A 56,552-nucleotide genomic window follows, 5' to 3' on the forward strand; every position below is an offset into this window, starting at 1 on the left:
GCCTCGCCTCAGTGGCGGAAGTGGCGGTGCCCGGTGAAGACCATCGCCAGCCCGGCCTCGTCGGCGGCCGCGATCACCTCGGCATCGCGCATCGAGCCGCCCGGCTGGATCACCGCCGTCGCGCCGGCCTCGGCGGCGGCCAGCAGGCCGTCCGCGAAGGGGAAGAAGGCGTCCGAGGCGACCACGGACCCCACCGCCAGGCTCTCGGCCACGCCCAGGCGCTTGGCGCCCTCGGCGGCCTTCCAGGCGGCGATGCGCGAGGAATCGACCCGGGACATCTGCCCGGCCCCGATCCCCACCGTGGCGCCTGCCTTGGCATACACAATGGCGTTGGATTTCACGTGCTTGGCGACCCGGTAGGCGAACCGGAGATCGGACGATTCGGCCTCGCTCGGGGCACGTTTGGTGACGACCTTGAGCGGCATGTCGTCGACCACGACCGCGTCCCGGCCCTGGACCAGCAGGCCGCCGGACAGGGTGCGGACGGTCTCGCCCGGCGCCCGCGGGTCGGGCAGGCTGCCGGCGAGCAGGAGGCGCAGGTTCTTCTTGGCCGCCACCAGGGCGATGGCCTCAGGTGTCGCGTCCGGGGCGATGATCACCTCGGTGAAGATCTCGACGATCTTGCGGGCGGCCTCCGCGTCCAGCGTCCGGTTCAGCGCGACGATGCCACCGAAGGCCGAGGTCGGGTCGCAGGCGAGCGCCCGCTCGTAGGCCTCGAGCAGGCTGGCGCCCTCGGCGACGCCGCAGGGATTGGCGTGCTTGATGATCGCCACGGCGGCGGCGCGCGCCGGGTCGAACTCCGCAACGCATTCATAGGCGGCGTCTGTGTCGTTGAAGTTGTTGTAGGACAGCTCCTTGCCCTGGAGCTGACGGGCGGTCGCGACCCCGGCCCGGACCAAGCCCGGCGCCCGGTAGAAGGCGGCCGACTGGTGCGGGTTCTCGCCGTAGCGCAGGCTCTGGGCGAGCGTGCCCCCGAAGGCGCGGAACCGGCCCGGCGCCTCCGTTTTGAACTGCACCGCCATCCAGTTGGCGATCGCGGTATCGTAGGCGGCGGTGCGGGCGAAGGCCTTCTGGGCCAGCTGGCAGCGCAGGTCGCTGCCCACGGCGCCGTCGTTTTGCTCCAGGGCCGCGAGGATTGCGGGGTAATCGGAGACGTCGGTGACAACGGCCACGTCGGCGTGGTTCTTGGCCGCCGCGCGAATCATCGCCGGGCCGCCGACATCGATATTCTCGATGCAATCGGCTTCCGGTTTGTCGGCCGCGATGGTCGCCTCGAACGGGTACAGGTTCACCACCAGGAGGTCGATCGCCCCGATTCCGTGGGCGGCGAGCGCAGCCTGGTGCTCGGGGTTGTCGCGGATGGCGAGCAGGCCGCCATGCACCGCCGGGTGCAGCGTCTTCACCCGCCCGTCCATCATCTCGGGAAAGCCGGTCAGGTCGGCCACCTCGGTGACCGGCAGGCCGGCTTCCTGAAGGGCGCGATGGGTGCCGCCGGTGGAGACCAGCGCGATGCCGCGGGCGTCGAGCGCCCGGGCGAATTCGACGAGGCCGGTCTTGTCCGAGACCGAGAGAAGCGCGCGGGAGACCCGCACCTGATCGTGCGCCATAGCAGCTTGCCGAACCTTGAGATTTCGGCGCGCGGTAGCATGGAACCGGGGCGCGGGGCCAGCCGGGATCAGGGAGCGGTCGCACCCCGCATCGGTGCCGAGGCCAGCCGCTCGAAACTCCAGCGCACCTCGACGTCGTCGGAGACGCGCAGGTGCAGCACGATCTGGTCGGTGCGGCGCGGCCCGGTGAGGCCGGAGAAGTACACGCTCTCCTCAATGGCGATCTCGGCGCCCGAGGCCCGGAACACCCAGATCTCGCCGAGGGCCGAGGCCAGTTCGAGCCCCTCAGGCACCCCGCGCACCGCGATGCCGGGATGCAGGTGGAAACGAATCGCCACGTCGTGGCCGCGCACCCGGCCCTTGCCCTGGCGCAAGAAGGCGTCCCGGCCCTCGAGCCGCGCCTCGGCGGGGAAGAGCTGCCAACGCCGCTCGTGCACGATGCCGAATTCCGGCGCGTAGCCGTCGTGCCTTGCGGCGAGGACGGTGCTGTCGGCCTCCTCGACCCGCTCGGCCGCCACCGCGCCGGGGCCGCGCAGGACCACGGCGCCGCGCCGGCGGATCAGCCACTCGGCGACCACCCGCTCGCCCCACCAGCCCGTGGCGGTGAGGAACCGGCAGGACGAGGAATCGGCGACGCTGGCGGTGGAATGGGCCGGCGTGGACCGGGCGAGCAGGCGCAGGTCCGGCCCGGAGGCTGGCAGGCCGCAATTGACCACGATGCGCTGCGGCCCGCTCGACATCTCGAAGGCGAGGCAGCCCGCCCCGGCATTGAGCGAGTAGGGCAGCGGCGGGCTCTTGCCGACATCGGCGACCATGATGACCCGGCCGCCCTCCAGGCGCTCGTAGCCGGAATTGGGCGCGTGCATCATCGGGCGGGCGAGCGCGCCGTCATAGACCAGGAGCGTGGCGAGATGATCCGCGTCGGTGGCGCCCATGCCGTTGAAATGGCTGAGCGACGCGTCCGGGTGGCGCAGCAGCCGCAGCAGCGGCAGCATCCGATCCACCGCCCGCAGCAGAGCGGCCGGCGGCTCGACGCTGCGGCTGAGATAGCTCTGGCGCAGGGGCAGCAGGTCGAGCAACAGCTCCATGGCGAAGCGCGGGTCGCGGGAGCGGTGGCCGCCATCCGTGAGGATCTGCCGGTCGAGCTCGCGGGACAGGATCCGGGTCGCCCGGCGCAGGATTGGCTGGATGCCATCGCAGCACAGGCCGGCATAGCAGAGCGCCACGGCGGCGTTCAGGCGCCATTGCGGCGGCACGCCCCGCCGCAGGTCGCGCTCCAGTTGCTGGGCGTTGCGGGCGATGGCCTTCAGGAAGTTCTGGTAGAAGGTGTGGTCGGCCCCCTCGAGCACGAGGGGCGACTGGCACAGGAACGAGATCAGCCGCCGGGCCGCCACCGGGGTGTGGCGGGCCAGTGCCGGGTCGCCCCGGCCAGCGATGAAATCCGCCACGAAGGCCCGGGCATTGGCGCGGGCGAGCGCGGTGTCGGCCGCGCGCAGGTGGCGGAGCCAGCCGAAGCCGTAGAGCTCATCGGCCCATTCCGGCGAGGGCGCCGCGTAGTCAAAGGGCGAGCCGCCGCTTGCCGCGAGCGACCGGCCCGCGAAGACGAACATACCGGCATAGATGTCGTCGGCGAAGGTCGCGTCGGAGGTGCGCAGGTCCTGCGGGGCGATCACCAGCCCGGTGACGCGCATCCGCGCCAGGATGTCGGGCGAGGCGGTGAGGCTGGCGCCGACAGCACGAAGGGTCCGCGCGGTCTCGCGCGCCACGAGCCGATAGAAGCGCCAGCGGTCAGGCCCCCAAGCCACGCGATCTCCGAGCCAAGCGATCTCACCAGGCCCCAAGGGCCCGAGCCCTCGGATACGAGGATCGGCTGGCACCCGTTTCGTTTCAGGGTAGAGGCGGCCTCTTAACCGGCGGTTTACGCTATGTCATTCCCGCGGCGGGAAAGAATGCGGGCCCATGCACGCTCCGGTTGTGTCACTCCGGCAGCGCGTCCGTAGGTTCGGCTCTGAAAACCGGGGTTTCGTGCGCTCAGCCCGGTGTCAAGGCCGCGTCGAACGCCCGCAGGTTCGAGCGCATCATGTCCAGATAGGTCGCGGCCCGCCCGTCCGGTCCGGACAGAGCGTCGGAATAGACCTTGCCGCCGATCCGGGCGCCGCCCTCGCGGGCGATCTGCTCCATCTGGCGCGGGTCGCTGATGTTCTCGAGGAACACCGCCGGCACCTTCTCCCGCCGGATCTGCCGGATGATCGCCGCGATATCCCGCGGGCTCGCCTCGCTCTCCGTGGACACGCCCTGGGGCGCGATGAAGCGCAGGCCGTAGGCGTCGGCGAAATAGCCGAACGCGTCGTGGGTGGTGATGATCCGGCGGTTCTCCGGGGGAATCTTCTCCACCGCCCGGCGAACCGCCTGGTCGAGCGCGTCGAGTTGCACCGTGTAGGCCTCGGCCGCGGCCCGGTAGGCCTCCGCATGGGCCGGATCGACCTTCGCCAGGCCGTCGCGGATGTTGGCGACGTAGATCCGCACGTTGGCGACGCTCTGCCAGGCATGCGGATCGACCGCGTGGTGGTCGTGGTCGTGACCGGCGTCGGCATGGGCGTGCTCGTGCACGGCGGCGATGGTCTTCACCCCCGTGGAGGCTACGACGACCGGCGCGCGCGTGCCCGAGGCCCGGATCAGCCGGTCGAGCCAGCCTTCGAGCCCCAGCCCGTTGACGAACACGATGTCGGCCGTCGCGAGCTTCTTGGCGTCGGCCGGGGACGGGCTGAAGCCGTGCGCGTCGGAATCGGGGCCGACCAGGTTCGTCACCGCCACGTGCGGGCCGCCGACGACACGCACGAGATCGCCGAGGATCGAGAAGCTCGCCACCGCGCGGATTTTCTCGGCGTCCGGGGCCGCCCAGCTCGGAAAAGAGAAGCCGAGCCCCAGGATGAGCCCCACCAGCCACGCCAACCGAACCGTCCCGCGCACGTCCTGTCCTCCCAATCCACCGGGGCCACTGAGCCTGTAATGTAACAATGTTACACACACAAGCGGGATACACGGCCGGCGCCTGATGCGCGCTGTGAGCCGCTGCCGGATCATCGCCGCGGCGACCGAGCGTGAGATGGAGCATGCCATGTCCGGACGTTTGAGAGCCGCCCTTCTCGTCACCGGTGCCCTCGGCCTGAGCCTTGTCGGAGCGGCCGCGGCGCATGACCGTGGCTCCGACGGTTTCCGGGGCCACGGGCGTTGGAGTGCGCTGACTCCGGAGGATCGGGCCGCCTTCGCGGATGCCCGCATCGCCGGGCTCCATGCCGGCCTGAAGCTCACTGCCGACCAGGAGAAGTTGTGGCCGCCGGTCGAGGCCGCGCTGCGCGACATGGTCAAGCTGCGCCAGCAGCGCCGCGAGGCGATGCGCGATCGCCCGAAGATGTTCGACGACGCGCCGGCCGCCCTGCGGGCGATGGCCGATGCCGCCACCGCCCGGGGCGAGGCTCTGCGCAAGCTCGCCGACGCCGCGCAGCCGCTCTACGCGAGCCTCGACGAGGGCCAGAAGCGGCGCGCGATGATCCTGGCCCGCCCGATGGGCGGCCATCGCCACGGCGGCTGGCATCGCCATCGCGACGACGAGCGCGGTCCCGGCGGCGACGACCGCTGAATGCGGCCGACGGCAAAAAACTTGATCCGCGGCGGCGGCGGCTGCAAACCGCTGCCGCCGCGGATCTTGCCTCAGGGAGCCCGGTGACAGGACCCAACCGGTAAGCTCCATGGCGCGCCTCCCCGGCGACACTTTCCCCCTCCTCGTCCGCCTGTGGCGCACCTGGCTCTATCCCCATCGCGCGACGCTCGCCGTGGTGCTGGTGCTGATCGCGCTGGTGGGCGGCTCAACCGGGCTGTACCCGGCCCTGATCAAGGCCGCCTTCGACGCCTTCGACCGCAAGGATGCGGCGGCCATCGCCTACGGGCCGCTCGTGGTAATCGTTGTGACAACTTTGCGCGGCTTCTCGCTGTTCGGCCAGACGGTGCTGACCAACCGGGTCGTCACCCGGGTCGAGGCCGACATGCAGGCGGCACTCTACGGCCACCTGATCGAATCCGACCTGGCGCAGCTCGGCCGCGAGAGCCCTGCGGCGCTGACCCAGCGCTTCACCACCGATTTCGCCTTCATCAAGGAGGCGCTGACCCGCATCTCCACCGTGCTGCTGCGCGACATCGCGATGCTGATCGGGCTGGTCGCGGCGCTGATCTGGATGGATCCGGTCCTGACCCTGGTCGCCGGCCTGACGGTGCCGTTCGTGGCCGGGCCGATCGGACGGATCGGCAAGAAGCTCCGGCGGGTCTCGACCACCACCCAGGAGCAGATGGGTGCCACCGCCAGCCTGATCTCCGAGAGCCTGCAGGGCGCCCGGGTCGCCAAGACCTATGCCATGGAGGGCTACCTCAAGGGCCGGGCGGTGCAGGCGCTCCATGAGGTGCGTCGCCTCAAGATGAAGGCCGCCAATGCCCGCGGGCGGCTCGACCCGCTGCTGGAGGTGGGCGGCGGCATCGCGGTGGCCGGCGTGCTGGTCCTGGTCGGGCAGCGGGTGCTGGCCGGCGAGCGGACGGTGGGCGATTTCACCGGCTACGTGGCGGCCCTGCTGCTCGCAGCCCAGCCGGCCCGGGCCTTGGGCAATCTCAACGCCATCCTGCAGGAGGCGGCGGCGGCGTTGCGGCGCTATTTCGACGTGATGGACGAGGCGCCCCAGATCCGCGAGGCGCCCGATGCGGCGCCGCTCGTCGTCACCGCCGGGGAGATCCGGTTCGAGGGCGTGCAGTTCCGGTACCGGCCGGACGCGCCGGCCCTGGAGGGAATCGACCTCACGGTTCCGGCCGGCGCCGCCACCGCGCTTGTCGGACGCTCGGGCTCCGGCAAATCCTCACTGCTCAACCTCGTGCCGCGGCTCTACGACGTCACCGCCGGCCGGGTGACCATCGACGGGCAGGACGTGCGCGCCGTGACCCTGGCCTCGCTGCGCGCCGCCGTCGCGGTGGTCTCGCAGGAGGTGGTGCTGTTCGACGACACCGTCGCGGCCAATATCGGCTTCGGGCGACCCGGGGCGAGCCGGGCCGAGATCGAGGCGGCGGCCCGCGCCGCCGCCGCCCACGACTTCGTGACCGCCCTGCCGGAGGGCTACGCGTTCCGCGTCGGCCCCGCCGGCAACCGCCTCTCCGGCGGCGAGCGCCAGCGTGTCGCCCTGGCCCGGGCCTTCCTCAAGGACGCGCCGATCCTGCTCCTCGACGAGGCGACCTCGGCGCTCGATTCGGAATCCGAGCACCTGGTCCAGGAGGCGCTGACCCGTCTGATGCGCGGCCGCACCACCCTGGTGATCGCCCACCGCCTGTCGACGGTGCGGGAGGCCGACCGGATCGCCGTGATGGAGGCCGGCCGCGTGATCGAGACCGGGCGCCACGACGACCTGATCGCGGCCGGCGGCGCCTATGCCCGCCTGCACCGGATGCAATTGTCGGAGCCGGCACCCGCTGCCTGAGCCGACCTCCGAGCGAGCCGCCGGCACGGCAAATCCGGCGCATGAGTCATGCGCGCGCTCCGTAGATTCATCCGCCGGAGCGCGGCATAAGGGCTTGAGTCTATGAGGACCCCACCCGTGAGCGACCTGACGTTCGAGACCCACGCCCATCCCGCCCGCCGGACCAGCGCCGAGCGGGCTGCCCTGATGGAGAATCCGGGCTTCGGCAAGGTGTTCACCGACCACATGGTCGTAGCTCGGTACTCGGCCGGTCGCGGCTGGCACGATGCGCGGATCCAGGCGCGCGAGGCGATCCCGCTCGATCCGGCCGCCGCGGTGCTGCACTACGCGCAGGAGATCTTCGAGGGGCTGAAGGCCTACCGCACCGCCGATGGCGGGGCCGCCCTGTTCCGCGCCGACGCCAATGCCCGCCGCTTCCGCCAATCGGCCGAGCGCATGGCGATGGCGCCGTTCCCGGAGGATGCGTTCGTCGAGGCGATGCACAAGCTGGTTCAGATCGACCGCGACTGGATCCCCGACACGCCCGACGGCAGCCTGTACCTGCGGCCGTTCATGATCGCCAATGAGGCGTTCCTGGGGGTCAAGCCGGCTTCGGAATACCTGTTCGTCACCATCGCCTCGGCGGTGGGTTCCTACTTCAAGGACCCGACCGGCACGGTCACGGTCTGGATCTCGGAGCATTTCACCCGCGCCGCTCCGGGCGGCACCGGGGCGGCCAAGTGCGGCGGCAACTACGCCGCGAGCCTCGCCGCGCAGGCCGAGGCCGCACGCCAGGGCTGCGAGCAGGTGGTGTTCCTCGACGCGGCCGAGCGCCGCTACATCGAGGAGCTCGGCGGCATGAACGTGTTCTTCGTGTTCGCCGACGGCACGCTCCAGACGCCACCGCTCTCCGACAGCATCCTGCCCGGCATCACCCGCGACTCGGTGATCACCCTGGCCCGCGAGGCGGGGCTCACCGTCAAGGAGGAGCCCTACACGATCGACGCCTGGCGGGCCGACGTCCGCGCCGGCCGGCTCACCGAGGCCTTCGCCTGCGGCACCGCCGCGGTGATCACGCCGATCGGCACCGTGAAGGGCCGCGAGGACAACTTCACCATCGGCGACGCGGTGGCGGGCCCGGTGGCGCGTCGGCTGCGCGGCATGCTGGTCGATATCCAGCGCGGCGCGACCCAGGACTCGCACGGCTGGTTCCAGAAGGTCTTTTAGGGCATCGTCCGGAAAGACACTGTCCGGCACCCGAAAACAGACGATGCCCCATCAAAACCTAAGGGTATCGTCCTGGATCCGATCTTCAGGACGATGCCCTAGGCTCTTGCGCCCCGCCCGGGCGCATCCGTGACCGGACTGGCCTCCGCTCTCCCGGTCGAGCCGCCCGCCGGGCCGTGGAATCCCGGCGTCCAATCCGACCTGCCGGCCGCCTTCACGCCGCTGATCACCGTCTATCGCCCCGAGCACGTCGAGACGCCGCTGCGCGACGCCCTCGAGATGAGCGACCTGTGCGGCCTGCCGGCCCGCCAGCTCACCCGGATCCGGCCCTGGCGCCTCGTCGTCCACGAGGTGCTGATCCGGGTCATGTCCGACCTGTCGGTGCCGGTGGGTGCGGTCTACGCGGATCTCGGCGTCAATTTCCGGTCGATCGTCGCCGCCATCCTGCGCGAGGGCATCGAGCCCCGGCTCGGTGAGGTCGAAGCGGCCCTGGCGGCGCTACGCGCCGAGGCCGACGCCGTGCTCCAGCGCGAGATCGCCGCGATCCTCGACGACCCGCCGCCCCCGGCAGCCCCGGAGCCCGGCTGGCTCGACCGGCTGCTTGGGCGTCGCCCGCCACCGCCGAGCCCGCCGCCCCGGCAGGATCCCGCGACCCGGGCGCTGAACCACCTCGAGGCCTGGCAAAGCCGGGCGCTGCAGGCCGGCGACGGCCTGGAGATCGCCGCCTGCGAGGCGCTGCGCGGCGTCGTCTCCGGGATTCTCGCCCGGCAGAACACGCTGATCCGCGATCCCGCCCTGTTGCGCGGTATCGCCGGAACCCTGGTCTCGAACGGCTACGGGAGCCGCCGCATCGGCGAGCTGATCGAGCCCTGGATCGCTGCCGTGGTCGAGGCCCGCGGCTACCGGCGGCTCGCGCCGCAAGCCCATCCGGTGGTGATGAACGTCAAGGGCGCCTCGGCGTCCGGCAAGAGCACGATCCGGCCCTACCAGCTCGGGCTGGCCCGGCGGCTCGGCATGGCCTGGTCCGACTTCGCGGTGATCACCCCGGACGTCTGGCGCAAGTTCCTGCTCGACTACGACAGCCTCGGCCCGGCGACCCGGTATGCCGGCACGCTCACGGGCTACGAGGTCGAGATGATCGACATGAAGCTCGACCGCTACGTCACCCGCAAGGCCGCCGAGCGGCGAATCTCGAACCTGCTGATCGACCGGTTCCGGTTCGACAGCTTTCAGGCCGAGGCCGGCTCGGATGGCGGAGGCCAGTTGCTCACCCGGTTCGGCGAGCGGGTCTACATGCAGTTCATGGTGACGCCGCCGGCCGATACGGTGGAGCGCGCCTATAAGCGCGGCGAGCAGTTCGGCAGGTTCAAGGCGGTCGAGGACCTGCTGGCTCACAATGTCGAGGCCTATACCGGCATGCCGCGCCTGTTCTTCAACTGGGCGCTCGCCCGGGACAAACAGGTCGTCTGCGAGTTCCTCGACAACAGCGTCCCGCAGGGGGAGCGCCCGCGCACCATCGCGTTCGGGGCCGGCGGGGTCCTCAACATCCTCGACGTGAAGGGGTTGATCGACATCGACCGGTTTCGCAAGGTCGACATCTTCGCCCATGGGCCTGACGAAGTCTTTCGCGGGGTCGACCTAGCGGCGGTCGCCAACACAAGCTTTCTGCGCGAATGCCTTCGTCGGATGGACGCGGTCCGGTTCGCCCGGGCCGAAACCGGCCGCGTTTTCGTCCGCCTCGATCGCGGGCGCGTCACGGGCCTCGATCGCGGGGTCCTGTCGGAAGTGGCTGATGATCCCGATTGGGAGGCGGCCCGCGCGGTGATCGGCATCTCCGAGGATGCCGCCGGGATACCGGAGATCGATGAGACGCTTGTCCCGGCGGACGAGCAGACGCTGGGCACCTGGGGACACAGCGCGACCTGATCGGCAGACGGAACAATATTTCCGGGACTGACAGCGAACCGACGCCGTATCAGCCTGGTATATTGCATGCCTGAGCTGAATATGCATGATTGAGCCTGCACGAGACAGACGCGCCAGCTCAAGGACGCGCCGCCCACCAGTGAGGCTCAGGGATGGAACGCCAGGATTCGCCGTCGGCGAAATGGTGGCAGCTCGCCTTCGGCGTGATCTGCATGGCCATGATCGCCAACCTCCAATACGGCTGGACGCTGTTCGTCGACCCCATCGATCAGCGCTACCACTGGGGGCGGGCGGCAATCCAGCTCGCCTTCACGTTGTTCGTCGCCACCGAGACCTGGCTCGTACCGGTGGAGGCCTGGTTCGTGGACCGCTACGGCCCTAGCCTGGTGGTCGCGTTCGGCGGGGTGATGATCGCCCTGGCCTGGACGATCGACGCCTACGCGGACAGCCTCGCGCTGCTCTATCTCGGCGCGGTGGTCGGCGGCATCGGCGCCGGCTCGGTCTACGGCACCTGCGTCGGCAACGCGCTGAAATGGTTCCCGCATCGCCGCGGCTTGGCCGCAGGCGCTACCGCCGCCGGCTTCGGTGCGGGCGCGGCGATCACCGTCGTGCCGATCGCCCGAATGATCGCCTCCAGTGGCTATCAGGACGCCTTCCTGTATTTTGGGATCGGCCAGGGCGCCATCGTGCTTGCCCTCGCCTTCCTGCTGCGCAAGCCCGCCACCATCGTGCCGATGCAGCGCAAGAGCCTGCGCCTGCCCCAGACGAAGATCGATCGCAGCCCCCGCGAGGCGGTGCGCACGCCGGTCTTCTGGGTGATGTACGCGATGTTCGTCATGGTCGCCTCGGGGGGCCTGATGGCGGCGGCGCAGATCGCCCCGATCGCCCAGGATTTCCACGTCGCTGGCGTACCGGTCAGCCTGTTCGGCCTCCAGATGGCGGCGCTGACCCTGGCAATTTCCCTCGACCGGATCTTCGACGGGTTCGGCCGGCCGTTCTTCGGCTACGTCTCCGACAATATCGGCCGTGAGAACACGATGTTCATCGCCTTCTCGACGGCGGCCCTGGCGGTGATCGTGCTCCTGACCTACGGCCACCACCCGATGGTGTTCGTCTTCGCCACCGCGGTGTATTTCGGGGTGTTCGGCGAGATCTACTCCCTGTTCCCGGCGACCTGCGGGGACACGTTCGGGTCGAAATACGCCGCCAGCAATGCCGGCCTGCTCTACACCGCCAAGGGCACCGCCGCGTTCCTGGTGCCGTTCGCCAGCCTCCTGTCGGCGGCCTATGGTTGGTCGGCGGTGTTCTCGCTGATCATCGGGCTCAACGTCGCCGCCGCCGCGCTCGCGATCTTCCTGCTGCGGCCGCTGCGCGCCCGCTACCTCGCCGAGGCCCAGCATCCCGCGGCGCTCACCACCCAACCGATCCGGGCGGTCTGAACGGCCTTTGACACTACGCCTTCCCTCGAACGACGCTCGGCCTACACGGATCTCCTACTCTTCCCCTCATCCTGAGGCGACGAAGCGAAGCGGAGGCCTCGAAGGAGGGCTCCTTCAAGGCCCGCTGGCGCGGGCACCTCAGGATGAGGACAGCGGGTCGGAGATCCTGACAGAAACCTCGAAAGCCCCCGTACCGACACTGAATTTCCGGGAGAAACAGCGATGACCGCTCTGGCAAAGATCGTCCACACCGCCCCCGAGATCGAGGCCGATCCCGATCTCACCGACGGCTTCCACCTCGTCATCGACGCGCTCAAGCTCAACGGCATCGAGACGATCTACGGCGTCCCGGGCATCCCGATCACCGATCTCGGCCGCATGGCCCAGGCCGCGGGCATGCGGGTCGTGTCGTTCCGCCACGAGCAGCATGCCGGCAACGCCGCGGCGATCGCGGGCTTCCTCACCCAGAAGCCGGGCATCTGCCTCACGGTCTCGGCGCCCGGCTTCCTGAACGGCCTGACCGCGCTCGCCAACGCCACGACGAACTGCTTCCCGATGATCCTGATCTCGGGCTCGTCCGAGCGCGAGATCGTCGATCTCCAGCAGGGCGACTACGAGGAGATGGACCAGCTCGCCATCGCCAAGCCCCTGTGCAAGGCGGCCTTCCGCGTCCTGCACGCCGCCGATATCGGCATCGGCGTCGCCCGGGCGATCCGCGCGGCCTGCTCAGGCCGTCCCGGCGGCGTCTATCTCGATCTGCCGGCCAAGCTGTTCTCCCAGGTGATGGAGGCCGAGGCCGGCCAGAAGTCACTGGTGAAGGTGATCGATCCGGCCCCGGCCCAGCGCCCCGCCCCCGAGGCGATCACCCGGGCGCTGGAGGTGCTGAAATCCGCCCGCCGGCCGCTGATCGTGCTCGGCAAGGGCGCGGCCTACGCCCAGGCCGACGACGCCATCCGTGCCCTCGTAGAGACCAGCGGCATCCCGTACGTGCCGATGAGCATGGCCAAGGGCCTGCTGCCCGACACGCACCCGCTCTCGGCCGGCGCCGCACGCTCCACCGCGCTGAAGGATTCGGACGTGGTGCTGCTGATCGGCGCCCGGCTGAACTGGCTGTTGTCGCACGGCAAGGGCAAGAGCTGGGGCGAGCCCGGCTCGACCAAGTTCATCCAGATCGACATCGAGCCGCGCGAGATGGATTCGAACGTCGAGATCGTGGCCCCGGTGGTCGGCGACATCGCCTCCTGCGTCCAGGCGCTGCTGGACGGGATGAGCCAGGGCTGGCAGCAGCCCCCGGCCGACTGGATCGACACGCTTAAGACCAAGCGCGAGGCGAACATCGCCAAGATGGCGCCGAAGCTCATGAGCAACGCCTCGCCCATGACCTTCCACGCCGCGCTCGGGGCGCTCCGCACCATCGTCAAGGAGCGGCCGGACGCGATCCTGGTCAACGAGGGCGCCAACACCCTCGACCTCGCGCGGGGCATCATCGACATGTACCAGCCGCGCAAGCGCCTGGATGTCGGCACCTGGGGCATCATGGGCATCGGCATGGGCTTTGCCGTCGCCGCCGCGATCGAGACCGGCAAGCCGGTCCTGTGCGTGGAGGGCGACAGCGCCTTCGGCTTCTCGGGCATGGAGGTCGAGACGATCTGCCGGTACGGCCTGCCGGTCTGCATCGTCGTGTTCAACAACAACGGCATCTACCGCGGCACCGATTCCGACCCGACCGGGCGCGACCCGGCCACAACGGTGTTCGTGAAGGATTCCCGTTACGACAAGATGATGGAGGCCTTCGGCGGCGACGGCTACCACGTCACCTCGCCGGACGAGCTGACCCGGGCGGTCAACGCCGCAATGGATTCCGGCCGACCGTCGCTGGTCAACGCGGTGATCGACCCAGCCGCCGGCAGCGAGAGCGGCAATATCGGCAGCCTCAACCCGCAGAGCGGGATCAAGAAGAAGGCGTGAGGCACGCCTCTCAGGGGGCGATGTGTTCCGGCAGACGTTCGAGAGTGTCTTGAGCGTTGGCACATCCACCCTGTCATCTCGGGGCCGCGTAGCGGATCCCGGCATGACAGGGTAGCGAGCAGCCGCCGCTCCTGAACAGCGTTTTTTGGGGGCACGTCGCTTGATGCATCGACAATGGCCCGAGCCTCGTCCCCTGAGATAGCCAACAACCATCGGTAATCTTCCCGCGGATCCGGGACGGCCGCCCTTCCCGTGGCCCGCCTCGTGCTAAGCTTCGGCGACACGCACTCCAGGGGCGAGCCGACATGCTGACCAGACGATCCTTCGTGGCCCTGTCGGGGGCGGCGCTCGCCGCCCCGGCACTCGCCCAGGGCACGGCCTCCCGGGTGCTCAAGTTCATCCCGCAGGCCGACCTGACGGTGCTCGACCCGATCTGGACGACCGCCTACGTGACCCGCAACCACGGGCTCGCGGTGTTCGACACCCTGTACGGGACCGATGCCAGCTACGCCGCGCAGCCGCAGATGGTGGCCGGCCACGTCGTCGAGGATGACGGCAAGCTGTGGCGCATGACCCTCCGGCCCGGGCTGACCTTTCACGATGGCACGCCCGTGCTCGCCCGCGACTGCGTCGCCAGCATCAATCGCTGGGCCAAGCGCGACCCGATGGGCCAGACGCTCATGGCCTACACGGACGAACTCTCGGCCCCCGACGACCGGACGATCCAGTTCCGGCTGAAAAAGCCCTTCCCGCTCCTGCCCGACGCGCTGGGCAAGGTCGGCTCGCCGATCTGCGCGATCATGCCGGAACGGCTCGCCAAGACCGACGCGTTCACGCAGGTGACCGAGATGGTCGGCAGCGGCCCGTTCCGTTTCAAGGCGGACGAGCGGATGGTCGGCGCCCGGGTCGTCTACGAGCGCTTCGACAAATACGTCCCGCGCGAGGGCGGCGAGCCGCAATGGACCTCGGGCCCCAAGCGCGCCTTCCTCGACCGGGTCGAGTGGCACGTCATCCCCGATCAGGCCACCGCCGCCTCGGCCATGCAGACCGGCGAGATGGATTGGTGGGAGCAGCCGCCCTCCGACCTCGTGCCGACGCTGGGCAGCCTCAAGACCTCGATCAAGGACCCGACCGGGCTGATCGGCTGCCTGCGCATGAACCAGCTGCTGCCACCCTTCGACAACCCGGCGATCCGGCAGGTGCTGCTGAAGGTGGTCGACCAGACCGACTTCATGCAGGCGGTGACCGGCGACGACCCGAAGCTGCGGCACGTGCCAGCCGGCTTCTTCTGTCCCGGCCTGCCGATGGCGAGCGAGGCCGGCCTCGACGTGCTGACGAGCAAGCGCGACTTCGACGCCGCCAAGAAGGCGCTGACGGCGGCCGGGTACAAGGGCGAGAAGGTGGTGCTGATGGGCGCCTCCGACTTCCCGAGCCTGAAGGCGCTGAGCGATGTCGCGGCGGACATGCTCACGCGGGCCGGCTTCAACGTCGATTATCAGGTCATGGACTGGGGTTCGGTGGTCCAGCGGCGGGCCAAGCGGGACCCAATCGCCCAGGGCGGCTGGAGCATCTTCTGCACCTTCTGGGCCGGGCTCGACCAGGCCAACCCGGCCGTCAGCGCCTTCCTGCGCGGGACCGGCGCGAGCGCCCCGGTCGGCTGGCCGACCAGCGAGAAGCTCGAAACGCTCCGCCAGGAATGGCTCGATGCTCCCGACACCGCCGCGCGCAAGACGCTCGCGGACGCCCTGCAGAAGCAGGCCTTCGCGGACGTGCCCTACCTACCGCTCGGGCAGTATTTCAACCAGACCTCGTACAAGCCCTCGGTCACCGGGGTGCTCGACGGCGTGCCGGTGTTCTGGAACGTCAAGAAGGGCTGAGCGGGCGGGTCAGGCCGGCACGGCGTCCGCGGCCCTGCGGGCCCGCGCCGGACCGGCGGGCCCGGCATCGGCCATCAGCGCCGGGATCAGATCGGTCTGGGAGACGATCCCGACGAGCCGGCCATCCGGATCGACCACTGGCAGGTGGTGGAGGGCCGCCTCCGCCATCCGAAGCACCAGCTCGGCGAGCGGCGTGTCCGGGGTGACGGGCTCGACTGCGGTCATGATGTCGGCGGCGCAGCCATGGGGCGCCCGTCCGCGCTCCACGGTCAGCTGCAAGCGGCGGCCGAGGCCCAGCCGCGGGCCGCTCCGGTCCCATTCGGCCTTGTCCAACAGGTCGGTCTGCGTGACGATCCCGAGAACCCGGGCGCGCTCGTCGGTGACCGGCAGGGCCTTGATCCGGTGGCGGCGCAGCAGGTGCAGCGCCTGCGCCAGGGAATCGTGCGGCGCGACCCCGATCACGTCGCGGGACATGATCGCCGCGCAGGTGGTCTGGCCCGGGCGGCGCCCATAGACGCGCATCTGCACCCGCCGCAGGATCTGCTCCAGGTCGCTGCGATCGACGTCGAGCAGCTGGTCGAAATCCGCCAGCGCCGCATCGAGGTCCGAGGCCAGGAAGCCCAGACGGGACGCCGGCGCCCGGTCGTCGGTCCGCGGGCCGACCGGGCGCAAGTGCGGATAGGCGCGGCCGGTGAGGTTGTTGAACAGCAGGGCCGCACTCAGGAGCAGCAGCGAATTGGCTGCCACGGGCCAGAGCACGAAGCCGTAGCCGAGCTCCCGGATCGCCGGGCCGCCCAGCACCGCCGTGAGGGCCACCGCCCCGCTTGGCGGGTGCAGGCAGCGCAGGGCCATCATCAGGGCGATCGCCAAGCCGATGGCCACAGAGGCCGCCACGAACGGGTCCGGCACCCAGGTTGCGGCCGTGACGCCGACCAGGGCGGCCACGAGGTTGCCGCCGAGGATCGACCAGGGCTGGGCCAGGGGACTGGCCGGCACCGCGAAGAGCAGCACCGCCGAGGCGCCCATCGGGGCGATCAGGACCGGGGCGGCCTCCGGCCCGATCGCGGCGCGGCAGACCAGGCCGGTGGCCAGGATCCCCAGCAGGGCGCCGGCGGCCGAGCGGAGACGCTCGCGCTTGCTGACCGGCGTCAGCTCGGGAAGGAGGCGGCTGAGCAGTGATCGCATCGGGTCCGGATCCCGCAGACGAGACGGGACGGCGCAGCACGCGCCGTCCCGCTTCGGAATAGCAGAGGTCTGGGACCGCTTATCAGACCGCGCGGGCCTCGTGCATCGCCTGGATCTGCGCGGGGCTGTAGCCGAGGCCGGTCAGCACCTCGTCGGTGTGCTCGCCGAGAAGCGGCGAGGCCTTCACCTCGACGGTCATGTCGGAGAACTTGATCGGGCTGCCGACCGTCAGGTAGCTGCCGAGCTTCGGATGCGGCACCTCGACGACGGTGCCGCTGGCGCGCAGCGACTTGTCCTCGGCGATCTCCTTCATCGACAGAACCGGCGCGCAGGGGATGTCGTAGGTGCGCAGGATGTCTACCGCCTCGAACTTGGTCTTGTCGGCGAGCCATTCCTCGATGGTCTTGAAGATGTCAAAGATCTTGTCCTGCCGGGCCCGCGGGGTGTTGTAGGCGGCATCGGTAATCCAATCCTCGCGGCCGAGCACCTTGCAGATCGGTGCCCAGGCATGGCCCTGGATCGTGAAGTAGATGTAGGCGTTCGGGTCGGTCTCCCAGCCCTTGCACTTGAGCACCCAGCCGGGCTGGCCGCCGCCGCCGGCATTGCCGCCGCGCGGCACCACGTCCGAGAATTCCCCATGCGGATATTGCGGGTATTCCTCGAGATAGCCCAGCGCATCGAGGCGCTGCTGGTCGCGCAGCTTCACCCGGCAGAGATTGATTACCGAATCCTGCATCGAGACGGCGACCTTCTGGCCAGTGCCGGTCTTGTTCTTCTGGTGGAGCGCTGTGAGGATGCCGATGGCGAGGTGCATGCCGGTGTTCGAATCACCGAGCGCGGCGGCGCTGACGGTCGGCGGTCCGTCCCAGAAGCCGGTGGTCGAGGCGGCGCCGCCGGCGCATTGGGCGACGTTCTCGTAAACCTTCAGGTCCTCGTAATGGTGCCCGTCGGAGAAGCCCTTCACGGAGGCCAGGATCATCCCGGGATTGAGTTCCTGGATGCGGGCCCAGGAGAAGCCCATCCGGTCCAGCGCCCCGGGTCCGAAATTCTCGACCATCACGTCGGAATCCTGGATCAGCTTCTCCAGCACTTCCTTGCCGGCCTGGGTCTTGGTGTCCAGCGTCAGCGAGCGCTTGTTGGAGTTGAGCATCGTAAAGTAGAGCGCGTCCGCATCCTCGACGTGGCGCAGCTGCGTGCGGGTCACGTCGCCCGCGCCCGGCCGCTCGACCTTGATCACGTCCGCGCCGAACCACGCCAGCAGCTGCGTGCAGGCGGGGCCGGCCTGAACATGGGTGAAATCGATGATCTTGATCCCGTCCAACGGCTTGCTCATCTGGCGTTCTCCCTTGCGCGTTGAGGATTGCAGTCTTCGGACGGTCCCGGTTTCCGGTCAGGATCCGTTCGGAAGGGCTTCGAGTTCGGCCACCCGCTGGCGCAGGCGTTTCTCCTCGCTCCAGCGTTCGGTCTCGTCGCGGATCACCGCGACGATGCCGGTCACCCGGTCCGACGCGTCCCGGATCATCCCGACCGTGAAGGCGATGGAGAGCTGGCGGCCGTCCTTGTGGATCGCCGGCACCCGCAGGGTCTCGGCCCCGTAGCGGGTGGTGCCGGTCCGCATGGTCTTGGCGTAGCCGTCCCAGTGGCGGCGGCGGTGGCGCTCCGGCGTGATCAGATCGAGGGTCTGCCCGAGGGCGTCCGCCGCGGTGAAGCCGAAGATCCGCTCGGCCGCCGGGTTCCAGACCGTGATCGCGCCCTCCGGATCGGCGACCACCACGGCGTCGCCGATGGCGGCGACGAGTCCGGTGAGGTCGTCCCGGGCGGGGCGGTCCAGCATGGTGTCAGCGTGCGACACGAACGGCCCAACGGCGATGTTCGGCGGCCAGGATGCAGGCTGTGTCGGGAGCAACGAAGCTCGGGTCCGTCATTGCGGTCTCCCTGCGATACGGCGCTAAAGTTCCGGTCTCTCCGGAGCTCGTCACCGCGTTTCGCTGTGCATTTTGGTATCTGGTATGCCAAATACCCTCAGACGTCAACCGCGAAGGCGTCAAACTGCATTTTGTTGCAAACTCGTCGTCGACAGACGTGAGCCAGATCGCCGTGGGGAACAGGCCGCGGATCGGCCTGGATCGACACCGCGGGCGTAGCCGGATGACCGCGCGATCCATCGCGCTTCGAAACGGCGGGCTGCCGTGGTTCGCTTCGCTGCCCTCGCAAGGGCGGTGAGGCTGAAAGCTTTCGCGCGAGCTCAGGAGCAAGGTCAGCGCAGGCAGGCCTTCTCAGATTCGCCGCTTTCCGGGGGCAGGAGCCGCGCAGCCAGACAGCACGGGCCGGCTTTTCGGCAATTCGCCCTGGAGACCACCCCGGTGATCCGTTTCGAGAAAGTCAGCAAGGTCTACCGCACCGACGGCCACAAGCGGACGATCCTGGAGCAGGTATCGTTCACCCTGAAGCCCGGCATTTCCTACGGCATCCTCGGCATCAACGGCGCCGGCAAATCCACCACGATGCGGCTCATCGCCGGGACCGAGGATCCGACCCGAGGCCGGATCCATCGCGGCCTGCGGATCTCCTGGCCGCTGGGCTTCGCCGGCGGCTTCCATCCGAAGATGACCGGGCGCGACAACGTCATGTTCGTCGCCCGGATCTACGGCGAGGATCCCCGGCGCGTGCTCGACTTCGTGGAGGACTTCTCCGAGCTCGGCAGCTATCTCGACGTGCCGATCTACACGTATTCGTCCGGCATGGGCGCCCGTCTCGCCTTCGGAATGAGTATGGCGATCCCGTTCGACTGCTACCTGATCGACGAGATCACCTCCGTGGGCGACGCGCGGTTCTCGAAGCGCTGCGACGAGGTCTTCTCCCAGCGGCGCAAGAACGCCGATATCATCATGGTCTCGCACTCGATGGAGACCATCCGCCAATGGTGTACGCAGGGCCTCGTCCTGCTCAACGGGCGGGCGATCATCTACGAGGACGTCAACGACGCGATCGAGGTCTATCGGCGCCTCAACGCCTGAATGATCGCAGCCGCGAAGACATGCTTTTGCCGCCTCCTCGTGCGAGAGGCATCCGAGGCGAGCGTTTCGGCGCGGTCGAGGGCCCGGTGACGGGCCGGCCGTCGAGTCCGGGGAGGCCGAGGATCAGGTCATGAATATGGAGATCCGGAAAGCCGAGGGGCAGCCGCTGACGACCGCGGACCGCCAGCAGGCGGTCACCGAATCGTTGCGGCAGATCGCCCGCATGTCGCGGTTCGTCGACCGCAAGAAGGGCATCCGGTCCTACCAGAGCCACGTCAAGAACGATCCCTGGATCCCGATCCTGTTCGTGGTCTGCTTCGTGCTGCCGACCTTGGTCGGGGCGGTCTATTTCGGTCTGATCGCATCGGACCGCTACGTCAGCGAGGCCCGGTTCGCGATTCGCCCGGCGCTCGGCACGGCCGACAAGGCGGCTCCGGATTCGGTCGGCACCTCGTCCGGCGTCCCGAGCCAGATGGTGGCGCAGGACACGCTGATCACCAACGAATACATCCACAGCCGGCCGATGATCGAGGCGATCGAGGCGAAGCTGCCGATCCGCGAGTGGTTCAGCCGCGACAGCATCGACTATTTCTCGCGCTTCGACGCCGAGAAGCCGATCGAGAAGTTCCTCCGCTACTGGAAACGGCGTGTCGGCGTCGACGTCGAATCCGGCTCCGGCATCATGTCGCTGACGGTCGAGGCCTTCGACCCCGACGAATCCCTGGCCATCGCGAAAGCCGTGATGACGGAGGCGGAGCGGATGGTGAACGACCTCAGCGTGAAGGCGCGCGAGGACGCGGTCGCCGAGAGCTCCCGCGAGCTGAAGATCGCCGAAGATCGCATGACCAAGATCCGCCTCGCGATGCGCGACCTGCGCAACCGCGAAGGCGTGCTCGATGCGCAGAAGTCGAACGAGGCGAACCTCAAGATCGTGTCCGAGCTGCGGGCGGCCCGCATCAACCTCGCGGTCCAGCTCGCCATCGGCCAGCGCGACCTCGGTCCGGAATCGCGCCGCATCATCGACATCAAGCAGCAGATCAAGGATCTCGACGAGAACATCGCCCGGATCGAGCGGCAATCGGCCAGCCAGGATCCGGAGCAGAAGCGCCTGCTCTCGGACGCGCTGACCCGGTTCGAGGCCCTCGATAACGATCGCAAGAACGCCGAGAAGTACTACCAGCAGGTGCTGACCGCCCATGAGCGCGCCCGCATCGTAGCCGCCCGGCAGATCGAGTTCTTCAGCCCGATCGTCGAGCCCGTGAAGGCGGAATCGTCCGTGGAGCCGCGGCGGATCCTGATGATCAGCCTGGTCACCGCGGGTGCGGCCGTGCTGTTCGCCGCCTCGATGTTCGCCCGGAAGATGATGAACTGAGCCGGAGCGCCGGCGGCGAAGCACTCTGCGCCGCGTCGAAGGACACGCGGCGCTCGGCCCGGCTCAGCCGCGTACCACCGCGCCGGTCCAGCCCTCGGCACGCCAGCCTTCGGCCCGCTCGTCGAGGTCGATCGAGCCGGCACGATCGAGGATCGCCATCACGCGGTCGGCCTGGTGGTCCTCGGCCCGCACCGTCACGAGGGTCCCGCCCCGGCGCACGCCCTCGGCATAGGTCTCGGCCTCGCCCTCGGTAAGCCCGGCGCCCGTGAGGCCGCCGATCAGCCCGCCCGCCGCGGCGCCGACGCCCGCACCCGTTACGGCCGCGATCAGCCAGCCCGCCGCGACCACCGGCCCGAGGCCGGGAATCGCCAGCAGCCCGAGCCCCGCCAGCAATCCGGCGCCGCCCCCGAGCACCGTGCCGACGGTCGCGCCCGTCCCGGCGGCGTCTACCGGATCGACCACGTCGGGCTTCGGATCGCCGAACGGCTGATCCCGGGGCGTGTCCGATCCGGCCCGGTTCGCCAGGATGCTGATATCGGCATGGGGTACGCCCGCGGCCTCCAGCTGGTCGACCACGCCGGTGGCGGTGTCGTACTCGTCGAACAACGCGGTCAGGACACGGGCGGCCATGCGGGATCCCTCGATCTGCGGGCTGCCGCCCGGTTGCGCGACGACGCCGCCGCGGCGGGTCAAGCGGCTCAGGCGATGCGGGTTCCGCCCGCGCCGGCCCAGTTCTTAACGGTGCGCTAACCATCCGCTCGGCAGATCTTGCCGGGTCCGCCCCTGGGATTCCCCCGGGCGGACGGCGATGGATTGAGATCGATGGCGGAGACGGCGAGCGCGCCGGCCAGGAGCGGGTCTATCGGCGGGGCCGCTTCGGTCCTGAGTCAGCTCGCGCTGCCGACCCGCGGCGACCTCCACGCGCTGTCCAAGCGCTCGGACCTGATGTTCGCCACCGGCGTCATGGGCATCCTGGCGGTCCTGATCTTCCCGCTGCCGGCGGTGCTGCTCGACCTGCTGCTGGCGGTCTCGATCATCACCTCGGTGCTGATCATGATGACCGGCCTGTCGATCGACAACCCGCTGGAATTCACCGTCTTCCCGACGCTGCTGCTCATCGCCACGATGCTGCGGCTGGCGCTGAACCTCGCCTCGACCCGCCTGATCCTGGGCCATGGCCACGAGGGCACGGCGGCGGCCGGCCATGTCATCGAGGCCTTCGGCAACTTCGTGATGGGCGGCAACTTCGTCATTGGGATCATCGTGTTCGCGATCCTGATCATTGTGAACTTCGTGGTGATCACGAAGGGCTCGGGCCGCATCGCCGAGGTCGCGGCGCGCTTCACCCTCGACGCGATGCCTGGCAAGCAGATGGCGATCGACGCCGACCTCTCGGCCGGCCTGATCGACGAGAAGGTCGCCAAGGCCCGCCGGGCCGCCCTGGAGGAGGAATCCTCGTTCTTCGGCGCCATGGACGGCGCCTCGAAATTCGTCCGCGGCGACGCGGTAGCCGCCCTGCTGATCACCTTCATCAACGTGGTTGGCGGCATCGTCATCGGGGTGGCGCAGCAGGGCATGAGCTTCGGCGACGCCGCCAAGAGCTACACCCTGCTCACCATCGGCGACGGGCTGGCGAGCCAGGTCCCGGCGCTGATCGTCTCGACCGCGGCCGGCATCCTGGTCTCGAAGGCGGGCGTGCGCGGCTCGGCCGACAAGGCGCTCGGCAAGCAGCTCGCGCATTACCCAAAGGCGCTCGGCATGTCGGCGGCCGTGATGTTCCTGATCGCGCTCCTGCCCGGCATGCCGATGCTGCCGTTCCTGCTGCTCGGTGGCGGGGCCGGCTACGCCGCCTGGCGCACCAACAAGACCGCCAAGGAGGCCCCGCCGCTGGACGCGCAGGGCGCGCCGATGGACGCCAAGGCGGTCGCGGCCGCCGCGACGGCCGCCAAAGAGGAGACCGTCACCGACCTGCTCAAGCTCGACGACCTCAAGCTCGAGATGGGCTACGCGCTCCTCGCCCTGGTCAACGGCGAGGGCCAGGACCGGCTCACCGACCAGATCAAGGCCCTGCGCCGCCAGCTCGCGGCCGAGCTCGGCTTCGTCATGCCGTCGGTGCGGATCCTCGACAACGTCCAGCTCGACGCCAATTCCTACGTGGTCCGGGTCAAGGAGATCGAGGCCGGCACGGGCCGGATCTTCCCGGGCCAGTTCATGGCCATGGATCCGATGGGCGGGCAGGTCCAGCTGCCCGGCCAGCACATGCTGGAGCCGACTTTCGGCCTTCCCGCCACATGGATCGACGCATCCTTGCGCGACCAGGCGCAGCTCAAGGGCTACACGGTGGTGGATGCCGCTACCGTGGTCTCGACCCACCTCACCGAGGTGATCAAGGCCCATGTCTCCGAGCTCCTCAACCATGTCGAGGTCTCGAAGCTGCTGCGCGAGCTGCCCAAGGAGCATGCCGAGCTGCTCAAGGAGATCGTGCCCTCGCAAATCTCGACCACCGGCGTGCAGCGCGTGCTGCAGTTCCTGCTCTCCGAGCGCGTGTCGATCCGCGATCTCGGGGCGATCGTCGAGGGGATCGCGGAAGTCGCCGGCGCGGTAAAGAATCCGCGCGACGTGGTCGAGCATGTCCGCGCTCGCCTCGGCCGGCAGATCTGCGCCCAGTACCAGGACCAGAACAGCACCCTACCGATCATCACCCTGTCGCCGGCCTGGGAGCAGGCTTTCATGGAGTCGATCGTGGGCGAGCGCGAGGAGCGCTACCTCGCGATGCAGCCCTCGAAGCTCAGCGAGTTTGTCACCGCCGTCCGCGACCGCTTCGAGGCCGCCGCCCGCCAGGGCGAGATGCCGGTATTGGTCACCTCGGCGCAGTCCCGGCCGTTCGTGCGCTCGATCATCGAGCGCTTCCGCCGCGAAACCCCGGTGATGAGCCAGGCGGAGATCCACCCGCGGGCGCGGCTGCGCACGGTGGGATCGATCTGAGGGGTGGCGTCGCTACCGTGTGGTGGGCAAGCGCACAGGGCGAGACGCGGCTCCCAAGGTTCGGGAAGTTAGGCCGACGTTCAAGCACGCACGCTGTCATTCCGGGTCCGCGAAGCGGAGCCCGGAATCCGGAAACACTGTCGCGTCGGGAACGTACACCGTCGGCGGCTCTGGATTCCGGGCTCGCCTGCGGCGCCCCGGAATGACGGCGGGGATCATCCGCAAGCAGTCACATCGTCGGCTGAAGAGGCAAGGCGAACGCCCGCGCGTCTTGGGCCGCAGACGTGCTTCCGCGCCAACCCAACCGGCGTCTCCGCCTCAGACCGCCTTCTGCTTCAGCTCGCGCTCCAGCTCGTGCGCGTCGAGCCCCGGCACGACCACCGGCAGCTCCGGCACGGTCGGGGGCACCGCGGCGGGCGCCGCGATGGCTGCGGCGAGGCGGGAGCGCTCGAACAGCACCACCACGATCACCGAGATCAGCGCCGGGATCCAGAAGTAGAAGATCCGGAAGATGATCACCGCCGCGATGATTGCATCCTTCTGGGCGTCGTCGGTGATGTGCATCGCCGTGATGAACACGATCTCGAACACGCCGAGACCGCCCGGGGCGTGCGAGGCGAGCGCCACCGAGAACGAGGCGAGGAAGATCGCGAGAACCGGGATGAAGCCGGGGTTCATCGCCTCCGGCAAGGCGAAGTAGATGATGCCCGCGGCACCGAGCAGCTCCAGCGGCGCCGCCAGCAGCTGGCGCGCCATGATGCCGGGCCGGGGATATTCGAGCTTGAACGAGCGGATGTGCAGCGGCCGCAGGCGCAGGATCGAGCCGAGCACGTAGAGCGCCACGAAGCCCAGCATGCAGAACCCGACGACCAGCGCCGTCTTGGAATCGGTCAGGAAGCCGGGGAGCTTGCCCTCTAGGCGCGTCAGCAGGTTCGGGTCCACCACCAGGGTGAAGCCGCCGAGCAGGACCGTGCCGAGGAAGAACGTGAAGGAGCACAGGGCCACCAGCACGGCGACCTGGGCGGCCGAAAGGCCCTTGGCCGTGTAGGCCCGATAGCGCACCAGGGCGCCGGAGAAGACCGAGGCGCCGATATTGTGCGAGAGCGCGTAGGTGGTGAAGGAGCAGAGCGAGACGAACAGCCACGAGATGTGGCGTACGCCCAGATGCAGCAGGGCGATCCGGTCGTACCAGGCGAGCGCCGCATAGGCCACGAGGGTCGAAATCGCCGCCAGCAGGATGCGATGCGGGGGGATCGCCAGGATCGCGGACCAGATCGCTGCGAGCGATGTGGTCTTCAGCTCTTGGTAGAGAAAGTAGCCCGATACCACGATCGCTGCGAGGCCGATCAACGGCCAGATGAACTCGCTGAGCTTCTTCATGTACACCGACGCCCCGGGGAGAGCCCCTGATGCGCCGCCATGCAATGCGCCGCAAGCGGATCGAGGCCATCGCGATCCCCCTTGTCAGGTGATCGTGACGGTTTCGTGCCGCGTTGCCGGCACATCACACACGGTCTCGGCGAAAAGACCCCCAGAAGGCGCAACGCGCGAGTGCGCGAGGCCCGATCGGGCGCCTTAACCGCGGGCGCGGTTGAGGCCGATTCCGTCCATCGCGGCCTGGTCCCGGATCGCTTCAGCGGCGCGCTCGGCGGTGCGCTCGCGGTCGTTCAGAATCTCGACCTTCTTCAGCTCCTCGAAGGCCTCGCCGAGCTCGGCCTTGGCCTCGGCCAGCTGGCCTTCCAGCGCCTGGGCGGATTGGCGCATGTTGTCCCGGCGGCCGGCGGCGGCGCGCGCGTAGGTCGGGTAGGCGAAATGCCCGACATCGGTGATGCCGGCGCGGGCTTCCTCGACGGCGACTTCCCGGTCGAGCTCCACCGCCATGCGCTGGAAGTCGGCCATCATCATCTCGATCTGGGTCACACGCCGCCGCTTCTCATCAACCTGGAAGCGACGCAGCCGGATCAGCGTGTCACGCGATTTCATTGGGACGCTCACTCCACGCAACGCTCGGGGCCGCGCCAGGGACCATGCCCGGCCCGTGCCCTAAGCAGGATCGCAACGGCGAACCTGCTCAGACCCTAGTTCCGCATCACTCAATGCACCCAAGCGGTTACCGCTTCGCTGCATGATGCCTAGGCCCCGCCCACGATCTGGCTGAGCCGGGCGTAACCATCGCTGATGGACGTTGCTTCTTCCTTACCCTGCCCCAGAAAAGCCTCAAGATCCGGCATGAGCGCCACCGCCTCGTCGACCTCCTGGGACGAGCCCGCCCGGTAGGCACCCAGCCGGATCAGCTCCTCCATGTCGGCGTAGGTCGAGAGCACCCGGCGGGCCCTGCGGACCACCGGCAGATAGGCCGGATCGCAGGAGCGCGGCATGGTCCGGGAGACCGAGCGCAGCACGTTGATCGCGGGATAGCGCCCGCGCTCGGCGATGGCCCGCTCCATGACGATGTGCCCATCGAGGATACCGCGGACCGCGTCGGCCACCGGCTCGTTGTGGTCGTCGCCCTCGACCAGCACGGTGAACAGGGCCGAGATCGTGCCGAGGCCGACCCCGGGTCCGGCGCGCTCCAGAAGCCGCGGCAATTCCGAGAAGACCGTGGGCGTGTACCCCTTGGCGGTGGGGGGCTCGCCGGCGGCCAGCCCGATATCGCGCTGGGCCATGGCGAAGCGGGTGATCGAATCGATCATGCACAGCACCTTCGCGCCCTGGTCGCGAAAATGCTCGGCGACGGAGAGGGTCACGTAGGCGGCGTTGCGGCGCATCAGCGCCGGCTCGTCCGAGGTCGCCACCACGACCACGGAGCGGGCAAGGCCGGCGGCGCCGAGATCGTCCTGGAGGAATTCCTGGACCTCGCGACCGCGCTCGCCCACGAGGCCGATCACCGCCACGTCGGCGGCGGTGTAGCGGGCCAGCATCGACAGCAGCACCGACTTGCCGACGCCGGAGCCGGCGAAGATGCCCATCCGCTGGCCGGCGCACATGGTCAGGAAGGTGTTGATGCACCGGACCCCGAGGTCCAGCGGTCCGCCGACCCGGGTGCGGGCATGGGCCGGGGGCGGGTCGGCGCGCAGCGCATAGACGTCCGGTCCCTGCGGCAGGGGTCCGAGCCCGTCCACCGGGCGTCCCAGCGCGTCGACCACCCGCCCGAGCCAGGCGCTCGAGGGCCGGATCGCTCCCGCCGATTCGTCGCGCACATAGGCCGGACAGCCGCGGCGGACCCCGTCCAGGGAGCCGAACGGCATGGCAAGCGCGCGGTCGCCCTGGAAGCCGATGATCTCGCAGGGCACCAGCCCGAGGCCGTTGGCGCCCTCCACGTCGATCCGGCCGCCGAGCCGCATCGCGGCCACCGGCCCCGCGACCTCGACCAGGAGCCCGCGGATCGCCACGACCCGGCCGAAGGTCTCGAGCACCTCGATCCGGTCGAGGGCCGCCTGGGCCGCGGCGAGGTTGGTAACGGACCTTGCCGGATCCTGTGTCATCGGCGTGGCTCTCAACGCTTCGTTTACCGGCCTCCTTAACACTGCGGTCATCGGGCTCGTAGCGGCCCGGTCTGGGCTCCGGCGTCAGCCGGACTTCACGAAGTCGTGGGGCTGTGTCCGCAGGGACACAGCCGGGACCGGGTCGTTTCGGGGGAGACACTTACGCCCGAACGCGTGGGCGTCCCAATCGCGAATGGAGCGGAATCATGGCCCCGGGCGCCGTGGAGGAACCCTATTCCTCCCGTCAAGCTCACGGGCCGGTGAACGAGACGCTTGCGGGTGGGAATCAGGTTTTGTTAACGATTAATCCATAGCGTTCCACGTCAAGAGCGACGGAGCGCCCGTCCACAGGCCGGTGGCGGGTGATCGGTGGGGACGTGTCTGCGCGCTGATGCGGCCGGCTGGGCTGGGGACCGACGATGCGGGTACTTTTGATCGAGGACGATAGCGCGACCGCGCAGAGCATCGAGTTGATGCTCAAGTCCGAGAACTTCAACACCTATACCACCGACCTGGGCGAAGAGGGCATCGACCTCGGCAAGCTCTACGATTACGACATCATCCTCCTCGATCTGAACCTGCCCGACATGTCGGGCTACGAGGTCCTGCGCAACCTGCGGGTGGCGAAGGTGAAGACGCCGATCCTGATCCTCTCCGGCATGGCCGGCATTGAGGACAAGGTGAAGGGTCTGGGCTTCGGGGCCGACGATTACCTCACCAAGCCGTTCCACAAGGACGAGCTGGTGGCCCGCATCCACGCCATCGTGCGCCGCTCGAAGGGCCACGCCCAGTCGGTGATCACCACCGGCGACCTGATCGTGAACCTCGATCAGAAGACTGTCGAGGTCGGCGGCGCCCGGGTGCACCTGACCGGCAAGGAGTACCAGATGCTGGAACTCCTCTCGCTCCGGAAGGGCACGACGCTCACCAAGGAGATGTTCCTCAACCATCTCTATGGCGGCATGGACGAGCCCGAGCTGAAGATCATCGACGTGTTCATCTGCAAGCTGCGCAAGAAGCTCGCCAACGCCAGCCAGGGCAAGAATTACATCGAGACCGTCTGGGGCCGCGGCTACGTGCTGCGCGAGCCCATGGACGCCGAAGAGCGCATGGCGGTCTGATCCACCCGGATCAGCGCCACCTTCGAAAAACCCCGTGCGGCTCGGCCGCGCGGGGTTTTCGCGTTTCGGGCCCTACCGGATTCCGGTCGCGGAAAAGATCTGGGCGGCCGGCGCGACCACGACGTAGCCGCCGCAGGGCGCGCTCCGAGTGATCACCGCGCTGGCGACGCCCCAGACATAGGTCCCGCCGCGATCCTGCGCGACGACGGGACCGCCGGAATCGCCGAAGCAGATCCGGGCGCCGTTCGCCCGGGCGATGGTCAGGCCGGTGTTGCTGGCCGCCACCGGGGTCAGGGTCGCAGTGCGCAACCGCCCGACGCCCCGCCCGGACAGGCCGGCCCCCGCGATCCGAAGCGTCTTGGGCAGGCGGCGGGGATCGGCCGCCAGCGGCACCGGGCGCCGGTCGCGCACCGGCTCGGTCAGGCGCAGAACCGCGAGATCGAGGGACAGGTCGGCGAGGCTCACGTCGGGGGCCGCGTTCGGCAGCATCTCGCCGGGATCGGGGCTGTAGCGCGCCGCGACCCGGGCGCCGTAGACCGGCCGCGCCGGCTCGGTGCCGCGGAAGAACACGACCAGCGCGCCGAGCGGATCGCCGTTCACGCAATGCGCCGCGGTGAGCACGAGGTCCGGGGCGATCAGGATCCCGGTACAGCGCGTGAGCCTCAGCGCCTCCTCGGGCTGGGTGATCGTCCCGATGGCGACGGTGGCCTGCGCCAGCGCGTCCCGCCCGGCGGGCACCCCGCCGTCAATGGCGACGGCCGGCCCGGCCGACCCGAACCCGATCGTCGCTGCGAGCGCCGCCCCCGCGAGCCGCGTCCCGATGGTCCTGATTGTGGTGGTCGTCACGCGCGAACCTTAACTGCCCGAGCCCCCACAACCACAGATGCGGCAGGGAGCGGCCGACGCAAGCGGGCGCGTGGACGCGGTCCGCTCAGCGCGCCACGGTCCAGGTGCTGGCGCCGTCCTTGTTGTCCTTCACCGACACGCCCATGGCGGCGAGCGCGTCGCGGGCCCGGTCGGAGGCCGCCCAGTCCTTGGCCGCGCGCGCAGCCCGGCGCTCGGCGATCAGCGCCTCGACGGCGGCGACATCGATCCCGGCCGCGGCGACCTGATCCTGCTCGCGATCGCTGCGGGTGCGCGTGAGCAGACCGAACAGGTTCGCGCCCGCACGCAGCGAAGCCGCCTCGCCGGATCCGTGCAGCGCGTTGATCGCCGCCGGCGTGTTGAGGTCGTCGCACAGCGCGTCGAGCACCGTGGCCGGCACCGTATCGGCGGCCGGCGCGTCCCCGGCGGCGTTGTACCAGCGGTCCAGCACCCGGCTCGATTCTTCGAGACCGCGCAGGGTCCAGTCGATCGGCTGCCGGTAATGCGTCTTCAGCATGGTCAGGCGCACGACCTCGCCGGGCCAGTCCTTCAGCACGTCGCGGATGGTGATGAAGTTGCCGAGCGACTTCGACATCTTCTCGCCCTCCACCTGCAGGAAGCCGTTGTGCAGCCAGACATTGGCCATCACCGGCGTCCCGAAGCAGCAGCGCGATTGCGCCACCTCGTTCTCGTGGTGGGGGAAGATCAGGTCGATGCCGCCGGCGTGGATGTCGAAGGTTTGGCCCAAGTGCTTGGCCGACATGGCGGAGCACTCGATGTGCCAGCCCGGGCGCCCCGGCGCGGCGATGCCGGCGGGTGACGGCCAGGACGGCTCGCCGAGCTTCGAGGGTTTCCACAGCACGAAATCGAGGGGCGAGCGCTTGTAGGGCGCGACCTCGACCCGGGCGCCGGCTTCCATCTCGTCCAGCGGGCGCTTCGACAGGCGGCCGTAATCGGGCATGGCCGGCACGTCGAACAGCACGTGCCCTTCCGCCACGTAGGCGTGGCCGCCCGCGACCAGCGCGTCGATCATCGCGCGCATCTCGCCGATGTGATCGGTGGCCCGGGGCTCGATGAAGCGGGGCGACTCACCCGGCACATTCACGTCCTCAGGCATCAGGATACCGAGATCACGGATGTCCCGATGGAACTGCTCCAAGGTGCAGTCGGTCAGTTCGCGGATGGTGATGCCGCGCTCGGCCGCCCGGGCGTTGATCTTGTCGTCGACGTCGGTGACGTTGCGCGCGTAGGTGACGTGCGCCGGCCCGTAGAGGTGGCGCAGCAGCCGGAACAGCAGGTCGAAGACGATGATCGGGCGCGCGTTGCCGATATGGGCCGCGTCGTAGACGGTCGGGCCGCAAGCATACATCCGCACCTGGGCGGGATCGATCGGCGCGAACGCCTCCTTGGCACCGCTGAGCGTGTTGTAGAGCCGCAACATCGGCGCCATGAAACCCATCCCCTTCCGGCGCCGCGGCCGATGATCGACGCCGCGCCGTCGCCGGCAAACCGGCCCTGCCTTCAACGACCTGCGGGCCCTGCGAGGCGAAGAACGGCCGAACCGTGGCGCCTCCGGCCCTGCCACAGGGGCCCGCTGTTGCACTGCGGCGACGGTGCCGCGCGCCCGATGGGGCTAACGCAAAAGCGTGAGGAATTCGAGATGGCCCTCGCACGTGCCGGGTAAGCCTTCCTTAACCGCGCCGTCGGACCGTCCGGACCAAGCTCCTCACACCCAAGATACTGTGCCCAAGGATCTTCGATGCGACGCACGGCCGCCGGATATTTCGTCATTGCCGCCGCCCTGGCCACGGCTTGCCTCGCGCAAGGCGCGTTCGCCGGCAGCGACGGCGAGACGCCCGCGAAGGTGCCGGCCCATGTCGAGAAGACGTTCCTGATCCCGTCGAGCGACGGCTACGGCGTCGGCGATTGCCTGACGACGCCCGGCAGCGAATGCGGCCAGGTGGTCGCCAATGCCTGGTGCGAGGCTCAGGGCTACGCCGCCGCCAACACCTTCGGGATCGCCGCCGCCGACGAGTATACCGGCGCCATCGAGCAGCCGGTCTCGACCCCGTCGGAGCGCCCGATCCGCATCACCTGCCGGGACTGACGGGCGCCCCGGCCGCGTGCCGTCAGCCCTTCACGAAGTCCGCGCATTTCGGTGCCGGCTCGGTGCCCCAGGGCGCCAGCGGCACCGCCGACGTCGAGTTCTTCGGCGATCCCTGGATGACCTTATCCGAATAGACCATGTAGATCAGCGTATTGCGCTGAGCATCACAGCCGCGCACGATCTGCATCGACTTGAAGATCAACGAACGCCGCTCGCTGAAGACGACCTCACCCTGGCCCAGCTTGCCCTTGAAGGCGATCGGCCCGGTCTGGCGGCAGGCCAGCGAGATGTCGGAGACGTCCTCGGCGAGGCCCAGCGTCCCCTTGATGCCCCCCTTCTCCGGCTGCGTGTACCAGCAGGCGACCCCCGACACCGCCGGGTCGTCGATGCCGTAGACCACGAGCTTGTCGTTGGGGGTCAGCGGCCGCCAGACCGTGGATTTGGAGAAGATCCGGTCCGGCTCCTGAGCCGAGGCCGGTCCGGCCGCCGACAGGCCGAGGGCGACAAGCCCAACATAGGTGAGACTCCGAAACCACATCACGGGTCAATTCCCTGCCCAAGCGCGCGGCCCGGATGTAGGAGGGGTGTCACCCGCTTACGAGGGGGCGTACACTCAAGCTGCTTCGGTCCCGAGGCCGGGGCAGGACAGCACCCGACCGAGGGGGCCGCCGCATTTCCGACCACCGCGATGCAGCCGATGCTTGACCGCCCGATCGTCCGTTCGCTCGGCCGCCTCATCTTGAGCGCGGCGCTTGCGTTCGGTCTGTCCCAGAGTCTCGATACCGCCCGGGCGCAGGACGCTCCGGTCGGCCAGCCCGTCGCCGGGGAGGCGAAGCCCAGCGCGCCGCAACTGCCCTCGCCCGCCTGCCGGCGCTACCGGGCCGAGCTCGCCTCCGTCCAGAACGGTGCCAGCACGACCCGGGCGCTCAACGACGAGATCGGGCGGCTGGAAGCCTATTTCCGCGGGCTGAACTGCGAGGGCGGCAAGTTCCTCTTCTTCGACACGCGCCCGCCCCAGTGCGGCGCCGTGGAGCAGCGCATCCGTGCGCTCAAGGCCACCTATGGCGGCGCGGTGTTCGACGACAGCGGCGCCCGCAAGCGCGAGCTGCAGGGGCTCATCACCGCCAATTGCCCGGCCCGGGAAACCTATGCCGGCACCGGCGAGACCTACGCCAAGGGCGGCCCGCAGACGGTCTGCGTGCGGACCTGCGACGGCGGCTTCTTCCCGATGCGCAACCTGCCCGAGGGCCGCAGCGGCGCCGACGAGATGTGCCAGGCGCTCTGCCCCGGCACCGAGGCGCAGGCCTATTCGATGCCCTACGGAGACGAGGCCCTGAAGCACGCCGCCTCGGTGAAGGGCAGCCGCGCCTATGTGAGCCTCGCCAACGCGTTCAAGTTCCGCAAGGAATTCGTCCCGAACTGCTCCTGCAAGCCCCAGAACCAGACCTGGGCGCAGTCGCTCGTGAAGGCCGAGAGCATGCTGGTGCGGCACAAGGGCGATATCTTCGTGACGCCGATGCAGGCCGAGGCCCTGTCGCGTCCGAAGGTGCGCCTGACCCTGGTCGGCCGGGCCGACCGGACCGCGGCCGAACTCGCCGCCGACGCCGCCGGACGCGCGGGGGTCGATATGAATGCCGGTGCGACGGACGGGAAGGCGGGTGACGCCAAGCCCGGCGCACCAAAGGCGAGTGTCGCCAAGCCGGATCACGTCGCGGTGCGGATCATCGCCCCGGATATGATCGCGGTGCCCCAGCGGTTGACGCCCTGACGGAGTCGTGAGCGGCGGGCGCGGAACCATGGGCCGCTGAGCGGGTTCGGGTCGGCTCGATCCGAAACGAGGCCTCGATGCGGCTGCTGCGACTGATCCTTCTCACCGGTACGGTGCTCCCGGGCCTAGCCCTGATGCAGCCCGCGGGCGCATCCCCGGGCCCGATCCTCATGGCGCAGGGCGGCCCCGACGAGCGCGGCCCGCGCGGCGGCGAGCCTCCGCATGGCGGCCCGCGTCCGGAGCGGCCGCCGCAGGAGCGTCCAGGTCCACCGCCAGGCCCGCCGCCTGCCGCGCGCGAGCGGCCCGAGCCACGGCCGGAGCGCGCCCCGCCACCGCCGCGCGAACGTCCCGAACCGCCGGCCCAGCGGCAGCCCCAGGCCGAGCCGCCCCCGCGCGAGCGCGCGCCCGAGCGCCGGCCGGACCGGCAACCGGACATCCAGAACCGCGCGGCACCAGAGCGTCCGGCGCCGGAGCAGCGTCGCGTGCCCGAGCGTCCCCCCGCCGATCGCCCCGGGCCGGACCGGAGGGAACCCGACCGGCCGCCGCCGCGCGATCCGTCGCCCGCGCCGCGGGCAGCGCCCGAGCGTCCCGCCCAGCCGCAGCGCGGGCCGGATCAGGACCGCCGGGCACCGGATCAGGAGCGGGCGGCCCCCCGCACCGCGCCGAACCCACCCGCCCAGCTCCAGCGGGCCCCCGATCAGGAGCGCCGGGCACCGGGCGAGGAGCGCGCGGCACCCGATGCCACGCCGGACGCGCCCGCGCGGCGCCGTGATCCTGCCCCCGATCGCGGCGCAGCCCCGCAGCGCCCCGGTGGACCCGGCGCCGCACCGCCGCCCAACGCGGCACCCGGCGTTCCGGGCCGTCCAGTCCAAAGCCTTGATGCCCAGCCCGGCGCCGCGCCGCCGCCGAATGCGGAGCCCGGACGTCCCGTGCCGCCCAACATGGCACCGGGCGTGCCCGGCCGTCCCGTGCAGCGTCCCGATGCCCAGCCTGGTGCTCAGACGCAGCCGGGCGCCGAGCCCGCACGCCCGCTGCCGCCCAACATGGCGCCGGGGGTGCCCGGCCGCCCCGTCCAGCCGCCCGGCCCGAACGCCCCGCCCCCGCCGCCCGGCGTTCAGCCGGGTCAGCCGCCGGCCGGCGGGCCGGGCGGACGCGGTGCATTCAACACGCCGGGCCAACCCGGCTACGTCCCGGGCGGTTTCCGCGCGGATGACGACGTGCGTGACTACGATCAGGTCCGCCGCGACCGGCGCGAGTTCAGCGAGGGCGGCCGGACCTTCTACCGGGAGCCCGGCCGCATCATCGTCCGGGACCGCGACGGCTACCTGATCCGCCACGACGAGAACGAGCGGTTCCGGGACCTCGACCCGCGGGGCTTCCGGTCCGAGCGGCGCGGCAGCGACTATTACAGCTTCATCGACCGGCCCGGAGGCGAGCAGATCGTCACCGTCACGGACGATGACGGGCGGATGCTGCGCCGCTACCGCCGCTTCCGCGACGGCCGAGAGGTGGTGATCATCGACAACAGCTATGCCGGGCCGCCGCGCCCGATCTACGATGACGTGGTCGTGCTGCCGCCGCCCGACATCCGCATCCCCCGCGACCGGTACGTGGTCGAGTACGATCAGGCGGACGAGGGCGCGGTCTACGAGGCACTGACGGCCCCACCGGTGGTCGCCGTGGACCGCCGCTACACCCTGGACCAGGTCCGCTACAGCCCGGACCTGCGGGCTCGGATGCGCTCGGTCGATATCGACACGATCAATTTCGACACGGCCTCGTTCACCGTGACCCCGGACCAGGCAGCCCGGCTGTCGGTGATCGCCGCGGCGATCAACCGGGCGATCCGCGCCAACCCGCAGGAGGTGTTCCTGATCGAAGGCTACACCGACGCGGTGGGCTCCGACATCGACAACCTGTCCTTGTCGGACCGCCGGGCGCAATCGGTGGCGACCGTGCTGACCCAGCAGTTCCAGGTGCCGCCGGAAAACCTGACCACGCAGGGCTACGGCGAGCAGTACCTGAAGGTGAACACGCAGGGCGCCGCCCGGGAGAATCGGCGTGTCACGGTCCGGCGGATCACGCCGCTGCTGCAGCAGGGAACCGCGCAGGCGGCGCCGCGCTGAGCGGATCCGTCACGCGGTCAGGTCCGGCGCCCGGCGCGGGGCCAGGCTGAGCAGCCCGAGCACCGCGAGCCCCGTGCCGATCCAGAGCGGGGCCGCGAGGCCGTAGCCCCGGTCGATCGCGAGCCCGCTGAGCCAGGTCCCGAAGGCGAGGCCGGCCGTGATCACCGAGGTATGGAGGCTGTTCACCAGCGGGCCGGGATGGGCGACCCGCATCACCCGGGCGACCATGGCCGGGTTGAGGGAGACGCCGGTCAGGCCGATCACCAGGAACGCGGCAACGCTGACCACCGCGTCGGTCGGCAGGGCCGCGAAACCCGCGAGGGCCGCGGCGAGGACGACGAGACCGGTGGCCAGGACGGGGATCGTGTGGCGGTCTGCCAGCCGGCCGACGATCAGATTGCCGATCACCGTCGCGACGCCGTAGGCGGCGAGCACGATCGGGATCAGCCGGGGCGCCAGCCCGGTCACCTCGGTGAGGATGGCCGTGACGTAGCTGAAGGCCGCGAAGGTCGCCCCGATGATCAACCCGCTTGTCGCGTAGGCGGCCCAGAGGCGGCCGTTGCGCAGCTCGGCCAAGCCGGACGCCAGATCGACCTGCGTGCTGCGGGCGGGTCTCGGGATCGTCAGGCTGGCGACAGCGATGCACAAGGCCGTCAGGCCGACGATCAGCCAGAAGCTGATGCGCCAGTTGAACAGGTCGTTGATCAGCGCCGCGACCGGCACGCCGGCCACCGGCGAGATCATCAGCCCGGCCAGGACCAGGGAGGCGGCGCGCCCGCGGAGGTCGACCCTGACCGATTCGGCGCAGAGCGTCAGGCCGATCCCGAAGCAGGCGGCGCTGGTCACGCCCTGCAGGGTGCGGGCGAGGGCCATCACCGCGTAGCTCGGCGCGACAGCGGCCAGCGTGCTTCCGATCAGGAACACGCCGAGCAGCCACAGCAGCGCGTCCGTGTTCGGCACGCCGAGCCGCAGGAGCAGGGCTATCACCAGCGGACCGCCGAAAGTCATGCCGAGGGCGAACAGCGCGATCAGGTTGTCGATGTCGCCCACCGAGACCGAGAAGGCCGCGGCCAGCGCCGGCATCAGCCCGGCGACCATGAACTCCGCCGTGGTGATCACGAAGATCGTCGCGCTGAGCAGATAGACCCAGGGCGGCACCAAGGCGGCACCGGGCTCCGCGACGTCGCTCAGACTGCCCTGTTCGGCCCCCGTTGCCTGCATCGTCGCCCCCATTTCTGTAAAATCAACTACAGAATAGCTAGGCCGGCTTGCCCGAGTCGGTCAAGGCATTCTATAAATCCTGCTACAGAAAGGTGCGCGATGGCGACGGCGCGAGGACGGCCACGCGGCTTCGACCGCGACCAGGCTTTGGAGCGCCTGATGCAGGTGTTCTGGGCGAAGGGTTACGAGGGCGCGCAGCTCAACGACCTCACCGGGGCGATCGGGGTCAAGCCGCCGAGCTTCTACGCAGCCTTCGGCTCGAAGGAGGCGGCGTTCCGCGAGGCGATCGACCTGTACATCGCCACGATCGCCGCAGCCCCGATGCGCGCGCTCGACACGGCGGCGACGGTCCGCGCGGGCCTGCGGGCGATGCTGGAGGGCAGCGTCGAGGTCGCGCTCTCGGCAAAGCCCGGCGGCTGCCTGCTGATCCTCGGGGTGGTCAACTGTCTGCCGGCGAACGAGGCGGGGCGCGCGCATCTCCTGCACGCCCGGCGCAAGACCGTCGCGCTCGTGGCGGACCGGCTCCGGCGCGGCGTCGCGGACGGAGATTTACCGGCGGGTACGGACATCGCGCGGCTCGCCGCCTTCTTTCACGGCATCATGCAGGCGATCTCGTTCGAGGCGCGGGATGGGGCGACCCGGGCGGAGTTGCTGGCGCTGATCGATCCGGCGCTCCGCGCCCTCGATCCCGACTGATCCACCCGCATGGCGACACCGCGCCGCCTGCGGTTGACGCCGGCTGGCCCGCACCGCACCACCGGAGGGCGCATCATCCCGAAAGACGGCAACCACCGTTCGGGATGATGCTTTTGCAGCGCGGGACGGTGATGGCGAGCGACAGCAACGGGCGGCTGATCCGGTCGGGCACGCCGGTCTTCCGCCGCACGGCTCTGGCGCTCGCCGCCGCGGGGTTCTCGACCTTCGCGGTGCTCTACGCGGTGCAGCCGCTGCTGCCGATCTTCGCCGAGGAATTTGGCGTCTCGCCGGCCGAGAGCAGCCTCGCTCTGTCGCTGCCCTGCGGGCTGCTGGCCGTGGCGCTGCTGGTGGTGAGCCCGCTCTCGGAGATCTGGGGCCGCAAGCCGGTGATGCTGGCCTCCCTGTTCGCCTCGGCGTTGCTGACCATCGTGGCGGCCCTGGTGCCGAGCTGGCACGGCTTCCTGGCCCTGCGGGCGCTGTCCGGGCTCACCGCCAGCGGCCTGCCCGCGGTGGCGATGGCCTATCTCGCCGAGGAAATGGACGCGCAGGCGATCGGCCTGTCGATGGGTCTCCTGGTCGGCGGCAATGCGCTCGGCGGCATGTCCGGCCGGCTGATCAGCGGCGTGATGGCCGACCATGTGAATTGGCGCGTCGGTCTCGCCACGATCGGCGGCCTGGCCCTGGTCGCCGCGCTGGCGTTCTGGCGCTGGCTGCCGGCGGCGCGCAACTTCGCGCCGCGCCGGATGGCCTGGCGGGACGTGCCGGGCAGCTTCGGTCACCATTTTCGCGATGCCGGCCTGCCCTGGCTGTTCGCGGAAGGCTTTTTGCTGATGGGCGGCTTCGTCTGCATCTACAATTACATCGGCTTCCGCCTGCTCGATCCGCCCTTCGCGCTGAGCCAGACGGTGATCGGCTTGATCTTCTCCGTCTACATCGCCGGCATGGTCAGCAGCCCGGTCGCGGGCGAGCTGGCGAGCCGCTTCGGCCGGCGCCGGGTGCTGTGGCTCGCCACCGCGCTCGGGCTCGCAGGGATCGTGATGACGGCGGCCGACAACATCCTGCTGATCGTCGCCGGCGTGGTGGTGGTCACCATCGGCTTCTTCGGGGCGCATTCGGTGGCGAGCAGCTGGGTCGGACGGCGGGCGCTGCGCGACCGGGCGCAGGCCTCCTCGATGTATCTGTGCCTGTATTATCTCGGCTCCTCGGTGCTCGGCACTGCGGGCGGCTGGTTCTTCGCCCATGCCGGCTGGACCGGCGTGGTGCTGTTCGTGGGCGCCCTCTACGGCTTGGCCCTCGCTATCGCGGTTCGACTGTCGCGGCTGGCACCGCTGACGGTTTGATCTAGGGAGAAAAACAATGAGCGCCCGCACCCATGCCGGCCATGTCGTCGACCAGTTCGGCGCCCAGGCCTCCGCCTACGTGACGAGCGCAGTCCACGCCGCCGGCGCCGATCTCGACCGGATCGGCGCGCTTGTGCGCGGGCTGCCGGGCGCGCGGGTGCTCGATCTCGGCTGCGGCGGCGGCCACGTCGCCTTTGCGGCCGCGGCGGCGGGCGCCGCGGTCACCGCCTACGACCTCTCGGCCGAGATGCTGGCGGCGGTCTCCGCCGAGGCTAGACGGCGCGGCCTCGACCGGATCGAGACCCGCCAGGGCGCGGCCGAGGCCCTGCCCTTCGCGGACGCCGTCTTCGACGCGGTGCTGACCCGCTACAGCGCCCACCATTGGCGCGACGTCCCGGCCGCGCTGGCGGAGGCGCGGCGCGTGCTGAAGCCGGCGGGACTGCTGATCGTCTGCGATATCGTGGCGCCCGAAGAGCCGCTGCTGGACACGCATCTCCAGGCGGTGGAGCTGCTGCGCGATCCCTCGCATGTGCGCGACTACCGGGTCTCGGAATGGCGCACGATGCTGACGGCGGCGGGCTTCGCCCCCGGCGAGGCGACCGCTTACCGGCCGCGCATGGAGTTTTCCAGCTGGATCGCCCGGATGCGCACGCCGGAGATTCACGTTGCGGCGATCCGCGCCCTCCAGGCCGCGGCCCCGGTCGAAGTGACCGAGCATTTTTCGATCGAGGCCGACGGCAGTTTCCTACTCGATTCGGTGCTGATCGAGGCGCGCCCGCACTGAGAGGGTGTTCGACCCGACACCGGCCGGCAAAAGACGAATCCGATCGTCGGATATCCCAATCCCTCCCAGGTCCTGAGACCCGGCCGCGAAGCGGGCGCCTCGGTGGCTGAGCGTTGTCCGATCCTCGGAGGATGGGGCACGGCGCCCCCGTCCCGAGCGGGCTACGCGCTATCCAGGTTGCGAGATTGATCGTCCGGACATTGGATTGCCCGTGGCCGCACGAGAGAGGCGCCCGCACCGCCTGCTGGCGTGCAAGCCCGTCTGCCGATCGAAAAACGCACGGCCTGTCAGGAGGGAAGCGCGGGTCGGGACAGCCGGGCCAACCAAGCGTCGAAACACAGTTCGAGGCTTGGCCGTTGAACGGTCCGGGCTGCAGCCCCATGTTGGGATCCCGTGTCATCAGAGGAAGCCCGGCCCGCGCTGCGGGATCGCGGCTCTGCAAGCCCGCCTGCTCGAGCTCGTCACCGTCGTCCTGCTGATCGCACTGAACGGCGTCTTCGCTCTCTCCGAGCTGGCGGTGGTCTCGTCGCGCAAGAGCCGCCTGCGCGCCTATGCCGACGCGCGCCGTCGCGGCGCGAAGGCGGCCCTGGCGCTCGCCGAGGAGCCGGGGCGCTTTCTCTCCACGGTCCAGATCGGCATCACGCTGATCGGCATCCTGTCGGGCGTGGTCTCCGGCGCGGCGCTCGGCGACCGTCTCGCGCTGACGCTGATCGATCTCGGCCTGCCCAAAGGCTGGGCCGACACGCTGGGCTACACCCTGGTGATCGGGATGATCACCTACCTGTCGGTGATCATCGGCGAGCTGGTCCCGAAGCACCTCGCCTTGCGCAACCCGGAGGCGATCGCTTGCGCGGTGGCGCCCGGCATGCGGCTCGTCGCCCGGGTCGCCCTGCCGGCGGTGTGGCTGCTCGACGCCTCGACCCGGGCGGTGTTCCGGCTGATCGGCCAGGAGACCGAGAGTGCCAGCGCAGTCACCGAGGAAGAGATCCGCAGCCTCGTGGCCGAGGCCGAGACCGCCGGCGTCATCGAGGGCGGCGAGCGCGCGATGATCTCCGGCGTGCTCCGGCTCGGCGACCGGCTGGTGCGCGGCGTCATGACCCCGCGCACCGAGGTCGTGTGGCTCGACCTCTCAGACGATCCCGACACCATCCGGGAGCGCCTGCTGGCGAGCCCCCATGCCCGCCTGCCGGTGGCCGATGGCGGCCCGGACGCCATGATCGGCGTCGTGCAGGTCCGCGACCTGATCGGCCCGCTGTCACGCGGCGAGCCGCTGAACTTGCGGGCGCATATCCGCCGGGCTCCCGTTCTGCCCGACACCCTCGACGCCCTCGATGCCCTCGACGCCTTGCGCAAGGGCCCCGTGCCGATGGCGCTGGTGCATGACGAGTACGGCCATTTCGACGGCCTGGTGACCCCCGCCGACATCCTCGACGCCATCGCGGGAGCGTTCCATTCCGAAAGCATTGAGCCGGACGCGGTGCGCCGCCCGGACGGCTCCTGGCTGATCGCCGGGTCGATGCCCGCCGACGAGCTGGCCGACCAGCTCGGCCTGCGCCTGCCGCCCTCGCGCGACTACGCCACCGCCGCCGGCCTGGTCATCGCGGTGCTGCAGCACCTGCCCGAGACCGGCGAGACCTGCGAGATCGCCGGCTGGCGCTTCGAGGTGGTCGATCTCGACGGTCGCCGGGTGGACAAGCTGCTGGTCACGCGGCTGGAGGAAGCCGAGGCGGAGTAGGCGCTACGCCGCCTCGCCGGCCAGACGCCGCGCCGCCCGGTCGCGCCCGATCAGCGGCAGCAGCCCGGCGAGGTCCGGTCCGTGTTCCGAGCCGGTGAGCGCGAGGCGTAGCGGCATGAACAGGCCCCGTCCCTTGGCGCCGGTGCGGCTGCGGATCTCGGTGGTCCAGGCCTTCCAGGTCTCGGGGCCGAACGGCTCCGCCGGCAGCGTCTCCCGGGCTGTCGCGATCACGGCCTCCTCGGTGATCACCGGATCGATCGGGCCGGCCACGACCTGCCACCAGTCCCGCGCCTCCGAGACCCGACCGAGATTGGGCTGCACCGCCCGCCAGAACGACTCCGCGGTCTCGCGCGGGATGCCGAGGTCGGCCAGGCGCGGAGCGACCTCCGCGTACGGCATGGCGTGGACGAGCTTGGCGTTGAGCCCGTCGAGCTCCGTGGGATCGAACCGGGCTGGCGCGCGGGAGATCTCGCCGAGATCGACCAGGCTCGCCAGCGTGTCGAGATCGGGCACCGCGCGCACCGATTCGGCCGAGCCGGTGAGCACGGCGAGCGAGCGCACGGCCGCCGGCTCGTAGCCGGCCTCGCGCAGGCCCCGCAGCGACAGGTGGCCGAGCCGCTTCGACAGCCCCTCCCCGTCCGCCGTAGTGAGCAGGTTGTGGTGGCCGAAGACCGGCACGGCGGCGCCCAGAGCCTCGAAGATCTGCACCTGCACGCCGGTATTGGTGACGTGGTCCTCGCCGCGGATTACGTGGGTGATGCCGAGATCGGCATCGTCCACCACGGAGGGCAGCGTGTAGAGGTAGCTGCCGTCGGCGCGGATCAGAACCGGGTCGGACAGCGACGCGCAATCGACATGGGCCGGCCCGCGCACGAGGTCGTCCCAGGTGATTGTGCGGGCGTCCAGCAGGAAGCGCCAATGCGGCCGGCGGCCCTCGGCTTCCAGGGCAGCGCGGTCCTCCGCGGTGAGTTGCAGGGCCGCCCGGTCGTAGATCGGCGGCTGGCCGCGGCCGAGCTGGCGCTTGCGCCGCCGTTCCAGCTCCTCCTGGGTCTCGTAGCAGGGATAGAGCCGCCCCGCCGCGCGCAGGCGGTCGGCGGCGGCGTCGTGCTGGGCCTTGCGGTCGCTCTGGCGGGCGAACAGGTCCGGCTCGATCCCGAGCCAGGCCAGATCCTCCCGAATTGCCTCGGCGAATGTTTCGGTGGAGCGCTCGGCATCCGTATCGTCCAGGCGCAGCAGGAACCGGCCGCCCGCCTTTCGCGCGAACAGCGCATTGAGCAAGGCCGGGCGGGCGTTGCCGATATGCAGGTAGCCGGTGGGTGAGGGAGCGAAGCGGACGAGCGTCATGCTCCGCTCTGTAGCCGATCCGCGACGGATTTTGCGCGTCTCCTCGCGCATGGGTGGCGCGAACCGCCCCCCGCCCCGGCACCAGACCGCTACCCACCGCCGGCAAAACCCGTCAGAACGCCACGCTTGGTGCGCGTCGGGATGAGCGGAATGGACGAGACGGCCGATATCGTGGTGGTCGGCGGCGGGATGGTCGGGCTGGCCTGCGCCATCGCGCTCAAGGATCGCGGTCTCGACGTGGTCCTGTACGATCCCGGCGAGGCCCGGGCCCGGACCTCCTACGGCAATGCCGGCGTGGTCAGCCGCGGCTCGATCCTGCCGATGTCGAGCCCGGCCCTGTGGGGCAAGCTTCCGGCCTATCTGCGCAATGCCGACCGCGGCCTGCGCCTGCATTACAGCCACCTGCCGCGGATCCTGCCCTACACCGCGCATTTCCTGGCGAGCGCCCGGGCCTCGCGCTGGCGCCGGGCCGCCGCCGCCCTGCTGCCCCTGACCAGCGCGGCCTACCCGGCCCATGAACGGCTGGCTGCCCGTGCCGGCACCAGCGAGCGGCTTCAGCGGACCGGCTGGCTCAAGGCCTACCGCACCGAGGCCGCCTTCGCGGCGGCATCCCTGGAGCGGGAGATCCTCTCCAGGCACGGGGTCGCCTTCGACATCCTCGACACCGCCGGGATCCGCGACCTGGAGCCGGCTTTGGTGCGCCCCTACGCGCGGGCGATGCTGCTCACCGAGACCGGCTCGGTGCGCGAGCCCGGCCGCCTCGTCGAGGCCTGCGAGGCCCTATTCGCGGGCCTCGGCGGAAAACGCCTACGCGGCAGCGTCGAACGGCTGGCGCCGGAGGCGGAGGGCTGGCGCGTCGTCACCGAGGCCGGCGCGGTGCGGGCCGGGCAGGTGGTGCTGGCGGCGGGCGCGGCCTCCGGGGCGATCGCCAGGACCCTGGGCTACCGCTTCGCGGTGGCGGCCGAGCGCGGCTATCATCGCCACTATGCCCTGCACCCGGACAGCCCGCCCCTCACCCGGCCGGTGCTCGATACCGGCGCCGGCTCGATCCTGTCGCCGATGGGCGACCATCGGGTCCGGGTGCTCTCCGGCGTCGAGCTCAACGCCCGGCACGCCGAGCCGGACCACACCCAGATCGAGGCGGCCTCCCGCGAGGCCGCCGGGACCCTGCGGCTGGGCGGGCCCCTCGACAACGAGCCCTGGCTCGGCTCGCGCCCGTCCACCCCCGACGGCATGCCGGTGATCGGCCCGGCACCCCGCCACAAGGGCCTGCTCTTCGCCTTCGGCCACGGCCATATCGGCCTGTCGACCGGGCCGATCACTGGGGAGATCGTGGCCGACCTCGCCACGGGGCGGAAACCGGCGGTGCCGGTCGCGCCCTTCGCGCCCGAGCGCCTGCTCGGCTGGCCGCGGCTGCTCTGAGCCTTCTAGCGCCAATCGTAGGGGTTGTAGGGCTCCAGCGCGGCCTCGATCCGCCGCAGGGCCGCCGGCTGGCGCTGGAGATCGGCCTCCCGGGCGAGCGCCCGCAGGAAGGCCCGGGGGCCGTGTTCGAGGTCCCGGGCCAGGCCGTCATGGCGCTGGGCCGGCTCGATATGGGGCGGATTGACGGTGACGAGGTAGTCGAGCCCGCAGGTCGGCGGGTCGATGCCCAGCCGGTAGCAGATCTGCACCCGGGCGAAGGGCTCGCCGGGTCGGCGCACGACCCGGTAGCCGCCGCGCGTGAAGGCGCCGGCAGTGGCGCGCTCGGCGTAGGCGAGCGTCCCGTCCACCGTGGCGAGGCTGTCGGTGTGCCGGCTGCGCACGAGGTCGATCGCGACCCGCTCGGTGGGCAGGAACGGCTGTGCGGCGGCCCCGGACGCGACCGAGGCGGCGAGCAGAGCGAGGCCGAGAGGTCTCACGGCTTCCTCATGCAGACGGCGACCGGCTCGGCATCCTTGGCCGCCTTGGCGGTCATGTCGAGGCAGCCGACGGTGGCCACGCCGTCGGTGACGGTCACGGACGGCACCACCGCCATGCCCCGGCAATAGGCGCCGATCAGAACCTCGTCGCGATGGCAGGCCACGTCGAGCCGGATCAGCGTGTTCATCGCCGGCCCCAGAGGACCAGCGGCGCCCATCGGGCCGCGATCCCCCGCGGGGCCGCGCTCGCCGGTGGCGCCGTTCAGGCCCGGCGGCCCCTGCGGCCCCGGAGGGCCGGGCTCACCCTTCGGACCGGACGGCCCAGCCGGGCCAGGCTTCGGCGCGTCGCAGCCGGCAAGCGCCAGCGCCGCGATCAGCCCCGAGACGAGCGCGGCCTTTCCAGGGGACGTCATGCGGTTCTCCGGCCGGATGCCGCCGACGAAGTGGCGCCGGGGGGCCGGGCGTCAATGGCAGCGCGCCACCGAACCGACCCCACGCCCGAACCTAGCCCACAACCCCAAGTAGAATACTTGAACTTATCGTGATCTGCTTGGTCGGATTAAGTGTTTTGCAAAAGATTGCCCGCATATGACGGCATCACAGGGTTTTCGTGCGGCAATCTGAGTCAATGACTCAACGAGTACAAATAGTTCCACGAGAGAAACCCACCTCAGGTTGCCTCCTGACGCGCCTGCGGCGGGATGTGGGCGGCGCGGCCGCGGTGGAATTCGCTCTGGTGGTGCTGCCGTTCCTGGCGCTGGTCGGCGCGGTCTTCCAGATCGCGTTCCAGATCTGGGCGACCCAGAATTTCGACCGCGCCCTGCAGAACGCGGTCCGGTCGATCTTCACCGGGCAGTTCCAGAACGCCAATGCCGCGCAGACCGACGCTGCCACGATGCTGGCGGCGCTGAAGAACACGATGTGCGGCACCGGCACCGCCACCATCCCGACGGTGTTCAACTGCCAGGCCGTCAAGATCGACGTGTCCACCGCCGGTACGATGGCCGGTGCCAGCGCCGCAACGCCGGTCAACGCCACCACGGGCACCTGGACCGCCGGGTTCGGCTCGAACTACGCCTGCGCCAAGCCCGGCACGATCGTGATCGTGACCGCGGCGGTGCAGTTCCCGACCCTGTTCAACCTGATGGGCCTCACCACCAAGGCGTTCACCAGCGGTGCCGGCGCCGGATCGAGCCTGCTCACCTCCACGGCGGTGTTCCGGACCGAGCCCTACCAGGTCGCCGGGCAGAACCCGTGCTGAAGCGCCTGGTCCGCAGGACGGCACGGCTGCGCCGGGACCGGCGCGGCAGCGCGCTCACGGAATTTGCCGTGATCCTGCCGGTGCTGCTGGCGATCTGGGCCGGGATGACCGAGCTCGCCCACGCGATCGACGAGTGGCGCAAGCTGACCTTGCTCGCCCGGACCGTCGCCGACCTGACCGCCCAGGGCGACACGCAGAACCCGATCGGCCCGGCGCTGATGACCGACATCGTCGCCTCCGCCGCCAAGGTGATGCGCCCGTTCGACACCAGCAAGGTCCAGATCGTCGTCAGCGCGATGGGCGTCGACGTGAAGCGGCTGAATCTCCTACCGCAGGTCTGCTCAAGCGTGGCGAACGGCAACGCCAAGCCCCGGGCCACGGGCACCGCCACCGACCTCCTTGTGCCTGCGGGCTACCAGACTTCGGGCATGCGCTACGTGCTGGCCGAGGTGAGCATCAGCTACACGCCGATGATCGGCTCCGCCTTGGTCAAGCTGGTCAAGGGCGTCGGCAACACGATCACCCTCTCAGCCTCCGTCCCGTGGCCGACCCGCGGCGGCACGACCTACGGGTCGAACACCTACACCGAGGTCATTCTGCCGGGCACCACCCAGAAGGCATGCGATGCCCCGTTACTCTGATCGCGCCCGCCGGCCGGGGTCGTTGAGCTTCGCGCGGGAACGCGGCGGCAACGTCGCGATTCTGTTCGCCTTCCTGAGCGTGCCGATGCTGATGTTCACCGGCGCGGCGATCGATTACGGCTTCGCGACCCGGCTGGAGACCAAGCTGCAGGCCGCGACCGACGCGACCGCGCTGCTCCTGTGCCAGACGCCGCTCACCACCTCGAACGCCGACCTCAACCGGATGGCGCAGGCGGCGATGAACGGCGCCATGGGAGCGTCCGACCTCGTGGTCGACACGCTGGCGATCACCAGCAATCCGCGCCAGATCACCCTGACCGCCCACAAGCTCTCGACCGTGTTCTTCGGCAAGGTGACCGGGACGAACCGCATCAACCCGGGCGCCACCGCGCAATGCGCCACGCCCCTGCCCAAGACCTTCGAGATCGCGCTGGTCCTCGACAATACCGGATCGATGGCAGCCTCGAGCGGCGGCCAATCGAAGCTGCAGGCGGTGCAGGGCGCGGCCACCGACTTCGTCAATTACGTCTACACCAACGCGGCCTTCTCCAGCGCGACCCGGGTCTCGATCGTGCCGTTCGCCGGCGCCGTGGCGGTCGATCCGGTGACCAATCGCTATGCCGGCTGGATTGACCAGAACGGGAAATCCAGCCTCCACTGGACCAATGTCCTGTCTACCGGCGGATCGGGCTTCGCCAGCCGGTTCGACATCTTCGCCAAGCTGCAGGCCGCCAATTCCGGCTGGGGCTGGGCGGGGTGCCTGGAAACCTTGCCTTACCCGCTTAACGTCCAGGACGGCGCGCCGACAGCGGCGAACAAGGATTCTTACTTCGTCCCCCTGTTCTCACCGGACGAACCGGGCGACGCCAGCAGCGGATACAGAGATTTCAGCGACAACAGCGGCAGCTATCGGTCGTACAATAGCTACATCGACGACGATACCAGCAGTTCCGGCGGCGCCTGCCCCGTGAAGAGCTTGTCGTACGACGCCGCGCTCGGTCGTGCCTGCAAATACACCAGCCCCCGCAACGCCACGTCCAACAGCTATCTCGGGATCCCGAACGGGCCAAATTTCGGCTGCACCACGAGGCCGCTCCTGCCTCTGACGAGCGACACCGGCGCTCTGAAGGGCCTGATCAACAACATGGCGCCCCTGGGCGCGACCAACATCCACGAGGGCTTCATGTGGGGCTGGCGGACGCTCTCACCGAAGAGCGTCTTCGCGGGAACCAGCACACCCGCGGCCTACGCATCGGCGTCGAACGCCTCGAATACGACGACGATCAACAAAATCATCATTCTGATGACCGACGGCACCAACAGTTGGTCGACCAACGCGAGCGCCCCCACCGGATCGCTCTATTTCGCCGCCGGTTATTTCCAGAACGCCAACGACACGAGCGCGAACCTGCGTCTGCCGCCCACCAACCAGAACGTGAAGGATACGACGTCCGCCCGCAACGCGCTGGACGCCCTCACGGCGGAGGCCTGCCGGAACGCCAAGGCGGTCAACATCGCGATCTACACGATCGGCTTCAGCGTCCCCTCGGACCCGATCGACGCCGCGGGACAGACGCTCCTGCGAAACTGCGCCACGAATCCGGGGCAGTTCTACCTGGCCAACACTTCGGACGACCTGATCAAGGCGTTCAAGCAGATCCAGGCGAGCATTGGCGCGCTGCGGCTGACGCAATAGGCGACGCAATTGGACAATCCGGGCGGCGGGTCGAGGTCGCGCCCGTCATTGCAAGCGCGGCGAAGCAGGCCAGGATCGCGCGCCGCCCTCGGTTGCTTCCCGGCACGCACAAGGGCGGCGCGCGACGGAATGCGATCCGGCGCCGGGCCGGAACCGCCCCTCAATCGTCCCGATAGACCTTCTCGCGGCGCTCGTGCCGCTCCTGGGCTTCGAGCGACAGGGTCGCGATCGGCCGGGCGTCGAGGCGGCGGAGCGAGATCGGCTCGCCGGTCTCCTCGCAGAAGCCGTAGGACCCGTCCTCGAGGCGGGCCAGGGCCGCGTCGATCTTGCCGGTGAGCTTGCGCTGCCGGTCGCGGGCCCGCAGCTCGATCGCCCGGTCGGTCTCCGACGAGGCGCGGTCCGCCAAATCGGGGTGGTTCTCGTTCTCGCTCTGCAGAGCGACCAGCGTGTCCTGCGCCTCGCGCAGGATGTCGCTCTTCCAGCTCAGGAGCTTGCGCCGGAAGTACTCGCGCTGCCGGTCGTTCATGAAGGGCTCGTCGTCGGACGGGACGTAGCCGTCCTCCAGCGTCACCTTCGCCATGCGTCACCCTCGCTGGATCATAACCGCCCACCAGGGGATGGCCGGTGCGCGGCGATAACGTGAGGTGCCGTATAGTCGAGGTGCGTAATCGCGACAACGCGCAGCGTTGCAGGGCTCGGAACTTGTCTCGAATGCGTTCGCACCTGCGGCAAACAAGCCACGGTCTAGGGCTTATTCTGCTGCACGCTTGCGCAATCTGACGATCGCCGCGGCGATCTCGTCCGTCAGCGATCGGGCGAGCGGCAGCCGATAATGGGTCTGGTCGAAGAACAGATCGGGGTCGGCGGCCTGCGGGTGCCGGTCGCGGCCCTCGACGACCGCGCTCAGCGGATGCACGGCGAGCGCCGAGCGCACCGCGGCGCGGCACGCGGCCTCGGCCGCCGCCCGGGGGCTTCCGGCCGGCGGCTCGGCCCGGGCGTAGACGGGCGGGAAGACCAGGACCACGGCGGTCTCGGCCGGGACCCGCGCCAGCTCGGCGCGCAGCCGGGCGCCGACCGGGAACGGGCCGCCGTGATGCGGCTCGGGCTCCGGACCGACGGGACGTTCGAGCGCCGCCTTCTTGGCCGGGTCGCGGCCGAACCCCTGGCTCAGATAATTCGACTCGTAGTCCCACCAGCCGTCGGCGGCGGCCTGCTTTCGGCGCGGGTTCAGCAGCCAGCCGAGGCGGTTGATCGTCTCCTGCGCGGCGGTGAAGCGCAGCAGGCCCTTGAGGTAGGCGGGCCAGTCGCCGACCAGCCAGTACGGGAAGCCGTGCTCGCTGGGGAAGCTCGGGTCGTCGGAGCACCAGAACGCGTCGGACGAGAGCACGATCGCCTCCGGTCTGGCGTGGTGCTTGAGATACCAGTCCAGCAGCGCGAATTGCTCGGACGGGCCGGTCGCCGGCACCGAGAGCTGCACGAACGGGATGCCGGTCAGCCGAGTCAGGGCCGCAGGCTCGATCAGCTGGATGTGGGAATTGCCGATCACCGCTCCCGCATAGGCTGGGTCGCGGCCGCGCGACGCCGAGGCGGTACGCGGGCCCTGGGGGCGGACGGCCCCGCGGGACAACAGGGTCGAGCGGCCGGTGTCGTAGGGGTCGACCAGAACCGCCAGGCCGAGATAGGCCGCGAACAGACCGGCCATCGCCAGCAGCACGGTGCTGACGAAAGCGCGCCAAGCCCGGTCCTGTGGGGGGTGAGCGAGCGCCATCCTCAGAACTGGAAGTAGATGAACTCGTAGTTCGCATCGTCCCCGATCTTCAGGAGGACGACGACGAACAGGAGCGCGAAGCCGAAGGCCAGGATGCGTTTGGGCGGCAGGCGGTGCACCGCCGCCCAGGCGGTCGGGCCGATCGTGGCGACCAGGGCCGCCACCGCGATGGTGCGCCATTTGAAGCCCGATCCGTGGGGCGCGAGGCCGAACAGGCCCTTGAAGATCAGCAGCGCCGCCTCGAAGCTGGTCGCCCGGAACAGCACCCAGGTCAGCATCACGAACAGGATGGTGAGCAGCCAGCCGAGGGGCGCCGGCACGCTCAGGCGCGCCCGTCGGGCCAGGACCCCGGCGCCGAGGCCGAGCCCGTGCAGGGCCCCCCAGGCCAGGAACGTCAGACCCGCCCCGTGCCACAGGCCGCCCAGCGTCATGGTGGCGGCGAGCGCCCCGACCTGTCGCGGCAGGCCGCGCCGGTTCCCGCCCATGGGGATGTAGAGGTAGTCGCGCAGGAACCGCGACAGGGTCATGTGCCAGCGCCGCCAGAAGTCCCGCAGCGAGGTGGCGCGATAGGGCGCATCGAAATTCTGCGGCAGGACCAGCCCGAACAGCAGCGCGATGCCGAGCGCCATGTCGGTGTAGCCGGAGAAGTCGAAATAGATCTGGAAGGTGAAGCCCAGGGTCGCCTGCCACGCCTCAGCGACGGTGACGACCTTGCCGGCGGCGGCCGCCTGGAACACCGGGTTCACGTAGGCCGCGAGCGGGTCGCCCAAAAAGACCTTCTTGGCGAGACCGACCGTAAGCAGCATCAATCCGCGGGCGAAGCGCTCGGCGGCGTCGGGCCGCGCGTAGGGCTGCTCGTCGAACTGGTGCATGATCTCGCTCCAGCGCACGAGCGGGCCGGCGAGAACCTGCGGGAAGAAGGCGATGTAGAGGGCGTACTTGGTCAGCCCGAAGGCCGGCGCCCGGCCGGCCCGCAGGTCGGCGAGATACATGATGTGGTGGAAGGTGAAGAACGAGATGCCGAGCGGCAGGGCCAGCCCGAGCCGCGGCGCCTCCAGCCCCGGAATCAGGTTGGCGAGGTCGGCGAAGAAGTCGAGATACTTGAACAGCCCGAGCAGGGCGAGGTTGGCGGCGATCGCCCCCGGGATCAGCCAGCGCCCGGGCCGCCGCCGGTAGAGGCGGGCCACGGCCCAGTTCGCCAGGATCGAGCCGACGAGCAGCGGCACGAAGCGCACATCCCACCAGCCGTAGAAGACGAAGGACAGGACGACGAGCAGCGGCAGACGCCAGGCCGGCACTGCCCGCGCCACCAGCGCGTGCAGGATCAGCGCGGCCGGCAGGAAGGCGAGGAGGAAGACGAAGGAGTTGAACAGCATCGGGCGGGGCGGCGCGGAGGGGAAGGATGGGCCGCCGGTCTCTCCGGGCGCGAGGCGCCCGCCTTGTCGGGGATCGCGGCGGGCCCGTCAATCGCAGAGGCTCATCCCGCCCGCCGCCCCGCCTCGATAGTCAGGCCCAGCCCCACCGACCCGAACGTGTCGCCCTCCACCACCCGGGCCGCGGGCAGCGCGGCGGTGAGCGCGGCGCGCAGATGCGGCAGGCCGGTGGAGCCGCCGGTGAGGAACATGGCGTCGATCCGCTCCGGCCCGAGTTCGGCCTCGGCGAGGCAGCGGGCGATTCGGGCGGCGACCGACCGGGCGAGGTCGCCGGTCTGTGTCGAGAGGGTGTCGCGGCTCACTTCGGCCGCCAGCCCCGGCTCGATCAGGCCGAGGTCGAGCGCGGTCGCGCCGGCCTCGGAAGCAGCGATCTTGGCGCCCTCCACGGCCCCGGCCAGGGCGTGGCCGCGCTCGCCCTCCACCGCGGCACGCAGGCGTGCGACGAGGTCGGGCTTGGCGCAATCCCGGATCACCTCGTCGATCTCGCGCAGGGTCTTGGCGTTGTAGAGGCGGTTGATCGCCGACCAGGTGGCGAGGTCGTGGTAATAGGCGTTCGGCACCGCGAGGTCGCCGCGCCGCATCGGGCTGCCGAGGCCCAGCAGCGGCATCACCGTGCCGAGGCTGAGCTGCCGGTCGAAATCGGTGCCGCCGATGCGCACGCCGTCATTGGCCAGGATGTCGCCGGCCCGGTCCGGGCGGCCCCGCCGCTCGGGCGAGAGACGCACGATGGAGAAATCCGAGGTGCCGCCGCCGATATCGGCGATCAGCGCGATCTCCTCCGCGTGGACCTGGCGCTCGTAATCGAGAGCGGCGGCGATCGGCTCGTACTGGAAGGAGACCTCGCGGAACCCGACGTCCCGGGCGATGTCGCGCAGCGTGTCCTCGGCCCGCCGGTCGGCCTCCGGGTCGCCGTCGACGAAATGCACCGGCCGGCCGTGGACCACGGTGTCGAGGGATTGCCCGCAGGCCGCTTCGGCTCGCACTTTCACGGCCGAGAGGTAGCGGGCGATGATGTCGCGCAGGCGCAGGCGTTGCCGGCCGACTGGGGTCGCCTCGTCCATGAGCGGCGTGCCGAGCACGGATTTCAGCCCGCGCATCAGCCGGCCGGCATGGCCGTCGACATAGGCCGCGGTCGCGGCACGGCCGATCAGCGGCTCCTGGCCGAGCTCGAAGAAGATCGCGCTGGGGATCGTCCGATGCGTGCCCTCCAGCGGCAGCAGGGTGGGTCCCGCCGGTGCGAGATGCCCCAGGGTGGTGTTCGACGTGCCGAAATCGAGGCCGCAGGCCGCCATCGCGTGAGGAATCCGGTTTGTTTCGAGGGAGGGCGGCCCCTACAGGGCGGCGGCGTCCGGGTCCAGCGCGGCCGCGACATTGCAGCCGCGCGGCAGCCTCGCGGGAAACGTGGACAGCGCGCCCGGGGGAGGCCCGGATCCGGCTCCGGCATGCTATGAACCGACCATGCGTTCCGATATCGATCTCGGCCTGACCGGCGGGCAGCCGGCGCTGCTCGACCTCACCGAACTCTTGGCCACCCGGCTCCTGGTCCAGGGCAATTCGGGCTCGGGCAAGTCGCACCTGCTCCGACGCCTGCTGGAGCAGAGCGCCGGGCTCGTGCAGCAGGCGGTGATTGACCCGGAAGGCGATTTCGCCAGCCTCGCCGACCGCTACGGCCATGTGGTCGTGGAGGCCGATGGCGACGACGTCGCGCTCCAGCGCATCGCCGCCCGGGTGCGCACGCACCGGGTCTCGGTGGTGCTGTCGCTGGAGAATCTCGACGCCGAGGGGCAGATGCGCGCCGCCGCGGCGTTCCTCGGCGGGTTGTTCGACGCCGACCGCGACCATTGGTATCCGATGCTGGTGGCCGTGGACGAGGCGCAGCTCTTCGCCCCCGCGGCGGCCGGCGAGGTGTCGGACGAGGCCCGCCGCCTGTCGCTCGGCGCCATGACCAACCTGATGTGCCGCGGCCGCAAGCGCGGGCTCGCCGGCGTGATCGCCACCCAGCGCCTCGCCAAGCTCGCCAAGAACGTGGCGGCCGAGGCCTCCAACTTCCTGATGGGCCGGACCTTCCTCGACATCGACATGGCCCGCGCCGCCGACCTGCTCGGATTGGAGCGCCGCCAGGCCGAGACCTTCCGCGACCTGCCCCGGGGCCATTTCGTGGCGCTCGGGCCGGCTTTGTCGCGGCGCCCGCTGACCATCGCGGTGGGTCCGACCCTGACGGTGAGCCGCAGCTCGTCGCCGGTACTCGTCCCCCTCCCCGATCCAACCGAGGATGCCCGGGCACTGATCCTCACGGCGAGCCCGGCCGACAGCCTGGCGCCGCCGATGCCCCGGCCGAAGCCGCGCCCGGTGGCGGCCCCGGACGTGCTCGTCCAGCTGGCGAGCTACCGCCCCCCGGCCCCGGCGGAGGAGCCCGAAGAGGAGCCGATGGACCCGGAGGCCCGCGAGGCGGCGCTGGCCGAGGTCCTGGCCTCGGTCCTGGCCGATGCCGACGCGGCCGCCTGCACGCCCGCGACGCTCTATCAGGATTTCACCGTCCGCTGCCGGATCCGCCGCCTGCGCGGCGACACGATGGGCCTGCCGGAATTCAAGCGCCGGCTCGCGGTGGCCCGGGCCGAGGCGGGCGGCGCGGTCGCCGACAATTCCACTTGGGAGCGGGCCCAGGAGATCGCGGCCGGCCTGCCGGACGACCTCGCCGGCCTGTTCCTGGTGGTCGCCCGCGCAGCAATCGAGGGCGCCCCCTGCCCTACCGACGCGATGCTGGCCGATGCCTACGGTACCAGCTCGGGCGGCCGCGCCCGGCGGATGCTGGCCTATCTCGAGGAGCGCGGCGCGATCGTCACCCGCAAGGACCTGCGCGGCGCGCCGATCATCGCGGTGCCGGATCTCGGGGTCGAGACCGGCCCGGGCGAGCCGCAGATGCTGCCCACCGGGCCGAAGCGGCGGGCGGGATAGCGGCTGCCAAGCGCTCCGTCATATCTATGCGCTGCGCCGGCCTTCCAGCTTGGCGAGTTCCACCGCGGCGCGCAGCTCGATCTCGCCCATGAGCGCGTCGAGCCGCGGATCGCCCGAGGAGGCCGAGCGCTCGGCCAGGCGGCCGGCGATGGCGCGCAGATCCTGCGGGGCGACGCGGCCGCCGAGGAGCGCGGCCTTGAGCCGGTCGAGACCGTCGAGCAGGTCGTGGCCGCGCTTGGCCGCGCGGCGGCGGCGCTCCTGCGGGGTCTCGGCTTCGCCCTGAAGCAGCAGCACCGCGTCGAGCCCGGCCAGGGTCGCCGCCGCGGCCGGCGCGCCGGTGCCCGAGGCGGAGGCCGGCGCCGCATCGAGGCTGAAGCCGCGACCGCCCTCGACCCGGGCCTTGGCCGCGACGCCACTGGCATTCTGGATCGGCTGGCGAGTCTCGACGCGCATGATCGTGTTCGTGTCGCTCCGGGCGCCCCTGCGCTTCCCGGACACTCGGCCGGCAGGGTTAAGCGCCGGTAAACAGGGCGGCAGAACCTGCCGGGTCGGCATGTTCGGTGCCGGTCGATCAAACCACCCCGACGCTGACCGGCCAAATAATGATCCATTCGGCCAGATAGTTAGGCAAAACGTCCGGCTGGCACGGGGCTGGCAGGAGGGGAGCAGGTCCGTTCACCCTCGAAAAACCCGGCATGCGCCCGAGCCACCCTTTCCATCTCATCGCATCGGCCTTCGTGGCGCTGGTCGTCGGCGCGCTGCTGCTGGCCGCCGCCGGCACCCCGGCGCTGGCCCTGTCGCGGGTGAAGGACCTCGCCTCGATCGAGGGCGTGCGCCAGAACCAGCTCGTCGGCTACGGCATCGTGGTCGGCCTCAACGGCACCGGCGACACGCTCAACAACATCCCGTTCACCAAGCAGTCCCTGCAGGCGATGCTGGAGCGGCTCGGCGTCAACACCCGGGGTGCCACCATGCGCACCCAGAACCTCGCCGCCGTGATGGTGACGGCGAGCCTCCCGCCCTTCGCCGCGCAGGGCACCCGCATCGACGTCACGGTCTCGTCGCTGGGCGATGCCAAGTCCCTCCAGGGTGGCACCCTGCTGGTGACGCCGCTGCTCGGCGCCGACGGCGAGGTCTACGCCCTGGCGCAGGGCTCAGTGGCGATCGCCGGCTTCTCCGCCGAGGGCGATGCCGCCAAGATCACCCGGGGCGTGCCGACCAACGGCCGCATCTCCAACGGCGCCAATATCGAGCGCGAGATCGCCTTCAAGCTGAACGATGCCCGCGCCCTGCGCCTGTCCCTGCGCAACCCAGATTTCACCACCTCGAAGCGGATCGCCGCGGCGATCAACGACTTCATGGGCGCCGACACGGCCGAGCCGACCGATCCAGCCACTGTCACGATCCAGATCCCGGCCAAGTACAACGGCAACATGATCCGGCTGATCACAGAGGTGGAGCAGCTGAAGGTCGAGCCCGACCAGACCGCCCGGGTCGTGGTCGACGAGCGCTCCGGCATCATCGTGATGGGCCGCGACGTGCGGGTCTCCACGGTGGCGATCGCGCAGGGCAACCTGACGGTCACGATCTCCGAGCAGCCGCAGGTGAGCCAGCCGGCGCCCCTATCCAACGGGCGCACCACCGTGGTGCCGCGCACCAGCCTGAAGGTCGATACCGGCGACGGCAACAAGCTGGCGCTCGTCAAGGAGGGCGTGAGCCTGCGCGAACTGGTCGACGGGCTGAACGCCCTCGGGGTCGGCCCCCGCGACCTGATCTCGATCCTCCAGGCGATCAAGACCGCCGGGGCGCTCCAGGCCGATATCGAGCTGATGTGATTTTTGGGACAGGAGGGCCAAATCATGCTGCCACTCGCCAACTTCGCGGCCACCGCGGCCGCCGGCGTCGGGAAATCCATCGCCGCGAGCGTGTCCGACGGCATCCTCAAGACCGGCAGCACCGCCAAGGCGCACAAGACCGCCACCGAGTTCGAGTCGATGTTCCTTGAGAACAGCCTCGACCGGATGATGCAGTCGGAGGGGACCGAGGGCCCGCTCGGCGAGAACGGCACCGGCGGCGGCGTCTACCGCTCGATGCTGACCAAGGAATATGCAGGACAGATCGTGAAGAGCGGCGGCGTCGGCATCGCCGATTCGGTGTTCCGTGAGATCATGAAGCTGCAGGGCGCGTCGAGCGATGGAGCCGTCAATGCAAAGGGCT

Annotated in this window: 48 protein-coding genes (2 of these 48 only partly in view); 26 read left to right on the forward strand and 22 right to left on the reverse strand. The window is 70.1% G+C overall.

Annotated elements, in window-relative coordinates; translation table 11 throughout:
* Positions 1-8 precede the first annotated feature (8 nt).
* The 3 genes from purH to AKJ13_RS09380 form a co-directional block, all read right to left on the reverse strand.
* A complete protein-coding gene (gene purH, locus AKJ13_RS09370; RefSeq protein ID WP_050733097.1) occupies positions 9-1,607 on the reverse strand; it encodes a bifunctional phosphoribosylaminoimidazolecarboxamide formyltransferase/IMP cyclohydrolase in 1,599 nt (532 codons plus the stop codon).
* 68 nt (positions 1,608-1,675) lie between these two features.
* Positions 1,676-3,412, reverse strand: a complete 1,737-nt coding sequence (locus tag AKJ13_RS09375) for a heparinase II/III family protein (RefSeq protein ID WP_050733098.1) — start codon at positions 3,410-3,412, stop codon at positions 1,676-1,678.
* A gap of 226 nt (positions 3,413-3,638) precedes the next feature.
* Entirely contained in the window at positions 3,639-4,577 is a 939-nt protein-coding gene (locus AKJ13_RS09380; RefSeq protein ID WP_200905607.1) for a zinc ABC transporter substrate-binding protein, read from the reverse strand.
* 148 nt (positions 4,578-4,725) lie between these two features.
* On the opposite strand from AKJ13_RS09380, the gene AKJ13_RS09385 reads away from it, so the two are divergent.
* The 7 genes from AKJ13_RS09385 (at position 4,726) to AKJ13_RS09415 (ending at position 15,533) form a co-directional block, all read left to right on the forward strand.
* Complete coding sequence (locus AKJ13_RS09385; RefSeq protein WP_050733216.1) at positions 4,726-5,247, forward strand: Spy/CpxP family protein refolding chaperone; 522 nt, start codon at positions 4,726-4,728, stop codon at positions 5,245-5,247.
* Between the two features lie 109 nt (positions 5,248-5,356).
* Positions 5,357-7,117 carry an ABC transporter ATP-binding protein gene (locus AKJ13_RS09390; RefSeq protein WP_050733099.1) on the forward strand — a complete coding sequence of 587 codons (1,761 nt, stop codon included), beginning with the start codon at positions 5,357-5,359 and terminating at the stop codon, positions 7,115-7,117.
* 102 nt (positions 7,118-7,219) lie between these two features.
* A complete protein-coding gene (locus AKJ13_RS09395; RefSeq protein ID WP_050733100.1) occupies positions 7,220-8,323 on the forward strand; it encodes a branched-chain amino acid aminotransferase in 1,104 nt (367 codons plus the stop codon).
* Between the two features lie 129 nt (positions 8,324-8,452).
* Positions 8,453-10,249 (forward strand): hypothetical protein, encoded by a 1,797-nt coding sequence (locus AKJ13_RS09400; protein ID WP_050733101.1) that lies wholly within the window; start codon positions 8,453-8,455, stop codon positions 10,247-10,249.
* Positions 10,250-10,401: 152 nt separating this feature from the next.
* Positions 10,402-11,688 (forward strand): oxalate/formate MFS antiporter, encoded by a 1,287-nt coding sequence (oxlT, locus tag AKJ13_RS09405; protein WP_050733102.1) that lies wholly within the window; start codon positions 10,402-10,404, stop codon positions 11,686-11,688.
* Between the two features lie 222 nt (positions 11,689-11,910).
* A complete protein-coding gene (oxc, locus tag AKJ13_RS09410; protein WP_050733103.1) occupies positions 11,911-13,656 on the forward strand; it encodes an oxalyl-CoA decarboxylase in 1,746 nt (581 codons plus the stop codon).
* Positions 13,657-13,961: 305 nt separating this feature from the next.
* Positions 13,962-15,533 carry an ABC transporter substrate-binding protein gene (locus AKJ13_RS09415; protein ID WP_050733104.1) on the forward strand — a complete coding sequence of 524 codons (1,572 nt, stop codon included), beginning with the start codon at positions 13,962-13,964 and terminating at the stop codon, positions 15,531-15,533.
* Between the two features lie 9 nt (positions 15,534-15,542).
* On the opposite strand, the gene AKJ13_RS09420 is transcribed toward AKJ13_RS09415, so the two are convergent.
* The 3 genes from AKJ13_RS09420 to AKJ13_RS09430 form a co-directional block, all read right to left on the reverse strand.
* Positions 15,543-16,718 carry an HPP family protein gene (locus AKJ13_RS09420; protein ID WP_050733105.1) on the reverse strand — a complete coding sequence of 392 codons (1,176 nt, stop codon included), beginning with the start codon at positions 16,716-16,718 and terminating at the stop codon, positions 15,543-15,545.
* A gap of 82 nt (positions 16,719-16,800) precedes the next feature.
* On the reverse strand, positions 16,801-18,051 hold the full coding sequence (gene frc, locus AKJ13_RS09425) for a formyl-CoA transferase (RefSeq protein WP_050733106.1): 1,251 nt from the start codon (positions 18,049-18,051) through the stop codon (positions 16,801-16,803).
* Between the two features lie 57 nt (positions 18,052-18,108).
* Positions 18,109-18,552: a PAS domain S-box protein gene (locus AKJ13_RS09430; protein WP_050733107.1), complete on the reverse strand. Its 444-nt coding sequence runs from the start codon at positions 18,550-18,552 to the stop codon at positions 18,109-18,111.
* Between the two features lie 529 nt (positions 18,553-19,081).
* Between AKJ13_RS09430 and AKJ13_RS09435 the strand changes: the two genes are divergently transcribed.
* Both AKJ13_RS09435 and AKJ13_RS09440 read left to right on the forward strand, forming a co-directional pair.
* Positions 19,082-19,735, forward strand: coding sequence for an ABC transporter ATP-binding protein (locus tag AKJ13_RS09435; RefSeq protein WP_007566489.1), 654 nt, complete (start codon positions 19,082-19,084; stop codon positions 19,733-19,735).
* A gap of 130 nt (positions 19,736-19,865) precedes the next feature.
* The gene (locus AKJ13_RS09440; RefSeq protein ID WP_050733108.1) at positions 19,866-21,107 is read left to right on the forward strand and encodes a capsule biosynthesis protein; all 1,242 of its coding nucleotides are present in this window, start codon (positions 19,866-19,868) and stop codon (positions 21,105-21,107) included.
* 63 nt (positions 21,108-21,170) lie between these two features.
* On the opposite strand, the gene AKJ13_RS09445 is transcribed toward AKJ13_RS09440, so the two are convergent.
* Positions 21,171-21,737 carry a hypothetical protein gene (locus tag AKJ13_RS09445; RefSeq protein ID WP_050733217.1) on the reverse strand — a complete coding sequence of 189 codons (567 nt, stop codon included), beginning with the start codon at positions 21,735-21,737 and terminating at the stop codon, positions 21,171-21,173.
* 192 nt (positions 21,738-21,929) lie between these two features.
* On the opposite strand from AKJ13_RS09445, the gene flhA reads away from it, so the two are divergent.
* Positions 21,930-24,092, forward strand: coding sequence for a flagellar biosynthesis protein FlhA (gene flhA / locus AKJ13_RS09450; protein WP_050733109.1), 2,163 nt, complete (start codon positions 21,930-21,932; stop codon positions 24,090-24,092).
* Positions 24,093-24,410: 318 nt separating this feature from the next.
* Here the strand turns inward: flhA and AKJ13_RS09455 are convergent, their stop codons facing one another.
* The 3 genes from AKJ13_RS09455 to fliI form a co-directional block, all read right to left on the reverse strand.
* Positions 24,411-25,472, reverse strand: coding sequence for a lysylphosphatidylglycerol synthase domain-containing protein (locus AKJ13_RS09455; protein WP_050733110.1), 1,062 nt, complete (start codon positions 25,470-25,472; stop codon positions 24,411-24,413).
* A gap of 195 nt (positions 25,473-25,667) precedes the next feature.
* The gene (gene fliJ, locus AKJ13_RS09460) at positions 25,668-26,075 is read right to left on the reverse strand and encodes a flagellar export protein FliJ (RefSeq protein ID WP_007566480.1); all 408 of its coding nucleotides are present in this window, start codon (positions 26,073-26,075) and stop codon (positions 25,668-25,670) included.
* A 149-nt stretch (positions 26,076-26,224) separates the two neighbouring features.
* On the reverse strand, positions 26,225-27,577 hold the full coding sequence (fliI, locus tag AKJ13_RS09465; protein WP_050733111.1) for a flagellar protein export ATPase FliI: 1,353 nt from the start codon (positions 27,575-27,577) through the stop codon (positions 26,225-26,227).
* Between the two features lie 419 nt (positions 27,578-27,996).
* Between fliI and AKJ13_RS09470 the strand changes: the two genes are divergently transcribed.
* Positions 27,997-28,698, forward strand: coding sequence for a response regulator transcription factor CtrA (locus AKJ13_RS09470; protein ID WP_007566477.1), 702 nt, complete (start codon positions 27,997-27,999; stop codon positions 28,696-28,698).
* A 72-nt stretch (positions 28,699-28,770) separates the two neighbouring features.
* Here AKJ13_RS09470 and AKJ13_RS09475 read toward each other — a convergent pair whose 3' ends face one another.
* Together AKJ13_RS09475 and cysS are read right to left on the reverse strand one after the other, a co-directional pair.
* Positions 28,771-29,544 carry a trypsin-like serine protease gene (locus AKJ13_RS09475; protein WP_050733112.1) on the reverse strand — a complete coding sequence of 258 codons (774 nt, stop codon included), beginning with the start codon at positions 29,542-29,544 and terminating at the stop codon, positions 28,771-28,773.
* An 85-nt stretch (positions 29,545-29,629) separates the two neighbouring features.
* Positions 29,630-31,012 (reverse strand): cysteine--tRNA ligase, encoded by a 1,383-nt coding sequence (gene cysS, locus AKJ13_RS09480; RefSeq protein WP_050733218.1) that lies wholly within the window; start codon positions 31,010-31,012, stop codon positions 29,630-29,632.
* 309 nt (positions 31,013-31,321) lie between these two features.
* Between cysS and AKJ13_RS09485 the strand changes: the two genes are divergently transcribed.
* Entirely contained in the window at positions 31,322-31,669 is a 348-nt protein-coding gene (locus tag AKJ13_RS09485) for a hypothetical protein (protein ID WP_050733113.1), read from the forward strand.
* 22 nt (positions 31,670-31,691) lie between these two features.
* On the opposite strand, the gene AKJ13_RS09490 is transcribed toward AKJ13_RS09485, so the two are convergent.
* Positions 31,692-32,207, reverse strand: coding sequence for a CreA family protein (locus AKJ13_RS09490; protein WP_050733114.1), 516 nt, complete (start codon positions 32,205-32,207; stop codon positions 31,692-31,694).
* 159 nt (positions 32,208-32,366) lie between these two features.
* Here AKJ13_RS09490 and AKJ13_RS09495 point away from each other — a divergent pair, with 159 nt between their 5' ends.
* Positions 32,367-33,437 (forward strand): DUF2865 domain-containing protein, encoded by a 1,071-nt coding sequence (locus AKJ13_RS09495; RefSeq protein WP_050733219.1) that lies wholly within the window; start codon positions 32,367-32,369, stop codon positions 33,435-33,437.
* Between the two features lie 77 nt (positions 33,438-33,514).
* Positions 33,515-35,563, forward strand: coding sequence for an OmpA family protein (locus AKJ13_RS09500; protein WP_050733115.1), 2,049 nt, complete (start codon positions 33,515-33,517; stop codon positions 35,561-35,563).
* A gap of 9 nt (positions 35,564-35,572) precedes the next feature.
* Here the strand turns inward: AKJ13_RS09500 and AKJ13_RS09505 are convergent, their stop codons facing one another.
* Positions 35,573-36,784: an MFS transporter gene (locus AKJ13_RS09505; protein WP_082316906.1), complete on the reverse strand. Its 1,212-nt coding sequence runs from the start codon at positions 36,782-36,784 to the stop codon at positions 35,573-35,575.
* A gap of 99 nt (positions 36,785-36,883) precedes the next feature.
* Between AKJ13_RS09505 and AKJ13_RS09510 the strand changes: the two genes are divergently transcribed.
* From AKJ13_RS09510 to AKJ13_RS09525, 4 genes are all read left to right on the forward strand, one after another.
* On the forward strand, positions 36,884-37,480 hold the full coding sequence (locus tag AKJ13_RS09510; protein WP_050733116.1) for a TetR/AcrR family transcriptional regulator: 597 nt from the start codon (positions 36,884-36,886) through the stop codon (positions 37,478-37,480).
* 131 nt (positions 37,481-37,611) lie between these two features.
* Positions 37,612-38,820 (forward strand): MFS transporter, encoded by a 1,209-nt coding sequence (locus AKJ13_RS09515; protein ID WP_050733221.1) that lies wholly within the window; start codon positions 37,612-37,614, stop codon positions 38,818-38,820.
* A 16-nt stretch (positions 38,821-38,836) separates the two neighbouring features.
* Positions 38,837-39,604, forward strand: coding sequence for a class I SAM-dependent methyltransferase (locus AKJ13_RS09520; RefSeq protein WP_050733117.1), 768 nt, complete (start codon positions 38,837-38,839; stop codon positions 39,602-39,604).
* A 448-nt stretch (positions 39,605-40,052) separates the two neighbouring features.
* Positions 40,053-41,339, forward strand: coding sequence for a hemolysin family protein (locus tag AKJ13_RS09525; protein ID WP_050733222.1), 1,287 nt, complete (start codon positions 40,053-40,055; stop codon positions 41,337-41,339).
* A gap of 3 nt (positions 41,340-41,342) precedes the next feature.
* Here the strand turns inward: AKJ13_RS09525 and gltX are convergent, their stop codons facing one another.
* Positions 41,343-42,683, reverse strand: coding sequence for a glutamate--tRNA ligase (gltX, locus tag AKJ13_RS09530; protein ID WP_050733118.1), 1,341 nt, complete (start codon positions 42,681-42,683; stop codon positions 41,343-41,345).
* 150 nt (positions 42,684-42,833) lie between these two features.
* Between gltX and AKJ13_RS09535 the strand changes: the two genes are divergently transcribed.
* Positions 42,834-44,105, forward strand: coding sequence for an FAD-binding oxidoreductase (locus tag AKJ13_RS09535; protein WP_050733119.1), 1,272 nt, complete (start codon positions 42,834-42,836; stop codon positions 44,103-44,105).
* A gap of 5 nt (positions 44,106-44,110) precedes the next feature.
* Here the strand turns inward: AKJ13_RS09535 and AKJ13_RS09540 are convergent, their stop codons facing one another.
* Together AKJ13_RS09540 and AKJ13_RS09545 are read right to left on the reverse strand one after the other, a co-directional pair.
* Positions 44,111-44,581, reverse strand: coding sequence for a hypothetical protein (locus AKJ13_RS09540; protein WP_050733120.1), 471 nt, complete (start codon positions 44,579-44,581; stop codon positions 44,111-44,113).
* Complete coding sequence (locus AKJ13_RS09545) at positions 44,578-44,994, reverse strand: hypothetical protein (RefSeq protein ID WP_050733121.1); 417 nt, start codon at positions 44,992-44,994, stop codon at positions 44,578-44,580. Before AKJ13_RS09545 ends, AKJ13_RS09540 begins: the two co-directional genes overlap by 4 nt.
* 308 nt (positions 44,995-45,302) lie before the next feature.
* On the opposite strand from AKJ13_RS09545, the gene AKJ13_RS09550 reads away from it, so the two are divergent.
* Genes AKJ13_RS09550 through AKJ13_RS09560 form a run of 3 tightly spaced genes read left to right on the forward strand, consistent with a single transcriptional unit; the run spans position 45,303 to position 48,179 of the window.
* Positions 45,303-45,842, forward strand: coding sequence for a TadE/TadG family type IV pilus assembly protein (locus tag AKJ13_RS09550; protein ID WP_050733223.1), 540 nt, complete (start codon positions 45,303-45,305; stop codon positions 45,840-45,842).
* Entirely contained in the window at positions 45,836-46,483 is a 648-nt protein-coding gene (locus AKJ13_RS09555; protein ID WP_050733122.1) for a TadE/TadG family type IV pilus assembly protein, read from the forward strand. Before AKJ13_RS09550 ends, AKJ13_RS09555 begins: the two co-directional genes overlap by 7 nt.
* Positions 46,467-48,179 carry a TadE/TadG family type IV pilus assembly protein gene (locus AKJ13_RS09560; protein WP_050733123.1) on the forward strand — a complete coding sequence of 571 codons (1,713 nt, stop codon included), beginning with the start codon at positions 46,467-46,469 and terminating at the stop codon, positions 48,177-48,179. The genes AKJ13_RS09555 and AKJ13_RS09560 overlap by 17 nt, the downstream gene beginning before the upstream one ends.
* Before the next feature lie 160 nt (positions 48,180-48,339).
* Here the strand turns inward: AKJ13_RS09560 and dksA are convergent, their stop codons facing one another.
* From dksA to AKJ13_RS09580, 4 genes are all read right to left on the reverse strand, one after another.
* On the reverse strand, positions 48,340-48,759 hold the full coding sequence (gene dksA / locus AKJ13_RS09565; protein ID WP_050733124.1) for an RNA polymerase-binding protein DksA: 420 nt from the start codon (positions 48,757-48,759) through the stop codon (positions 48,340-48,342).
* A gap of 171 nt (positions 48,760-48,930) precedes the next feature.
* A complete protein-coding gene (locus tag AKJ13_RS09570) occupies positions 48,931-49,947 on the reverse strand; it encodes a hypothetical protein (protein ID WP_050733125.1) in 1,017 nt (338 codons plus the stop codon).
* Positions 49,948-49,949: 2 nt separating this feature from the next.
* Positions 49,950-51,323, reverse strand: a complete 1,374-nt coding sequence (locus AKJ13_RS09575; protein WP_050733126.1) for an MBOAT family O-acyltransferase — start codon at positions 51,321-51,323, stop codon at positions 49,950-49,952.
* A gap of 101 nt (positions 51,324-51,424) precedes the next feature.
* Positions 51,425-52,672, reverse strand: a complete 1,248-nt coding sequence (locus AKJ13_RS09580) for an Hsp70 family protein (RefSeq protein WP_050733127.1) — start codon at positions 52,670-52,672, stop codon at positions 51,425-51,427.
* A gap of 166 nt (positions 52,673-52,838) precedes the next feature.
* Here AKJ13_RS09580 and AKJ13_RS09585 point away from each other — a divergent pair, with 166 nt between their 5' ends.
* Complete coding sequence (locus AKJ13_RS09585; RefSeq protein ID WP_050733128.1) at positions 52,839-54,335, forward strand: ATP-binding protein; 1,497 nt, start codon at positions 52,839-52,841, stop codon at positions 54,333-54,335.
* A 24-nt stretch (positions 54,336-54,359) separates the two neighbouring features.
* Here the strand turns inward: AKJ13_RS09585 and AKJ13_RS09590 are convergent, their stop codons facing one another.
* Positions 54,360-54,788 (reverse strand): flagellar assembly protein FliX, encoded by a 429-nt coding sequence (locus tag AKJ13_RS09590; RefSeq protein WP_050733129.1) that lies wholly within the window; start codon positions 54,786-54,788, stop codon positions 54,360-54,362.
* A gap of 242 nt (positions 54,789-55,030) precedes the next feature.
* Here AKJ13_RS09590 and AKJ13_RS09595 point away from each other — a divergent pair, with 242 nt between their 5' ends.
* Complete coding sequence (locus tag AKJ13_RS09595) at positions 55,031-56,170, forward strand: flagellar basal body P-ring protein FlgI (RefSeq protein ID WP_050733130.1); 1,140 nt, start codon at positions 55,031-55,033, stop codon at positions 56,168-56,170.
* Positions 56,171-56,194: 24 nt separating this feature from the next.
* Positions 56,195-56,552: the 5' portion of a rod-binding protein gene (locus tag AKJ13_RS09600; RefSeq protein WP_007566429.1), read on the forward strand. Its footprint extends 2 nt past the window's final position; the window shows 358 of its 360 coding nt (coding positions 1-358); the start codon lies at positions 56,195-56,197; its stop codon straddles the right edge of the window (only 1 of its three bases is visible, at position 56,552).
* Positions 56,541-56,552, forward strand: the start of a protein-coding gene (locus tag AKJ13_RS09605; protein ID WP_050733131.1) for a hypothetical protein. The gene runs 462 nt beyond the window's last position; 12 of the gene's 474 nt are visible here — the first part of the coding sequence; its start codon is at positions 56,541-56,543; its stop codon lies off the right edge, out of view. Before AKJ13_RS09600 ends, AKJ13_RS09605 begins: the two co-directional genes overlap by 14 nt.

The sequence above is a fragment of the Methylobacterium sp. ARG-1 genome (genome assembly GCF_001262595.1).
Taxonomy (GTDB): domain Bacteria; phylum Pseudomonadota; class Alphaproteobacteria; order Rhizobiales; family Beijerinckiaceae; genus Methylobacterium; species Methylobacterium brachiatum.

What these genes read in the sequence shown, in the direction of transcription:
- purH (WP_050733097.1), bottom strand. Translation starts at nt 1,607, where the DNA reads ATGGCGCACGATCAGGTGCGGGTCTCCCGCGCGCTTCTCTCGGTCTCG.
- AKJ13_RS09385 (WP_050733216.1), top strand. Translation starts at nt 4,726, where the DNA reads ATGTCCGGACGTTTGAGAGCCGCCCTTCTCGTCACCGGTGCCCTCGGC.
- AKJ13_RS09390 (WP_050733099.1), top strand. Translation starts at nt 5,357, where the DNA reads ATGGCGCGCCTCCCCGGCGACACTTTCCCCCTCCTCGTCCGCCTGTGG.
- AKJ13_RS09395 (WP_050733100.1), top strand. Translation starts at nt 7,220, where the DNA reads ATGAGGACCCCACCCGTGAGCGACCTGACGTTCGAGACCCACGCCCAT.
- oxlT (WP_050733102.1), top strand. Translation starts at nt 10,402, where the DNA reads ATGGAACGCCAGGATTCGCCGTCGGCGAAATGGTGGCAGCTCGCCTTC.
- oxc (WP_050733103.1), top strand. Translation starts at nt 11,911, where the DNA reads ATGACCGCTCTGGCAAAGATCGTCCACACCGCCCCCGAGATCGAGGCC.
- AKJ13_RS09415 (WP_050733104.1), top strand. Translation starts at nt 13,962, where the DNA reads ATGCTGACCAGACGATCCTTCGTGGCCCTGTCGGGGGCGGCGCTCGCC.
- AKJ13_RS09420 (WP_050733105.1), bottom strand. Translation starts at nt 16,718, where the DNA reads ATGCGATCACTGCTCAGCCGCCTCCTTCCCGAGCTGACGCCGGTCAGC.
- frc (WP_050733106.1), bottom strand. Translation starts at nt 18,051, where the DNA reads ATGAGCAAGCCGTTGGACGGGATCAAGATCATCGATTTCACCCATGTT.
- AKJ13_RS09430 (WP_050733107.1), bottom strand. Translation starts at nt 18,552, where the DNA reads ATGCTGGACCGCCCCGCCCGGGACGACCTCACCGGACTCGTCGCCGCC.
- AKJ13_RS09440 (WP_050733108.1), top strand. Translation starts at nt 19,866, where the DNA reads ATGAATATGGAGATCCGGAAAGCCGAGGGGCAGCCGCTGACGACCGCG.
- AKJ13_RS09445 (WP_050733217.1), bottom strand. Translation starts at nt 21,737, where the DNA reads ATGGCCGCCCGTGTCCTGACCGCGTTGTTCGACGAGTACGACACCGCC.
- flhA (WP_050733109.1), top strand. Translation starts at nt 21,930, where the DNA reads ATGGCGGAGACGGCGAGCGCGCCGGCCAGGAGCGGGTCTATCGGCGGG.
- AKJ13_RS09455 (WP_050733110.1), bottom strand. Translation starts at nt 25,472, where the DNA reads ATGAAGAAGCTCAGCGAGTTCATCTGGCCGTTGATCGGCCTCGCAGCG.
- fliJ (WP_007566480.1), bottom strand. Translation starts at nt 26,075, where the DNA reads ATGAAATCGCGTGACACGCTGATCCGGCTGCGTCGCTTCCAGGTTGAT.
- fliI (WP_050733111.1), bottom strand. Translation starts at nt 27,577, where the DNA reads ATGACACAGGATCCGGCAAGGTCCGTTACCAACCTCGCCGCGGCCCAG.
- AKJ13_RS09470 (WP_007566477.1), top strand. Translation starts at nt 27,997, where the DNA reads ATGCGGGTACTTTTGATCGAGGACGATAGCGCGACCGCGCAGAGCATC.
- cysS (WP_050733218.1), bottom strand. Translation starts at nt 31,012, where the DNA reads ATGGCGCCGATGTTGCGGCTCTACAACACGCTCAGCGGTGCCAAGGAG.
- AKJ13_RS09485 (WP_050733113.1), top strand. Translation starts at nt 31,322, where the DNA reads ATGCGACGCACGGCCGCCGGATATTTCGTCATTGCCGCCGCCCTGGCC.
- AKJ13_RS09490 (WP_050733114.1), bottom strand. Translation starts at nt 32,207, where the DNA reads ATGTGGTTTCGGAGTCTCACCTATGTTGGGCTTGTCGCCCTCGGCCTG.
- AKJ13_RS09495 (WP_050733219.1), top strand. Translation starts at nt 32,367, where the DNA reads ATGCTTGACCGCCCGATCGTCCGTTCGCTCGGCCGCCTCATCTTGAGC.
- AKJ13_RS09500 (WP_050733115.1), top strand. Translation starts at nt 33,515, where the DNA reads ATGCGGCTGCTGCGACTGATCCTTCTCACCGGTACGGTGCTCCCGGGC.
- AKJ13_RS09505 (WP_082316906.1), bottom strand. Translation starts at nt 36,784, where the DNA reads ATGCAGGCAACGGGGGCCGAACAGGGCAGTCTGAGCGACGTCGCGGAG.
- AKJ13_RS09510 (WP_050733116.1), top strand. Translation starts at nt 36,884, where the DNA reads ATGGCGACGGCGCGAGGACGGCCACGCGGCTTCGACCGCGACCAGGCT.
- AKJ13_RS09515 (WP_050733221.1), top strand. Translation starts at nt 37,612, where the DNA reads ATGGCGAGCGACAGCAACGGGCGGCTGATCCGGTCGGGCACGCCGGTC.
- AKJ13_RS09520 (WP_050733117.1), top strand. Translation starts at nt 38,837, where the DNA reads ATGAGCGCCCGCACCCATGCCGGCCATGTCGTCGACCAGTTCGGCGCC.
- gltX (WP_050733118.1), bottom strand. Translation starts at nt 42,683, where the DNA reads ATGACGCTCGTCCGCTTCGCTCCCTCACCCACCGGCTACCTGCATATC.
- AKJ13_RS09535 (WP_050733119.1), top strand. Translation starts at nt 42,834, where the DNA reads ATGGACGAGACGGCCGATATCGTGGTGGTCGGCGGCGGGATGGTCGGG.
- AKJ13_RS09545 (WP_050733121.1), bottom strand. Translation starts at nt 44,994, where the DNA reads ATGACGTCCCCTGGAAAGGCCGCGCTCGTCTCGGGGCTGATCGCGGCG.
- AKJ13_RS09560 (WP_050733123.1), top strand. Translation starts at nt 46,467, where the DNA reads ATGCCCCGTTACTCTGATCGCGCCCGCCGGCCGGGGTCGTTGAGCTTC.
- dksA (WP_050733124.1), bottom strand. Translation starts at nt 48,759, where the DNA reads ATGGCGAAGGTGACGCTGGAGGACGGCTACGTCCCGTCCGACGACGAG.
- AKJ13_RS09570 (WP_050733125.1), bottom strand. Translation starts at nt 49,947, where the DNA reads ATGGCGCTCGCTCACCCCCCACAGGACCGGGCTTGGCGCGCTTTCGTC.
- AKJ13_RS09575 (WP_050733126.1), bottom strand. Translation starts at nt 51,323, where the DNA reads ATGCTGTTCAACTCCTTCGTCTTCCTCCTCGCCTTCCTGCCGGCCGCG.
- AKJ13_RS09580 (WP_050733127.1), bottom strand. Translation starts at nt 52,672, where the DNA reads ATGGCGGCCTGCGGCCTCGATTTCGGCACGTCGAACACCACCCTGGGG.
- AKJ13_RS09585 (WP_050733128.1), top strand. Translation starts at nt 52,839, where the DNA reads ATGCGTTCCGATATCGATCTCGGCCTGACCGGCGGGCAGCCGGCGCTG.
- AKJ13_RS09590 (WP_050733129.1), bottom strand. Translation starts at nt 54,788, where the DNA reads ATGCGCGTCGAGACTCGCCAGCCGATCCAGAATGCCAGTGGCGTCGCG.
- AKJ13_RS09595 (WP_050733130.1), top strand. Translation starts at nt 55,031, where the DNA reads ATGCGCCCGAGCCACCCTTTCCATCTCATCGCATCGGCCTTCGTGGCG.